Origin of the sequence: Pseudomonas lactucae (assembly GCF_036688725.1) — a bacterium.
GTDB lineage: Bacteria > Pseudomonadota > Gammaproteobacteria > Pseudomonadales > Pseudomonadaceae > Aquipseudomonas > Aquipseudomonas lactucae.
Genome location: NZ_JAQQPT010000001.1, coordinates 1 through 57671, shown reverse-complemented (window position 1 = coordinate 57671; position 57671 = coordinate 1). Strand labels below are relative to the sequence as shown.

Below are 57671 nucleotides of genomic sequence, written 5' to 3'. Positions count from 1 at the left end.
CCTGGTCACCGAGAATGCGTTCGATACGGTTGGACAGGTACAGCACCACGCCCACCGTGAGGCTGGCCAGGGCGATGCTGAGGATGGCGGTGAGCTTGTCATCCCAGTGAGGCTGGCTGACCCCCATCACCAGCAGCGCACCGATGGTGCCGGGGCCGACGGTGAGGGGGATGGTCAGCGGCACGATGGTCACGTCCTGCTGCACGTTGTCGGTCTGCACCGCCGACTTGCCCTGTGCCATGCCCAGCGCCGAGATAAACAGCACACTGCCTGCGCCGATGCGGAACGCATCCACGGTGATGCCGAACACGCTGAAAATGACGCGGCCGAACAGGTAGAGCAGCACGCTCGACACCAGGGTCGCCAGCGCCACTTTCCAGGCCAGGCGCCGCCGTTCTTTGCTGGAGTAGCCACGGGTCAGGCTGATAAAGCAGGACAGCACGAAGAACGGGCTGTAGAGCACCAGCATCTTCAGGTAAACGCTGAACAACACGTGGAGCATGGGGGTGGCTCGCGGGAGGGGAAAGTGTGCAGAGTCTATCAGGCGATAGAGATCAAATGTGGGAGGGGCCAAGTCCCCCCCACTTTGGAAGTGTATTTCAGATCAGGAGGGTTCGTGCTCGGGGCGTTGCTGACGCTGCGCCACCCAGAACTCCACCAGCTCGCGCAACTGCGACAACTCCACCGGCTTGGCCATGTGCCCGTCCATGCCGGCCTGGCGCGCGCGTTCCTTGTGTTCCGACAGGATATGCGCCGTCAGCGCCACCACCGGCGTGCGGATGCGTTGGTGGCTGACTTCCCATGCACGCAGTTGCTGGGTGGCGGAGAAGCCATCGAGAATCGGCATTTCACAGTCCATCAACACCAGGTCGTAGCGCTGGGCTTTCATCGCCTCCAGCGCTTCTTCGCCGTTGCTGGCGGTGTCCGGGTCGAGGTTGAGTTTGCCGAGCATGCCGCGAATAACTTTGGTGGAAATGCTGTTGTCTTCGGCCACCAGGATCTTGAAGTCACCGGGCACCGTCACCACGGGTGGTGCGCTGAGCGCCGGGCGAGACGGCAGACCGCCTTTGTTGCGCTGGGTCAGTTCGTCGGCCAGGGTGGTCTTGAGGGTATAACCGGCCACCGGCTTGGCGAGGATGCGCTTGATCCCGCAGTTGCGTGCAATGATCTTGCTCGGCGCGTTGCTGATGCCGGTGAGCATGATCAGCAGGATGTCGTGGTTCAGGCTCGGGTCTTCCTTGATCTTCGCCGCCAGTTGCATGCCGGTCATACCGGGCATGTTCTGGTCCAGCAACACCACATCGAAGTAGTCGCGCAGGTGCGCCTTGGTACGCAGCAACGCCAGGGCTTCCTTGCCGGAGGGGACGGCGCTGACGTTCAGGCCCCAGGCCGTGCATTGCTGCACCAGCACTTTGCGGCAGGTGTCGTTGTCGTCCACCACCAGCACCCGTGCGTCCTTGAGCGGGCCGTCCAGGTCGGAGGTCGGGTGCTCCAGGCGTTCCGGGTCCAGCGGCAGCGTCAGCCATAGGGTACTGCCTTGATGGCTGCCGCTCTTGATGCCGAACTCGCCGTTCATCAACAGGATCAACTGACGGGCGATGACCAGGCCAAGGTGGCCGCTCAAGCGCGTGGCCGAGAGGAAGTTCTTGCTGTGCAGTTCGCTGTGCAACAGGGCCTCGCGCTCGACGGCTTCCATCGGCAGGCCGCTGTCTTGCACGGCGATGCGCAGGCGCGGCTTGGTGCTGCGGTCGTCCAGGGCGACGACGATCAGCACTTCGCCTTCATCGGTCTTGTGCAGGGCGTTTTCCAGCAGGCTCAGCAGTGCCTGGCGCAGGCGGGTCGGGTCACCACTGATGACGCGTGGCACCTGGGGCTGGATAAAGCTGATCAACTCGACGTTCTGCTGCTCGGCCTTGGCGCGGAAGATGCTCAGGCAGTCTTCGAGCAGCGCGTTGAGGTCGAACTGCACATCGTCCAGCTCGATCTGCCCGGATTCGAGCTTGGAGATGTCGAGGATCTCGTTGATCAGCGTCAGCAGTTCGTTGCCGGCGCTGTGGATGGTCTGCACGTAATCGCGCTGCTTCACCGACAGCGGCGTGCCCAGCAGCAGTTCGGTCATGCCCAGTACGCCGTTCATGGGGGTGCGGATTTCGTGGCTGATCTTGGCCAGGAACTCGGCCTTGGCGGCGATTTCGGCATTGCTGGCGGCCAGGTCGCGGCTGAGGCTGAAGCGCGCCTCGACAATTGCACGCTGGCGCTCGCCCAGGGCCAGGCTCATCAACAGGCCACTGAGACAGATGAACGCCAGCAGGGTGACGATCAACCCCTGCGGCGACACCATCGTCAGGCCCAGCAACGCCGGCAGGATGATCAGCGTGCCGATGTTGAACACCACCATGCCCGCCACGAACAACCGCGCCGGCCGGTAGCCCTTCTGCCAGTGATAGGCCGAGACAAACAGCATGCTCAGGCCGGCGAGGGCCACCAGGGCGTAGGTAATGATGTTCAGCGGCAGGGTGTTGACGAACAACAGCAGCAGGCCGCACAGCACGATAAACAGGATGTCGGCCATCAACAGTTTGTTCAGCGGGTGCGGGCCCAGTGGCATGAAGAAGCGATAGGCAAACATCAGTCCGCACGGCGCGGTCAGCAGCAAGGCCAGGTAGGCGCCCGGCGTTTGCAGCGCATGCCAGTTCGGCAACCAGGGACCTGGCAGGTTGAGCAGCAGCGCCAGGCTGAGCAGCAACAGGATTTCGCACGCCGCCAGCCACAGGCTGCTGCGTGAGCGATGGTAGGCAAAGCGTGAAACGTTGTGCAGGATCAGCATCAGCAGGCAGCCGAACAGCAGGCCGTAGATCAGTGTCTGGGTCTGGTCGGCGGCGGCCAGCACGGCCGGCTCAAGGGTGATATAGGGGCGCAGCTCGTGTTCCGACACCAGGCGCAGGTAGACCTCGAGGGGCTGCTGGCTCTGGGGCATCGGTAGCATGAAATCACTGCTGGGCAGCGGACGTTGTTCCTGTGGCTGGCGGGTGCCGGTGCTTGTTTGCTCCACCAGCGTGTCGCCGTCCAGGACGTACAGGCTCAGGTGCGACAGGTCCGGGGCGAATACCCGCAGCACTTGCTCGTGCTTGCCCGGTTGCAGTTTGAAACGTACCCACAACGCACCGTCCGGCGGTGCCGCCGTGATACGGTCCAGTTCGATGGGGCTGAATTGGTTGGTGTAGCGCGAGGAGCGAATATCGCTCAGTTGCAGGTCTGCCTGCTCATCAAGCAATACTGCCCAGCCACTGCCTTGCGCGGCGGCTTGGGCCGGGAACAGGCAGAGCAGCGTCAGCAGACTGACAGTGAAACCTATGGCGATCCTGAGCCAGCGCACGGCGAAATCCCTTCGTAGGTTGATGCACGGGTTAACTATGCGCGGGGTAGCCGGTGTACGGCAAGGGCCTGAGGCCCTTGCCTGACCGAACGGATAGCAGGTTACTGGTTCTCGCCACGTTCGCGGGCAATGGCGCGGTAGCCGATGTCGGTGCGATAGAAGCAGCCTTTCCAATCGATTTTCGCGGCCAGTGCGTACGCCTGTTGTTGCGCAGCGTCGACACTGGCGCCCATGGCGGTGGCGCACAGCACACGGCCACCGGCGGTCACGACCTTACCATCCTTGAGCGCGGTGCCCGCATGGAACACTTTGCCTTCCAGCGACGCCGCCGCATCCAGGCCTTCAATCACATCGCCCTTGGCGTAGTCGGCAGGGTAACCGCCGGCCGCCAGCACGATGCCAACGCTCGGACGCGGGTCCCACTGCGCTTCGACTTTGTCCAGGGCCTGGGCCAGGGCGGCTTCCACCAGCAGCACCAGGCTCGATTGCAGGCGCAGCATCACCGGTTGGGTTTCCGGGTCGCCGAAGCGGCAGTTGAACTCGATGACCTTCGGGTTACCGGCCTTGTCGATCATCAGGCCGGCATAGAGGAAACCGGTGTACACATTGCCTTCATCGGCCATGCCGCGCACGGTTGGCCAGATCACCAGGTCCATTACGCGTTGATGCACTTCGCTGGTGACCACCGGGGCAGGGGAGTAGGCGCCCATGCCGCCGGTGTTCGGGCCGCTGTCGCCGTTGCCGACGCGCTTGTGGTCCTGGCTGGTGGCCATCGGCAGGACGTTCTTGCCGTCGACCATCACGATAAAGCTGGCTTCTTCGCCGTCGAGGAACTCCTCGATCACCACGCGCGAACCGGCATCGCCAAAGGCATTGCCGGCGAGCATGTCGCGCACGGCGTCTTCGGCTTCCTGCAAGGTCATCGCGACGATCACGCCTTTACCGGCGGCCAGGCCATCGGCCTTGATCACGATCGGCGCACCTTTTTCACGCAGGTAAGCCAGGGCCGGCTCGATCTCGGTGAAGTTCTGGTAGTCGGCGGTCGGGATCTTGTGGCGTGCCAGGAAGTCCTTGGTGAATGCTTTGGAGCCTTCCAGCTGCGCGGCACCGGCGGTTGGGCCGAAGCAGTCCAGGCCGCGGCTGCGGAACAGGTCCACGACGCCGGCTACCAACGGCACTTCCGGACCGACGATGGTCAGGGAAACGTTTTTCTCGGCAAAATCCGCAAGCTGCTCCAGAGCCAATACGTCGATGGCGACGTTTTCGCACTTGGCTTCAATCGCGGTACCAGCGTTGCCGGGGGCGACGAAAACTTTTTGGACGCGCGGGTCCTGGGCAACTTTCCAGGCCAGGGCGTGTTCACGGCCACCGCTGCCAATAATCAAAACATTCATTTCAAAAACCTCAAATTCTGTAGGCGCTGCTAGGGCGCTTTATGTGGGAGGGGGCTTGCTGTGGCGAGGGAGCTTGCTCCCGTTCGACCGCGTAGCGGTCGCCAGCTTTTGGGGGCGCTTCGCACCCCAGCGGGAGCAAGCTCCCTCGCCACAAAAACCGGGTCCCACATTTCTATTGCGTCGGATCAGTGGCGGAAATGGCGCATGCCGGTGAAGACCATGGCGATGCCGGCTTCATCAGCAGCAGCAATCACTTCAGCATCGCGCATCGAGCCGCCCGGTTGGATCACGGCAGTCACACCGGCCTTGGCGGCGTTGTCCAGGCCATCACGGAACGGGAAGAAGGCGTCGGACGCCATCACCGAACCCGCCACCTGCAAACCGGCGTGCTCAGCCTTGATCGCGGCGATACGCGCCGAATTCACGCGGCTCATCTGGCCGGCGCCGACACCGATGGTCTGGCGGTTCTTGGCGTAGACGATGGCGTTGGATTTAACGTATTTGGCCACTTTCCAGGCGAAGATCAGGTCGTGGATCTCTTGCTCGGTCGGAGCGCGCCGGGTCACGACTTTCAGGTCTTCACTGCCGATCATGCCGATGTCGCGGCTCTGTACCAGCAAGCCGCCATTGACGCGTTTGTAGTCCCAGGCAGCGGCGCGGTCAGCCGACCATTCGCCGCAGGCCAGCAGACGCACGTTGGCTTTTGCGGCAACGATGGCGCGGGCTTCTTCACTCACGCTCGGTGCGATGATCACTTCAACGAATTGACGGTCGACGATGGCCTTGGCGGTTTCGGCATCCAGCTCACGGTTGAAGGCAATGATGCCGCCGAAGGCCGATTCGGTATCGGTGGCGTAGGCCAGTTCGTAGGCCTGGCGAATGCCGCCTTCAGCGTCCGGGCTCACGGCCACGCCGCACGGGTTGGCGTGCTTGACGATCACGCAGGCCGGCTTGACGAAGCTCTTCACGCATTCCAGTGCGGCGTCGGTGTCGGCTACGTTGTTGTAGGACAGTTCCTTGCCTTGCAGTTGGGTCGCCGTGGCGATGCCGACTTCGGCCGGTTTTGCCTCCACATAGAACGCCGCGCTCTGGTGCGGGTTCTCGCCGTAGCGCATTTCCTGGGCCTTGACGAACTGGCTGTTGAAAGTGCGCGGGAACTGGCTGCGGCCTTCCGTGCTCAGGGTTTCGGCGGCCTGGTTCACGGTGCCCATGTAGTTGGCGATCATGCCGTCGTAGGCGGCAGTGTGTTCGAACGCCTTGAGCATCAGGTCGAAGCGCTGGGCGTAGGTCAGGCCGCCGGCTTTCAGGCTTTCGAGCACTTGGGTGTAGTCGCTGGCGTTGACCACGATGGCCACGTCTTTGTGGTTCTTGGCTGCCGAGCGAACCATGGTCGGGCCGCCGATATCGATGTTTTCGATGGCGGTCGGCAGGTCACAGCCTGGCTTGTTGATGGTGGCTTCGAACGGGTACAGGTTGACGGCCACCAGGTCGATCGGCTTGATGCCGTGCTCGTTCATGATGGCGTCGTCGATACCGCGACGACCGAGGATGCCGCCGTGGATTTTCGGGTGCAGGGTCTTGACCCGACCGTCCATCATTTCTGCGAAACCGGTGTAGTCCGCGACTTCTACTGCGGCCACGCCATTGTCCCGCAGCAGTTTGAAGGTCCCGCCCGTGGAGAGGATTTCCACACCCAGGGCTTCCAGCTCCCGGGCAAATTCGAGGATGCCGGTCTTGTCGGAAACGCTGATCAAGGCGCGGCGGATCGGCAGGCGGGTAGTCTGGTCGGTCATTTCAATTTCCATCAAAAGCAAAGGAGTCAGCAAAAAAGGCGACCGGTTTTACGCGGGCGCCTTTCTGGTTTGATTGAATGCTTACAGCAAATCGTATTGCTTGAGCTTTTTGCGCAACGTGCCACGGTTGAGGCCCAGCAGCTCACTGGCTTTGGTCTGGTTGCCCTTGACGTAGTTCATCACGCTTTCGAGCAGGGGCGCCTCGACTTCGGAGAGCACCAGGTTGTACACGTCCGTGACGGAAGCGCCCTCAAGGTGGGCGAAATAATTGTGCAGCGCCTTCTCGACACTCCCGCGAAGGGTCTGGCCTTCTTCGCTCGGCGTGTTCAGGTGCTGTTTCAAATTGACGTTGTCGCTCACGGGTGTTGTTCCACTCACTAAAGTCTCGGTCATCATCGTCATGCGGCCACCCCTTGTCCGTCCCCTGCTCTCAGGCTCTTGTCTCGTTCGGCAAAGAACTCACGAACGGCGGCGACCTGTGCTTGCGTTTCATCCAAACGATTGAACCCGGCGCGAAACTCCCTGGCGCCCGGCAGGGTTGCGAGATACCAACCCACATGCTTGCGAGCAATGCGCACGCCCATCACATCCCCATAGAAAGTGTGAAGGGCAGCCAGATGCTCAAGCAGAATACGTTCCACCTCGAACAGCTCCGGTGCCGGCAGGGTTTCACCGGTACGCAGAAAGTGCTCGATCTCACGAAAAATCCACGGTCGCCCTTGAGCGGCCCGGCCGATCAACAGGCCATCGGCACCGGTGGCGTGCAGCACGCGCCGGGCTTTTTCAGCTGAATCGATGTCGCCATTGGCAAATACCGGCATCGACACGGCCTGCTTGATGGCGGCAATGGTGTCGTATTCGGCTTCACCTGTGTACAGATCGGCGCGAGTGCGGCCATGCACTGCCAGCGCTGTAATGCCTGCCTGTTCGGCGATCTTCGCCACCGTCAGGCCGTTCTTGTTGTCCCGGTCCCAGCCGGTACGAATCTTCAGGGTGACCGGCACATCCACTGCGGCGACAACGGCCTGCAGGATCTCGGCAACCAATTGCTCATCCTTCAACAGGGCGGAACCGGCGGCCTTGTTGCAGACCTTCTTGGCCGGGCAGCCCATGTTGATGTCGATGATCTGCGCGCCCAGCTCCACATTGGCCCGGGCCGCATCCGCCAGCATTTGCGCATCACCGCCGGCGATCTGTACCGAGCGGGGCTCGGGATCACCTTCGTGGATCATGCGCATCCGCGACTTGCGGGTGTTCCACAAGCTCATGTCGCTGGTGACCATTTCCGAGACTACAAGACCCGCGCCCAAACGTTTGCACAGCTGACGAAAGGGCTGGTCGGTGACGCCCGCCATCGGGGCGAGAATCAAGCCGTTCTGCAATGTGTATGGGCCGATGCGTACCGCCGACATAGGACTTCCCTGTTGTGGGGCCGGATCATTAGAGTTCGAAAAAGGGTTGGCATGATACCCGCTCTCGATGACTGGATAAAGGCTGAATTGGATAAAATCTGAACAGTTATTTCTTTATCGCCGCTGGTTTGGTTGTGCCGCGCGCAGTCAACAATCTGCCGCCAAACCCTTGTACATAAGCCGATTCACTCGGGCGAGTGGAAGGTCAGGCTGTAATTCACGGCTTTATTGCCTGGGTCGAGGATGTCCAGGGAAATATGGATCGGCGTTTGTGATGGCATTTCGCTGACTCCGGCCAGCTCGCCGCTGAGGTATTCGGCCGGCTTGAAGCGACGACTGGCGATCAGCCCGCCGTTGATGTCGGCAAAACGCAGCTCCAGCAACGGGAAGGGCTGGGAGAACGTCGCGCGGTTATAGATGATCGCGTCCACCACCAGCGCCCCGGCAAACTCCGGGTGGCTGCGCACCACCAGGTTACTGCTCTTTATGTGGGCGATATCGACCCGCGATGGCACGGTGCAGCCCAGCGTGGGGCACAGTTGCTGGAACCACGGGCGATAGGCGTCCTGGCGAGCCAGGTCGTCGAATTGATAGGCAATATACTGACCTGCCAGGCCGGCGGCGGCGATCAGTACCAGTAATAGCCAGATCAGGCGGCGACCCCAGCTCGACGGGCGCTTTTGCGCGTAAAGGTGCAGCGGATCGTCTTCCAGGTCCTGCAGCAGGTCGTCGTGTTCGCTGGCAGGCGCGCGCAATCGCTTGCGGCGCTGCTGGGGGTGTTCTTCGGGCTCCGTGTCGTCCGCGTCTACCGCCACGGGGGTGACGGGCGGGTCGACGGGTTCATCGCCAAGGGTTGCCCGCATCGGCGGTTCGTCGTCGATATCGTCGATATCGTCGACGTGAAGCGACATGGACGGTTCGGTGCGCTGCCGTGTCGCAGGGGCCTTGGTCGGTTCCGGCTCGTCTTCGACTACGTGGGTGCGTTCTTCAGGCGGTTCGCTGAACAGGCTGGCGGCCCATTTTTCCTCTTCGGCCTTGACCGTATCGCGGCTGGCGCTGAGGGCATCTTCCTTCTGTCGACGGTCGGAACCCGCTTGGCGACGCTCTGTGCCGGCCGGCTGCGTATGCTGGATCTCGCGGCGCTCCAGCTTGGCAAGTTCTACGTCCAGGTCCAGGTTGTCCAGGTCCAGTTCTTCGGCAGTCCACTGTTTCTGGCTGATCGCCCGCTGTGCCTGGGGCGCCGTCTCGGGCGCAGGTTCAGCCGCCGCCGGCTGCTCGGGTGCGGGCGCGTGGGCGCGCTGCTCCAGCAACTGGCGAGCGGCATTGAACACTTGCAGGCACGAGCCGCAACGCACCACGCCGCGGGCCACGCTCAACTGGGCATGGTTGACGCGGAAACGGGCTTGGCAATGCGGGCACTGGGTGACGAAACTGTCGGTCATGCGGCCATCCGATTCAGGCAAGCGCTCATTCTAGCGCCGACGACCGCTGATGCGTACCCAGCCATCGCGGTTGGCGATCGGGTCCAGCTCGAAATCCCTGGCATAGGCGGCGGCAACCTCTTCACCTTGCTCGGCGAGAATGCCCGACAGCGCCAGACGGCCGCCCGGCTTGACCAGGCTCGACAACTGCGGCGCCAGGGAGACCAGCGGCCCGGCGAGGATATTGGCCACCAGCACATCAGCCTGTACCTGGGGCAGGTCCTCAGGCAGGTAGAGTGGGAATTTTCCTTCGGGGATGTGGTTGCGCCCGGCGTTGTCGCGGGAGGCTTCCAGCGCCTGCACGTCGATATCGGTGCCCACGGCTTCCTTGGCGCCCAACAACAGCGCAGCAATCGCCAGGATCCCCGAGCCGCAGCCGAAATCCAGCACGTGGCTGTCGGTCAGGTCCTGGCCGTCCAGCCATTCCAGGCACAGTGCGGTGGTGGGGTGGGTGCCGGTGCCGAACGCCAGGCCCGGGTCGAGCAGCAGGTTGACTGCGTTTGGCTCGGGAGCAGTGTGCCAGCTCGGCACGATCCACAGGCGCTGGCCGAAACGCATCGGTTGGAAATTGTCCATCCAGCTGCGTTCCCAGTCCTGGTCTTCGATCACTTCGCTGTGATGCTCGGGCAGCGGGCCGCCGGTGAGCAACTCCATATGGGCCAGCACGGCGGCGGCGTCGGTGCCGTCTTCGAACAGGGCCAGCAGGTGGGTGTGGGACCACAGCGGGGTGGTATTGAGTTCGGGTTCGAAAATCGGCTGGTCTTCAGCGTCCATGAAGGTCACTGAAACAGCGCCCACTTCGAGGAACGCGTCTTCGTAGGTTTCGGCTTGTTCTGGGCTGATGGCGAGACGGACTTGCAGCCAAGGCATGGCGGGCACCTTTGAAAAGAATGAGTCTGCAGCGGGGAGGGGCTGCGAAAGGGCGCAAGTTTACGCGAGCGAACGGCAGAAGACGACACTGCTGACTGCACGCCCGTCAAATGTGGGAGGGGGCTTGCTCCCGATTGCTGGGTGTCGGTCAATACATCTGCTGTCTGACACACCGCTATAGGGAGCAAGCCCCCTCCCACATTTGGACCTTATACATTCATAAAAAACGCTACCCACAAACAACAAAACCGCCCGAAGGCGGCTTTGTTGGGTGGAGCACTTACTGATTGGCCAGCTTGTGTTCCAGGTAGTGAATGTTCACACCACCTTCGCAGAAGCCTTCATCACGAACCAGGTCCCTATGCAGCGGGACGTTGGTCTTGATGCCGTCGACCACGATTTCGTCCAGGGCGTTGCGCATGCGGGCCATGGCCTCGTCGCGAGTGGCGCCCCAGGTGATCAGCTTGCCGATCAGCGAGTCGTAGTTGGACGGTACCTTATAGCCGCTGTACAGGTGCGAATCGACGCGAACGCCGTTGCCGCCCGGGGCATGGAAATGCTTGACCAGGCCTGGGCTCGGCATAAAGGTTTTCGGGTCTTCGGCGTTGATCCGGCACTCCAGGGAGTGGCCGTGAATCTTCACGTCGTCCTGGGTGAAGGACAGCACGTTGCCGGCGGCGATGCTGAGCATCTCCTTGACGATGTCGATACCGGTGACCATCTCCGAAACCGGATGCTCTACCTGCACACGAGTGTTCATCTCGATGAAGTAGAAACGACCGTTCTCGTAGAGGAACTCGAAGGTACCGGCGCCACGGTAGCTGATGTCGATGCACGCCTTGACGCAGCGAGCGAGGACTTCCTGGCGAGCGGTTTCGTCCAGGCCCGGTGCCGGCGCTTCTTCCAACACCTTCTGGTGACGGCGTTGCAGCGAGCAATCACGGTCGCCCAGATGGATGGCATGGCCCTGGCCGTCGGACAGTACCTGCACTTCCACGTGGCGTGGGTTGGTCAGGTATTTTTCCAGGTAGACCATCGGGTTGCCGAACCAGGCGCCGGCTTCCGCACGGGTCTGCTTGGCGGCTTCGATCAGGTCTTCTTCCTTGTGCACCACACGCATGCCACGACCACCACCGCCGCCGGCGGCCTTGATGATCACCGGGTAACCGACTTCGCGACCGATGCGCAGGGCGGTTTCCTCGTCTTCAGGCAGTGGGCCGTCGGAACCTGGAACGGTTGGCACGCCGGCCGCGATCATGGCGTCCTTGGCCGACACCTTGTCGCCCATCAGGCGAATGGTCTCGGCTTTCGGGCCGATGAAGGCGAACCCGGATTTTTCCACCTGTTCGGCGAAATCGGCGTTTTCCGCGAGGAAGCCGTAGCCTGGGTGGATGCCATCGGCGCCGGTCACTTCTGCCGCGGCGATGATGTTCGGGATGTTCAGGTACGAGTTCGAGGCCAGTGGCGGGCCGATGCAGATGCTCTCGTCCGCCAGTTTCACGTGCATCAATTCGGTATCGGCCGTCGAGTAAACAGCGACGGTCTTGATGCCCTCTTCCTTACAGGCGCGCAGGATCCGCAGCGCGATCTCGCCGCGGTTGGCGATCAGGACTTTTTGCAGTTTCTTCGCAGGTTTCAACATCGATGGCGCTCCGCGGTTCAAACGATGGTGAACAGCGGCTGGTCGTACTCAACCGGCTGACCGTTTTCTACCAGGATGGATTCGATGGTGCCGGCTTTTTCAGCGGTGATGTGGTTCATCATCTTCATCGCTTCAACGATGCAGATGGTGTCGCCCACTTTCACGGCCTTGCCGACTTCAACGAAGGCGGGCGAGCCCGGCGCCGGGGTGCGGTAGAAGGTACCGACCATTGGCGACTTGACCACGAAGCCGTTCAGCGCAGGCGCTGCTGGAGCGGCAGGCGCTGCGGCAGCTGGAGCGGCGGCGGCAGGCGCGGCAGGGGCTGGAGCCGGTGCTTGCATCTGCGGTGCGTAGAACTGTTGGGCCGGGGTCTTGCTGTGGCGGCTGATCCGTACGGACTCTTCGCCTTCCTTGATTTCCAGCTCGTCGATACCGGATTCTTCCAGCAGTTCGATCAATTTCTTAACTTTACGGATATCCATGAATCATCAACTCCCAAGGGTCGGTCAGGGGCGTTTAGCCTGTTCTTCAAGCTGTTCCAGGGCGGCCTCCAGGGCCAGTCGGTAACCGCTGGCGCCAAGGCCGCAGATCACTCCTACCGCTACGTCGGAGAAGTAAGAGTGATGGCGGAAAGGTTCGCGTTTGTGCACGTTCGATAAATGCACTTCGATGAATGGGATGCTCACCGCCAGCAGCGCGTCACGTAATGCAACGCTTGTGTGCGTAAAAGCGGCGGGATTGATCAGGATAAAGTCCACGCCTTCGCCGCGCGCGGCATGGATGCGATCAATCAATTCGTACTCGGCGTTACTTTGCAGATAGAGCAGATGGTGGCCGGCTTCACGCGCCCGTCGTTCCAGATCGAGGTTGATCTGATCCAGGGTCACTGCCCCGTAGACGCCCGGTTCACGGGTGCCGAGCAGGTTCAGGTTGGGTCCGTGAAGAACCAGTAAGGTCGCCATCGGCTGTTCCTTGTTATTGATGGGAGTACGGCAGAACCCGGCGACTATGCCGCAAAGCCTTTGTGACTGTCCAGTTCTATGCAGTAGGCCGCACGATTAGCGAGGATTGCGCGAAATTTGTGACTAGGGGGCGGGATCCGGTCATGGGTAATACGCCCTTCAATCCCCTGTAGATCAAATATGATTTTGGATCTTCATGAGGCAGGTCAGACGCGGAAGGCCTGCACGGCCGTATTGAGCTGCCCACCCAGCACCAACAGGTGCTCGCCCTGGCGGCGCCCCTCGCCGATGCGCAGCAAATTATCTTCACCCAGCTGGTGAATCCGTTCGCTGTTGTCGCGAATTTCGCTCACGGCGCCGCTCTGCTGCGCGGTCACGTCGGCAATTCGCACCGCCGTGTCGGAAATCGTCTGGATGGCCCCGACAATTTCGTCCAGCGCGCCGTCCGCCGCCTGGGCTTGCTGGGCGGTGGCCTCGGCGTGTTCGACCTGGGCGCGCATGCCTTCCACCGATTGGTGGGCAGCGGTTTGCAAACCCGTGATCAACCCCTGGATTTCGGCGGTGGCGCCAGCGGTGCGTTGGGCCAGTGTGCGTACTTCGTCGGCGACCACGGCAAAGCCGCGTCCCGCTTCACCGGCGCGCGCGGCTTCAATCGCCGCATTGAGTGCCAGCAGGTTGGTCTGGTCGGCAATCGAGCGAATCACCGTGAGCACGCCGCCGATGGTGGCGGACTCGGCGGCGAGTTTCTCGATCATCTGTGCGTTTTGCTGCACTTCGCCCACCAGTGCATGCAGGCCGGTAAGGCTCAAGCCGATCACCCGTTGGCCTTGTTCCACGGCCTGGCCCGCGCTGCGGCTGGCACCGGCGGCCTGGCTGGCATCGCCGGCCACTTGCTGGATGGTGGCTTCCAGTTCGCCCAGGGAGTCGCGAATCTGCGCGGTATCCCCGGCCTGGCGCTCGGCGCCGTCGTGCAAGCCACTGCTCAGTTCAGCGAGGGCGCGACTGCTGCCGGCCACTTCCTGGGCGTTGCCGCGAATGGTGCCCACCAGATCCACCAGATAGGCACGCAAGCGGTTGAGGGAGGCTTCGATGTCGTGCAGTTCGCGGTTGGTCTTGCCCAGGGCGATCGGCTGGCTGAAGTTGCCTTCACCCCAGGTCGACAAGGCCGGCGCCAGGTTGGTCAGCACGCGCGCCAGGCGCCGTTGCAAGGTGTCGATCAACAGCGCAATCAACAGGATCAGGCCGATCATCACGCCCTGCATCAGGCGCACTTCGCCCTGAATAATGGCGTGTTGTGCACGCACCACCGGCTCAAGAGCGGCGATGGCCTGTTGCACCGCATTGATTTTCAGATGGGTGGCGGCGGCCAGGTCGGCGCGTTTTTGGATCTGCTCGCGAGTACGCTTGAGTTCGGCGGGGTAGCGGGTCAGCAAGCTGTTGAGTTCGCGCTTGAGATCGACGCCGGTGTCCTGGGTTTCGGCTTTTTCGCTGTTTTCCAGGCCCATCAGGGCGGAAAAATCGTCGGTGCTGGATTCGGTACTGGCTTTGACGCCGAGCAAAGGCAGTTGCTCCAGCAGGTCAGCCTGGCTGCGGATACTGCCGACTTCGCGCTCCACGTCGGCGGCCAGTTCCGCGCGTCCGCTGCTCACCAGTTTGTCGCGGGCCAGGGACAGCTTGCCCAGATGCTGGGACGCGGCCAACAACGGCGGCAGATAACGCGCTGCTTCGGGGGTGTTCACGCCCATGGCGTATTGGCTCAATTGCTCCAGGTTCGCGCTCAGTTCACGTTCGGCTTGCACCAACAGGGCTTGCGGGTCGCCGGCCAACTTGCCGGCGGCGAGCAGGTCGGTTTTGCTGAAGGCGTCCAGGTCCACCAGGCTGGGGCGCAGGTTTTGCGTCAGCTCGGCGGGCAATTCATCCAGGTGCTGCAGCAGGCTTTCCAGGCTTTGGCTGGCGCCGCTCAAGCGCAGGGCGTCGCCGCTGGCCAGGTAGTCGTCGATATTGCGCGCGGCCTGGTTCTGGAAACTCTGCGACAGCCCCAGGTAGCGCTCCATCAACAAATACGGGCGTTCCAGCGCGCGTTGCGACCACCACAGCGTCGCCCCGAGTGCCAGGCACACGGCCACCAGCAGAAGGGTATTGAGATTGGTCAGCAGCTTCAGGCGCATGCGTGGTTTCAACCGACAGCAAAAGATAAGTGCCTGAAGTTATTGCGTTTCCATTACAGCGTTATGACGGAGTCAGTGGATTCTGGTGAAAAGGTGGCACTCTGCCTTGATGTGCGTGCGGCTTGTACGCGATTGCGTCCTGCGCCCTTGGCGCGGTACAGCGCTTCGTCCGCCTGAGCGGCCATCATCAAGCTATCGGAGTCATCGCACAGCTCCACCAGCCCGGCGCTGAAGGTGCACCACAAATCCTGGGGCTGGGCCGGGTAATGAATTTCGGCGAAGCGCCCACGAATCTCATCCAGCACCTTGCAGGCCGACTCCAAGTCGGTGTCGGGCATCACGATGGCGAATTCTTCGCCGCCGTAGCGCCCGATGTAGTCGGTCTTGCGCAGCCGCTGCTTGAGGAACAGCGCCAGGCTCTTGATCACGCGGTCGCCCATGGGGTGGCCGTGGCTGTCATTGACGCGCTTGAAGTGATCGATATCGAGCATGGCAAAGCTCAGCGGCTTGTTCTCGCGGCGTGCGCGGAAGCTGCAGTCTTCGAGCAGTTGCAGGATATGGGTGTGGTTGTACAACCCGGTCAGGCTGTCGCGCACCATGCGCGCCTTGAGATGGCGGGCGCGGGCCGCGCGGTTGCGCACGGTGGTGATCAGATGGCGCGGCTTGATGGGCTTGGTGAGGAAGTCGTCGCCGCCCTCACTCATGGCGTCCAGTTGTTTATCCAGGTCATCTTCGGCCGACAGATAGATGATCGGCACGCTCACATAGCGATCATTGTGCCGAATCACTTTGGCCAACTCGGTACCGGTACACGCCGGCATATACATGTCGAGGATGATCAGGTCGGGCTGGAAATCCGCCAGCTCGGCCATGGCCTGGATCGGCTCGATCAGGGTGCGGGTGACGATGCCGGCGCTGTTGAGCAGCCGCTCGGTGTGCAGCGCCTGGGCCCGCGAGTCGTCGATGATCAATACTTTATAGGGTTCGTACTGGGCGACGCAGGTCAGCACCTCGATCTTTTCCAGCAGGCTGGAGGCTTCCAATGTGCCAGTAAGGAACTCCTGGCCGCCCGCGCGCACGGCGGCCAGGCGGGTCGGGGTGTCGGTTTCATGCAGGCTGAAAAACAGCAGCGGCAGCTTGTGTTCCAGGCCTTCCTGGGCTTCGGCGGCAAGCTTGAGGCCCAGGCCCGCACCGCAGAAGTCCACATCCATCACAATCACCGAGGGCAGGCGCTCGGCCATCGACGCGCGAAACGCCGCCACGCTGTCCAGCGACTGGGCGCTCATGCCAAAGAATTCCAGTTGCTTGGCCAGGCGCTCGGCGCGGTCGTGATCGGCCAGCATCACGTAGATCGGCTTGCGCATCGGCGGCAGGAAGGTTTGTTCCAGCTGGTCGCCCTGACGCAGGCCGGTACGGGACAGGCGCTGCATCAAGCGGTTGAGTTCGGTGATCAGTTGGCTGCTCAGGCGCCCGCGATTTTCGTCCACGGCCTTGAGCGATTCACCGATATGGCGCGCCAGCTGGCCGTGCTCGGGTTGTTCGAAACGCTCGGCAAAGCGCAGCAGGCGCAGATTGGCTTCGCTGAGTTCGCAAAGGTCGGTGTTCGACCATTCGCTGCGTTGCAGGCGCTGCCAGATCTCAAGAATTTGACGTGCCTGATGAATTACCCGCTGGGCAAAATGCTGCTTGAGGCGCTCGCGGCTGGGGTCTTCTGGCTCGGTCATATCCTGACTACTAGTGAGGGTGCATGCAGAGGTCGAACTGATGGCTCTATGCTAGCACCTCTTTTCGATCGTATGAGTGTCATACATCAATTAACTGTGAGGCCCTGGCATTCAGTTAATGACCTGATGGTCACGCAGCGTAAAAAGCGTGCATCCTTTATAGTCGAACTTCCCGCACGCGCCAGTTTGATGAAAAGCCCCGCATTGGCTGGCACGATGGGGTAGGGTTGCTGTCGGAGTGTGTGAACGCACGCCGCCCGTTGAAGTGCATGAACTCAAGTGATTGAAAGGATATCGCCATGCTGGACTGGAAAAACCGCGCAGGCAGTACCAAAGGCCCCGCCCCCGAGCCCAAGTCGGCCAACCGCAGCTATTTTCGTACTCTGCTGATGAGCCGAGCGGTGCTCAGCGTCCTCGGCCTGTACCTGTTGGTCACCGGCGCCCTGGGCTGGTACTGGAGCGAAGAACCGGCGCTGTTCCCGGTCCAGCAAAACGCGCAAATTGCGGCCGAGAAGGAAGGCAAGCAAATGGTGGTGGGCTACACCACCGTCGAAACCCTCAAGACCGTGGTCGGCACCTTGCTGAACAAACCCGGTGGCTATATCTCCAACGACCGTTTCCCGCCAGGCCTGTGGATGGACAACATGCCGAGCTGGGAATACGGCGTGCTGGTGCAGGTCCGCGACCTGACCCGCGCCCTGCGTAAAGACTTTGCCCGCTCCCAGTCGCAGTCGGCCGAAGACGCCGATTTGGCCAAGGCCGAGCCGCGTTTCAACTTCGACAACAAAAGCTGGGTGCTGCCCTCCAGCGAGTCGGAATACCAGGAAGGCATCAACTCCCTGAGCCGCTACGAAGCGCGCCTGTCCGACCCGAACCAGCGCGGCGCGCTGTTTTATGCGCGTGCCGACAACCTGAACAACTGGTTGGGCGATGTCGCCACCCGTTTGGGTTCGTTGTCCCAGCGCCTGTCGGCCAGCGTGGGTCGAGTCAAGCTGAACACCGCGCTGAAAACCGAGGCGCTGGCGCCGGGCGAAGTGCCGCAGGTCGATGAGGAAGTGGTGGAAACCCCATGGATGCAGATCGACAACGTGTTCTACGAAGCCCGTGGCCAGGCGTGGGCCCTGTCGCATCTGCTGCGTGCCATCGAAGTCGACTTTGCCGACGTACTGGCCAAGAAAAACGCCACGGTCAGCGTGCGCCAGATCATTCGTGAGCTGGAGGCCTCGCAGGAGCCGGTGTGGAGTCCTATGATTCTGAATGGCAGTGGCTTCGGTGTACTGGCGAACCACTCGCTGGTGATGGCCAATTATATTTCCCGGGCCAACGCTGCAGTGATCGATTTGCGTCAGCTCCTCAACCAGGGTTGATGATGGACGCTACTCAACGGGAGGCCGCCCACCGCGCGGCCTCCGATGCGGAACTGATCTGCTGGGTCGACGCTCAGGACAACCTGCTCGGGCACCTTGTCAGGTCCGACCTGCGCCGGCGCGGCCTGATTGGCCGTTGCACCTTTATCTTCCTGTTCAACTCCAAGGGTGAGCTGTGTGTGCATCGGCGCACCTTGAGCAAGGCGTTGTATCCCGGTTTCTGGGATACGGCGGCCGGCGGGATGGTGGCGGCGGGGGAGAGCTACGCCGAGTCGGCGGCCCGTGAGCTTGAAGAAGAACTAGGCGTCAGCGGGGTGGTCTTGAACGAACATGACCACTTCTTCTTTGAAGACGGCGACAGCAGGCTGTGGTGCAAGTCTTACTCTGCCGTATGGGACGGGCTACTGTGCCTGCAACCGGAAGAAGTCATGGAGGCGCGCTTTTTACCGATTGAAACGATCTTGAGCGAGGCGCGGCAAAAGCCTTACTGCCCGGACGCTCAAGAGGGCTTGCGACGCTATCTGGCGTTACGTCGCTAAAGTTGCATGAAATGGCGCCATTTGGCCCTTAGCAACTTCGCTTTTTGCCGTTACACTGCGCCACTTTTCATCCCCCTAGAGGATTGCCGGTGGCCAAGAAAGCCGCATCCTTCGCCGCCCTTGGTGGCCTGGTATTTTCCACTGACGCAGGTCGACACTGCCCGGACTGCCGTCAGCCCGTGGATTCGTGCACCTGCAAACAGACACTGATCCCCGAAGGCGACGGTATTGCCCGCGTGCGACGCGAGAGCAAGGGCCGTGGCGGCAAGACGGTGACCACCATCACCGGCGTGCCGCTGCCAGAGGACGCGCTCAAGGAATTGGCCACCACGCTGAAAAAGCGCTGTGGCACCGGTGGCGCGTTGAAAGATGGTGTCATCGAGATCCAGGGCGATCACGTCGAACTGCTGTTGGCCGAGCTGATCAAGCTCGGTTACAAGGCCAAGAAGTCCGGCGGCTGAAGGCCTCTTCCCAACCTGTGTCTAAACTCTGTCCTGCAAGTGGGGTCTCACCTTCTTACAGGCAAATCGTCATTTTCATTCTTTAGACTGCGCCAGCCTCGAACGAGAGGTGGCGCCTTCGCCTTCATTTATAGGGGACTTCGATGTCCGTACGACGCACACGCAAAGACGATGGCAGCCAATGGACAGTTGCGGACAGCCGCAGTGTTTACGGGATTCGCCATTGGGGGGCCGGGTATTTTGCGATCAATGAAGCCGGTCGCGTTGAAGTCCGTCCGAACGGCCCGAACAGCACGCCGGTCGATCTGTACGAGCAAGTCGACCAACTGCGTAAAAGCGGCCTGTCGCTGCCGCTGCTGGTGCGCTTTCCCGACATCCTGCAAGACCGTGTACGCCAGCTGACCGGCGCCTTCGATTCGAACATCGAGCGCCTGGAATACCAGAGCAAGTACACCGCGCTGTACCCGATCAAAGTGAACCAACAGGAAGCGGTGATCGAAAACATCATCGCTACCCAGAACGTGTCCATCGGCCTGGAAGCCGGTTCCAAGCCTGAGCTGCTGGCCGTGCTGGCCCTGGCGCCGAAGGGCGGCACCATTGTGTGCAACGGTTACAAGGACCGTGAATTCATCCGCCTGGCGCTGATGGGCCAGAAGCTCGGCCACAACGTGTTTATCGTGATCGAGAAAGAATCCGAAGTCGGCCTGGTGATCGAAGAGGCCGCGAGCCTCAAGGTCAAGCCGCAGGTCGGCCTGCGCGTGCGTTTGTCGTCCCTGGCGTCGAGCAAGTGGGCGGACACCGGTGGCGAGAAATCCAAGTTCGGCCTGTCGGCGGCGCAGTTGCTGTCGGTGGTCGAGCGCTTCCGCGCTGCCGGCCTGGACCAGGGCATCCGCCTGCTGCACTTCCACATGGGCTCGCAGATCGCCAACCTGGCCGACTACCAGCACGGGTTCAAGGAAGCCATCCGTTATTACGGCGAGTTGCGCAACCTCGGCCTGCCGGTGGACCACATCGACGTCGGTGGCGGCCTGGGCGTGGACTACGACGGGACTCACTCGCGCAACGCCAGCTCGATCAACTACGACATGGACGACTACGCTGGCGTGGTCGTGGGCATGCTCAAGGAGTTCTGCGATGCGCAGAGCCTGCCGCACCCGAATATCTTCTCCGAAAGCGGTCGTTCGCTGACTGCCCACCACGCCATGCTGGTGGTGCAGGTTACCGACGTCGAGAAACACAACGACGAAATCCCAAAGATCGAAAACAAGGAAAGCCTGCCGGAAACCGTGCAGTGGCTGGTGGACCTGCTCGGCCCGACCGACATCGAAATGGTCACCGAAACCTACTGGCGCGCGACCCACTACATGAGCGACGTGGCCACCCAGTACGCCGACGGCAAGCTGACCCTGGCCGAAAAAGCCCTGGCCGAACAGTGTTACTTCGCGGTATGCCGCCGCCTGCATAACTCGTTGAAAGCCCGCCAGCGCTCGCACCGCCAGGTGCTGGACGAACTCAATGACAAGTTGGCCGACAAGTACATCTGCAACTTCTCGGTGTTCCAGAGCCTGCCGGACACCTGGGCGATCGGCCAGGTGCTGCCGATTCTGCCGCTGCACCGCCTCGACGAAGAACCGTTGCGTCGCGCCGTGCTGCAAGACCTGACCTGCGACTCCGACGGCAAGATCAAGCAATACGTCGACGAGCAGAGCATCGAAACCAGCCTGCCGGTACACGCCTTGAACGAGGGTGAAGACTACCTGCTGGGCATCTTCCTGGTGGGCGCCTACCAGGAGATTCTGGGCGACATGCACAACCTGTTCGGTGACACCGACTCGGTGAACATCTACCAGCGTGAGGATGGTTCGGTGTACAGCGCCGGGATCGAGACCCACGACACCATCGAAGACATGCTGCGCTACGTGCACTTGTCGCCGGAGGAGTTGATGACTCACTACCGTGATAAGTGCGCCAGCGCGAAGATCAGTGCCAGTGAGCGCACCCAGTTCCTGGATGCGTTGCGCCTTGGCTTGACCCGCTCCTCCTACCTGTCCTCATAAAAAATGTGGGAGGGGGCAAGCCCCCTCCCACATTGGATTGCATTTCTTCAGTTAACGCCCAGCCAAAGCCCCTGCCGATTCAGGCGCCAGGCAATCGCCCACAGGGTCAGGCTGCGTACCGCCATGAACAGCAGGAAGGTTATCCACAGCCCGTGGTTACCCAGCTCCTGCAACCCCCACGCAACCGGCAACACCAACAGCACCGTCAGCACCATCCCATTGCGCATTTCCCGTGCGCGCGTTGCGCCGATAAACAAGCCATCGAGCAAATAACTCCACACCGCAATCAACGGCAGTACCGCGAGGTAAGGCAGGTAAATGTCCGCCGTTTCGCGCACGCTGGGAATATCGGTTTGCATGGCGATAAACAGGTGCCCGCCAAAGGTGAACAGCAGGGCGAAACCGAGGCTGGCGATCAGTGACCAACCACAAGCCACTACCAATGATCGCCTTAACGCGTGGCGATCATGTGCGCCGATGGCGTGACCGCACAGCGCTTCAACTGCGTGGGCCAAGCCGTCCAGTGCATGCGCGGTCAGCAACAGGCCGTTGAGCAACAGCGCATTGGCGGCGACGGTGGCATCCCCCAGCCGCGTGCCCTGCACCGTGATCATGAAAAACACCGACTGCAATGCCAGGCTGCGGATAAAAATATCGCGGTTCACCGCCAGCAGCGGGCGCCAGCTTTGCCACCGCTTCAGCGCAACCCAGGCGATGTGTCCGGGATAGGCGCGCAGGGCGTTTTGCGTGAGGGCCAGGCCGAGCAGGGCGCCGGTCCATTCGGCGATCACCGAGGCGCGGGCGGAGCCGACCACGCCCCAGTCCAGTCCGAGGACGAACCACAGGTTCAGGGCGATGTTGACCAGGTTGGTCGTCAGCAGGATCGCCAGCGGCGCGCGGGCGTTCTGCGTGCCGAGGAACCAGCCGACCAGGGCATAGCTGGCCAGCGCCGCGGGCAGGCCGAACAGGCGAGTGTGGAAGAAGTCGCGGGTCAGCAGGTTCAGTGCAGGCGAAGGCTGCATCCATTCCAGGGCCAGGTGGCTCAGGGGAATGCCCACGGTGCCGAGCAGCAGCGCCAGGCCCAGCGCCAACAGCAAACCTTGCAGCAGGATTTGCCGCAATGCCGCGCCGTCATTGCGCCCGGCGGCCTGGGCGGCGAAACCGGTGGCGCCCATGCGCAGAAACCCCATGGCCCAGGCGAGAAAGGTATACAGGCTGGCCCCGACGGCCACAGCGCCCAGCTGATGGGCATGAGGCAGGTGACCGATGACCATGCTGTCGACCAGGGCCACCAGCGGCACCGAGATATTCGACAGGATCATCGGCGCAGCCAACGCCCATACACGGCGGTGGGTGGGGCGGTGGCGCCAGTCGGTGAGTAAGGTGGGCATGCGGGCTCCTTCGGGGGAGCGGCATTGTAACTGTCCATCAGCTACGCAGTAGAACCAATGTGGGAGGGGCAAGTCCCCCTCCCTCATTTTGATCTTCAGAGGCTGTGGGATTTGTCTTGGCTTCAGGCTCATCCAGAACAAAACCACCCTCCGTCGGTCAATGTGACCAGCGCCACATCGGCTGTGCCGGCGCTGATATATAGTTCACACCCCCGGTTCCCTCTGACGATGAGTGCCCCATGCTTAACAAAGGACTGTTCCTCGCCTGCGCGCTGGCCCTGCTGAGTGCCTGCGATTCTTCCGACAAACCGGCTGCCCCCACAGCGCCTGCGGCGGCCACGACCGCCACACCGAAACCGGTCAAGGCGGCGGTGGATGTGGCGGCGTTGAAGCAGCGTTACGCCGGGCGTGAGTTGAGCGTGGTGGACGTGTCCGAGGTGCAGTTGGACGGCGCCAGCACCTTGTCGGTGAGTTTTTCCATTCCCCTGGACCCTGATCAGAAATTCGCCGACAAACTGCATCTGGTGGACAGCAAGTCCGGCAAGGTCGACGGCGCCTGGGAACTGTCCGATAACCTGATGGAACTGCGCCTGCGCCATCTCGAACCGCAGCGCAAACTGGTGCTGACGGTGGACGCCGGGGTCAAGGCGGTCAACGATAACAAGCTCGCCGCCGAGTACACCGCCCGCCTGGAAACCCGCGACCTGCAAGCCACCGTCGGCTTCGCCAGCCGTGGCACGCTGTTGCCCACGCGCCTGGCCGAAGGGCTGCCGGTGATCGCGCTGAACGTCGACAAGATCGACGTCGAATTCTTCCGCATCAAGCCCGAATCGCTGCCGTCATTCCTGGCGCAATGGGGGCGCAATACCAGCTTGCAAAGTTATGAGTCCCGCGAATTGCTGCCGCTGGCCGATCTGGTCTACGGCGGCCGTTTCGACCTGAACCCGGCACGCAACACCCGCGAAACCCTGTTGCTGCCCATCGCCGGCCTCAAGCAACTGCAGCAGCCGGGCGTGTATCTGGCGGTGATGCGCGCCTCGGGCACCTACAACTATTCGCAACCGGCCACGCTGTTTACCTTGAGTGATATCGGCCTGTCGGTGCACCGCTACGCCAATCGCCTGGATGTGTTTACCCAGGCCCTGGACGGCGGCAAGGCGCTGGATGGCGTGGACCTGGAAGTGCTAGATGCCGACGGCCGCGTCGTGGGCCAGGGCAAGACCGAGAAGGGCGGCCACGCCGAGTTGCCGTTGCCGAAAAAAGCCCAGGTGCTGTTGGCCAAGCAGGGCGAGCAGACCAGCCTGTTGCGCCTCGACAGCGCCGCGTTGGACCTGGCTGAGTTCGATATCGGCGGCCAGCCGTCGCACCCGCTGCAATTTTTTGTGTTCGGTCCACGAGACCTGTATCGCCCCGGCGAAACCGTGCTGCTCAATGCGCTGCTGCGCGACAAGGACGGCAAGGCGGTCAAGCCGCAACCGGTGAGTGTCGAAGTGCGCCGCCCGGACGAACAGGTCAGCCGCAAGTTCGTGTGGGACGCCGACGCGTCCGGCCTCTATCAATACTCACTGCAACTGGCCGGCGAAGCACCGACCGGGCGCTGGCAGCTGGTGTTTGACCTGGGCGATGGCAAGCCGCAGCTGTATGAATTCCTCGTCGAAGACTTCCTGCCCGAGCGTCTGGCGCTGGAACTCAAGGGCAGCGACACGCCGCTGAGCCCGGCGGATAACCCAGTGATTCAGGTCAACGGGCGCTACCTGTACGGCGCGCCGGCTTCCGGCAATCGGGTCAGCGGGCAAGTGTATGTGCGGCCGTTACGTGAGGCGGTCAAGGCCTTGCCGGGTTACCAGTTTGGTTCCGTCACCGAAGAGGAGCTGAGCCAGGATTTCGAACTGGACGAGAGCGTACTGGACGCCAAGGGCCAGGAAAATCTGACCCTGGAAAGCAAATGGACCGAGGCCAAGTCGCCGCTGCAACTGATCGTGCAGGCCAGCCTGCAGGAGTCAGGCGGGCGGCCGATCACTCGGCGCCTGGTGCAGCCGATCTGGCCGGCCGAGCGGTTGCCGGGCCTGCGTGGGCTGTTTGACGGCACTGAAACCAATGGCGATGGCCCGGCGGAATTCGAAGTGCTGCTGGCCAACCCGGACGGGCAGAAACTCGCCGCGCAGAACCTCAAGGTGCGCCTGGTTCGTGAGCGTCGCGATTACTACTGGAACTACTCGGACAGCGACGGCTGGAGCTATCACTACAACGAGAAATTCCTCAACCTCGACGAGCAGACCTTGAACATCAAGGCCGGCGACACCGCCAAGGTCAGCTTCCAGGTGGAGTGGGGGCCGTACCGCGTGGAAGTCGAGGACCCGCAGACCGGTTTGGTCAGCAGCCTGCGTTTCTGGGCCGGTTACCAGGCCCAGGACAACACCGAAGGCGGTGCCGTGCGCCCCGATCAGGTCAAGCTGGGGCTGGATAAACCGGCGTATGGCGACGGCTATACCGCCAACGTCACCGTCACGCCGCCCGCCGCCGGTAAAGGTTACCTGTTGGTGGAGTCCGCCGAAGGGCCGTTGTGGTGGCAGGAAATCGACGTGCCGGCCGAAGGCAAAAGCTTTGCGGTCAAGCTCGACCCGAAATGGTCGCGCCATGACTTGTACGTGAGTGCGCTGGTGATTCGTCCCGGCGAGCGCAAAGCCAATATCACCCCCAAACGGGCGGTGGGCCTGCTGCATCTGCCGTTGGACCGTACCCAGCGCAAGCTCGGCGTGACCCTCACCGCGCCGGAAAAAATGCGCCCCAAACAACCGTTGACGGTGAAAGTGGCGGCCAAAAATGCCGACGGCAGCGTACCCAGGCAGGTGCATGTGCTGGTCGCGGCAGTGGACGTGGGCATCCTCAATATCACCGAGTACCCGACGCCCGATCCCTACTCCAGCCTGTTCGGCCGCAAGGCCTATGGTGTGGACCAGTTCGATATCTACGGCCAGTTGATCGAAGCCGGTCAGGGCCGCCTGGCCAGCCTGGCCTTCGGTGGTGACGCGGCATTGGCCAAGGGCGGCAAGCGCCCGGACACCAGCGTGACCATCGTCGCCCTGCAAAGCGCGCCGGTGACCCTGAACGACAAAGGCGAGGGCGAAGTCAGCGTCAATATCCCTGACTTCAACGGCGAACTGCGCCTGATGGCCCAGGCTTGGAGCGATGATCGCTATGGCATGGCCGAAGCCAAGACGGTGATCGCCGCGCCGCTGATCGCCGAGCTGTCGGCGCCGCGTTTCCTGGCGGGCGGAGACCAGACCACCCTGGCGCTGGACCTGTCCAACCTGTCGGGCAAGGCGCAGAAACTGGAGGTACAACTGAGTGCCGACGGCCAGTTGGAGCTGGTCAACAGTGCCGCGCAAACCGTTGAACTCAAGCAAGGCCAGCGCACCACGTTGCGCATCCCGGTCAAAGCCTGGGGCGGTTTGGGCCAGGGCAAGGTGAAGGTGACAGTTAACGGGCTGGACCTGCCGGGTGAAAACCTGCCGCCGTTCAGCCGTGAATGGACCTTGGGCGTGCGCCCTGCCTACCCGGCGCTGCTCAAGCATTACCGCGCGGTGCTTAAAAGCGAACCGTGGAACTTGCCTGCCGGAACCCTTGATCAATTCGATACCTCGGGGCGCGAAGCGCTGTTGAGTCTGTCGAGCCGGCCGCCGCTGAATCTCGGGGCACAGATCAAAGCGCTCAAGGCGTACCCTTACGGTTGCCTGGAGCAGACCGCCAGCGGCCTCTATCCCTCCTTGTATGCCGATGACGCGTTGCTCAAGCGCCTGAGCATCAAGGGCGAGCCGGATGCCGAGCGTAAACGCAAGATCGAGCTGGGCATCGAACGCCTGTTGGGCATGCAGCGCTACAACGGCAGCTTCGGTTTGTGGGGCGCCGATGGCGAAGAAGAGTATTGGCTGAGCGCCTATGTCACCGACTTCCTGTTGCGCGCCCGCGACCAGGGCTTCGCCGTGCCGCCTGAAGCGCTGAAGAAGGCCAGCGAACGCCTGTTGCGGTATGTGCAGGAGCGCAACCTGATCGAGGTTGATTACAGCGACAACGCCGAACACACGCGCTTTGCCGTGCAGGCCTATGCAGGCATGGTGTTGGCGCGCAGTCAGCAGGCGCCGTTGGGCGCGTTGCGCAGTATTTTCGAGCGGCGCAGCGACGCGCGTTCCGGGTTGCCACTGGTGCAGTTGGCGATCGCCCTGCAAAAGATGGGCGACCAGCCACGCGCGGACCAAGCGTTGCAGGCCGGTCTGGCGGCGCAGCGCAGCGCCAAGGAATGGCTGGCCGACTATGGCAGCCCGCTGCGGGACCAGGCGATGATCCTGGCCTTGCTGGAAGAGAATGACTTGGCCAAGGGCAAGCGCGAGGAACGTTTGTTCAGCCTGTCGGACCAGTTGGCGGCCAGCCCGTACCTGTCGACCCAGGAACGCAATTCGCTGTTCCTTGCCGGGCGGCTTGGGTTTGCCCAGCCTGAGGCGAGCTGGCAGGTGTCGCTGACTGGCAGCGGCGGCGTGCGTGAGTTGAACAACCAGCAATCGACGCTGCAACTGGACGACAAACTGCTGTCCAGCGACTTGAGCCTGGGCAATCAAGGCGATACGCCGGTATACCAACAACTGACGATCTCGGGCTATCCGCAGGTGCCCCCGGCACCGGGTGGCGACAACCTGAGCATCCGCCGCGAATACCTGGGCATGAACGGCCAGCCGCTGAACCTGCGCAACCTCAACAGCGGTGACCTGGTACTGGTGCATCTGGCGGTCAGTGCCAAGCAGCGTGTGCCGGATGCCTTGGTGGTCGACCTGCTGCCCGCCGGCCTGGAACTGGAAAACCAGAACCTGGCGCAAAGCGCCGCCAGCCTGGAAAACGCCAGCAGCCAAGTGAAGGAGTGGCGCGAGTCGATGCAGAACGCGGCGCTCAAGCATCAGGAGTTCCGCGATGACCGTTATGTGGCGGCGATCAACCTGGAGAGCGATGGCACCACGCACCTGCTGTACCTGGCGCGTGCTGTGACGCCAGGCACTTACCGCGTGCCGCCGCCGCAGGTGGAGTCGATGTACCGGCCGAACTGGCAGGCGGTGGGGGAAACGCCGGCGGACCTGGTGATCAAGGGCCGCTGATAATTCAGTTTGGAATGAAGATGAATGTGGGAGGGGGCAAGCCCACTCCCACAGGGGACTGTGGCACGTTCAGGATCAGTGCACGACCCAACTGAGCAGCCACAGGCCCAGCATCAACCAGATAATCCCCATGATCACCGACGCCCGCATGAACGCACGTACTGCCGAGTACAGCAGCATCAGGCCGATGATCAGGGTGAGGATGCTGATGATCGATGTATCCATGCCCAGGGTGCGGGACAGGCCTTCGATAAAGTTGCCACCGGCATGGGTCAGGGCACCGAACAGTCCGCTGAGGCCATCGACGATAAAACGGATGATGGAACCGAGCGCCTGGCCCAACCATTCGAAAAAGCTTTCTACCTGCATGTGTGTGTCCTGATGAGAGGGTGGGCGTGTCTGTGCCTTTGGTTGTTATTGCGACGGGCTAGTTCCCTACAAGCATAGAGGTTTGCCGGTTTGAGGTTTCGATTAATCATCCAAGGGCGTTTACTGCGCTGGGCTTTAGGTTTTGTGGTGTTGGTGACTGCGCTGGTGTGGCTGGCCGACCGCATCTGGCCCTTGCCCCTGCCTCAGGACGACCTGGCGCGGGTAGTGCTGGCCGAGGATGGCACGCCGTTGTGGCGGTTTGCCGATGCCAATGGCGTGTGGCGTTACCCCGTGCAAACCAGCGAGGTCTCGCCGTACTACCTGGACGCACTGCTCACCTATGAAGACCGCTGGTTTTACCAGCACCCCGGCGTAAACCCGCTGGCGCTGGCCCGTGCGACCTGGCAGAACCTCACCGGCGCGCGGGTGGTGTCGGGTGGCAGCACCTTGTCGATGCAGGTGGCGCGCTTGCTCGATCCGCACCCGCGCACCTTCCTTGGCAAGCTGCGCCAGCTGTGGCGCACCGCGCAGTTGGAGTGGCACCTGTCCAAGGCACAGATTCTCAACCTGTACCTGAACCGTGCCCCGTTTGGCGGCACCTTGCAGGGTGTAGCGGCGGCCAGTTGGGCCTACCTGGGCAAGTCCCCGGCGCAACTGACCCATGCCGAAGCCGCCTTGCTCGCGGTGTTGCCCCAGGCGCCGAGCCGCCTGCGCCCGGACCGTCACCCGCAACGCGCCCAGGCCGCCCGGGACAAAGTGCTGCGCCGCCTGGGCGAGTTTCAGGTATGGCCGCAACCGGCCGTGGATGAAGCCCTGGAAGAACCGCTGCTGCTCGCCCCGCGCCTGGAGCCGAGCCTTGCCCCGTTGCTCGCGCGCCGCCTGAACCGCCCCGACAGCCCGCCGCTGATTCGCACCACCGTGGACGCTACCCTGCAACGCCGCCTCGAAGACCTGCTGCTCGGCTGGCGTGCGCGGTTGCCGGAACACACCTCCGCCGCCATCCTGGTGGTCGAGGAAGAGAGCATGGCCGTGCGCGCCTACCTGGGCTCGGTGGATATCAGCGACGCCAAACGTTTCGGCCATGTGGATATGATCAGCGCGCTGCGCTCGCCCGGTTCCACCTTGAAACCCTTCCTGTACGGCATGGCGCTGGATGAAGGGCTGATTCACTCCGAATCGCTGTTGCAGGACGTACCCCGGCGTTACGGCGACTACCGGCCGGGCAACTTCTCGATGGGCTTTACCGGCGCGGTGCCGGCGAGTACGGCGTTGTCCAGTTCACTCAACCTGCCGGCGGTGCAGTTGCTGGAGGCTTACGGGCCCAAGCGCTTTGCCGCGCAGATGCGCATCGGCGGTGTGCCGTTGGTATTGCCGGCGTTGGCCGAGCCCAATCTGGCCTTGATCCTCGGCGGCGCGGGCAGTCGGCTGGAAGACCTGGTGAGCGGCTATAGCGCCTTCGCCCGCGACGGCAAGAGCGCGACCCTGCGATTTCAACCGGACGACACGCTTAGAGAACGGCCGTTACTGTCGCCAGGGTCGGCCTGGATTGTGCGGCGTATCCTCAGTGGCCAGGCGCGACCGGACCGCGATCCGCGTGCCGAGCTGGTACAGCGCCCGGTGCTGGCCTGGAAAACCGGCACCAGCTATGGCTTTCGCGATGCCTGGGCAATTGGCGTGGGGCCGCGCTATTTGATCGGCGTATGGATCGGCCGACCGGACGGCACGCCGGTGCCGGGTCAGTTCGGCCTGGCTTCGGCGGCGCCGCTGATGTTGCAGGTGCACGACGTGCTGACTAACCGCGACAGCCAGCGCGGCATCAGCGCCCCCGTGAAAGCGGTGCCGGCCAATGTCGGCGTGGCGGCGATCTGCTGGCCGCTGGGCCAGCCCATGAGCCGCAGCGATCCCAATTGCCGGCGCCAACGCTTTGCCTGGACGCTGGACAACACCACGCCGCCGACCTTGCAAGCGTTGGACCAACCGCTGAGCGTGGGGTTGATGGACAATGTCTGGGTCAATGCCAAGGGGCTGCGGGTGGATGCCCATTGCCCAGGCGCGGTCGCCCGGAATATCGCCTTGTGGCCGGCGCCACTGGAACCCTGGCTGCCCAGGGCGGAGCGCCGGGAAGCGCGCATCCCGGCGGCCGACCCGGACTGCCCGCCGCCGGCCTTGGCGGCCTCTTCGCCGCTGTCGATTGTCGGTATCCGCGAGGGCGACCAGCTACGCCTGCCCGCCGGCAGCCAGCAAGTCCTGCGCCTGAAACTCTCCGCCCTGGGCGGCAGTGGCCGACGCTGGTGGTTTCTCAACGGTGAGCCGCTGGGGGACAGTGCCAATCAGGACTTTATCAATACCAGTTTCGAGCGGTTGGGGCGTTATCAGCTCAGTGTCCTTGATGAGGCTGGCCAAACTGCCCGCTTGGAATTCAGCGTTGTTGATTAAATAGCCGTCGGAAGCAAGTCGAACCGTCGCACCGCCCCTCCCGATGGGGGCCTGAAGGTCACTCCAAGTGATTCACTTGCCTTCAAGGCGCATCCCCCCGAAGCTACACACCTTCAGGAGCCCAGCATGAACCTCGAACACCTCACCGAACGCCTGCACCGCATCCGCGATACCAACGACTGGAAGCCGTTTCACAGCCCGAAAAACCTGGCCATGGCGGCCAGTGTGGAAATGGCCGAACTGGTGGAAATCTTCCAATGGCTGACCGAAGACCAATCGCGCCAGTTGCCTGCCGATAAACTCGCCCACGCCGGGCAGGAAGTCGGCGATATCGTGCTGTACCTGCTGTTGCTGTGCAGCGAACTGGGCCTGGACATGAACGAAGTGGTGCGCGCCAAACTGGCCGACAGCGAGCGGCGGTTTACCCATGAGTGACCGTCATTTCGACCTGTTGGCCACGCGCTTTGCCGAGAAAATCTACGGTGGCGCCAAAGGCGCGATCCGCCTGGCGGTGTTGCAGGCCGACCTGGCCGAAGCGCTGCCGGACCGCCCCTTGCGCGTGCTGGATATTGGCGCAGGCCTGGGGCATATGTCGCTGTGGCTGGCCGAGCGCGGGCACCAGGTGACCCTGGCCGAACCCGCCGAGCCGATGCTCGACGGCGCGCGCCAGCGGTTTGCCGACGCCGGGCAGACCGCGACCTTTATCCATGCGCCCTGGCAAGACCTGCTCGGCCAACTCACCGAACCCTACGACCTGGTGCTGTGCCACGCCGTGCTGGAATGGCTGGCCGAACCCCATGCGATCCTGCCGGTGCTGCATCAGCTGACGGTGCCCGGTGGTTGGCTGTCCCTGGCGTTCTACAACCGCGATGCGCTGATTTACCGCAATCTGCTCAAAGGCCACTTCCGCAAAATGCGCAAGAACGATATGGCCGGCGAGAAGCAAAGCCTCACCCCGCAACAACCCCTCGACCCACGCGAATTGGCGGCGCAACTCCAGGGACTGTGGCAGGTCGAAAGCCAAAGTGGGGTGCGGGTGTTCCACGATTATATGCCGGTTGAATTCCAGGCCCGCGCCAATCTTCAGGACCTTGTAGAGATGGAACTCGCTCACCGTCGTCATCCAAGCTTTGCCGGGCTTGGGCGTTATTTGCACTGGATCTGCCGTCCGGTTTAAGCGGCCCAGTCTGCGGAGGTCGAAATGCGTCGTCTCTGTTTGATCCTGTTATCCCTCGGCCTGGGCGCTTGCTCAAGCCCCAATCCCTATGTCGCAGCCTCGGCCCCGATGCCGCCGGCGCCGGCCCAGGCGGCCAGCACCTTTGATGCCAGCGCCTACCCGGCGCCGGTGCGCGATTACGGCGCCTATCGCAATTGGGCCTGGCGCAACGGCCAGTTGCCGGCGGGCACGGCGTGGGCGGATTCGGCGCAAATCGCCGAAGCGGTCAGCGGTGCCCTCGACCAGCGCGGCTTGCGCCCGTTGCATGACGCGCGCGCGCCCGACCTGTTGGTGAGCGCCGATGTGCGTCTGGAGAAGCGCCTCAGACAAGTCCAGGACGACTATGGCTACGGCTACGGCGGCTATAACCGCTATGGCAACGGCTACGGCATGTACAACTCGGCGCCGATCGTGCGCACCTATGAGGTGACGGTGGCCGTGGTGCGGGTCAATCTGTTCGACGCGCGCACTGGCCAACCGGTGTGGAGCACCAGTGCTGAAACCGCCAGCCAGGGCAGCCTCGGCGAACGTGCGGATGCACTGCGCCAGGCGGTGCAAAAGGCGATGGCGGCGTATCCTCCGCGTTAACCGCTATTCTCATTTAAAGCCTGGGTCGTTTTGGAGATCATCATGTTTCGTCGCATCGCTATGCTTGCCGTTGTCGTGCTGCTGGGCGGTTGTCAGACCAGCCAGGTCAACCACGATTTTGATGCCAGCCGAGATTTCGGCGCCTACCGCAGTTGGGCCTGGAAAGACCCGGCGTTGCAATACCGCCCCGATGATCCGCGTATCAAGAGTGACCTCACCGAACAACGCATCCGCCAGGCCGTTGGCGAACAACTCGACCAGCGCGGCCTGCGCCCGGCGGCGGCCGGCACCCGGGCTGACGTGAACGTGCAGGCCTACCTGATCGTCGAAGACCGTCAGCAACAAGTCACCACCAACTACGGCGGCGCCTGGGGCGGCCCGTGGAACGGCTACTGGGGCGCGCCGATGTACAACGAAACGCGCAACATCACCTATAAGGTCGCCACCCTGCAGATCGACCTGCTCGACGGCAAGGACGGCAAACTGGTGTGGCGCGGCAGCGACGAACAACTGATGAGCAGTACGCCCAACCCCCAGGAGCGCAGCAACGCCGTTCGCACGACGGTCGCCCGGATACTCTCTGCCTACCCTCCACACTGAAGCTCACTGCAAAACCTGTGGGAGGGGGCTCTGTCAGTCATTCATGGGGTGATTGGCCGCCACCGACCCACCATATGTTCAATATTGCCTGCGCCTTTCAAGCACAAATCACCGCTGGAACCCGCAGCGCTGGCGAACAACACCACGTCGCCGGGCAGGCGCACCGGCTTCTTGAATTCGACCGCTATTTCGATATTGGCGGCGGGCAGATGCTCAGCCAGGGCGGCGAGCGTGCGCGCCTTGTTCCACAGCCCATGGGCGATGGCCTGGGGGAAACCGAACAATTTTGCGCTCAAGGCGCTGAGGTGAATCGGGTTGTAGTCGCCCGAGACACGGGCATAGCGGCGGCCGATATCGGCAGGGGCATTCCAGCGGGCCAGTTCGCTGACCTGTGCGGATGTGGCTTGCGAATCATCCGTTGCTTCGCCTTCGAGCTTCACACCTCGGCACAGCATGCGACTCTCGGCTTCCCACAGCAGGCCGAGGGAATCTTCAACGGTGGTCACCAGGTCAAAGGTCGCGCCCTTGGCGTGAGGCAGCAGGTTTTGCGCGTGCACGCCAATGGACAGGTCACTGACGCTGCCCATCGGCCGATGAATGCGGATGCGATTGCTCAGGTGGATCAACCCCAGCAGGGGAAAGGGGAAGCGCGTGTCGGTGAGCCATTTCATCTGCAAACCGAACGCCAGGATGTGCGGGTAAGTGGGTGGCAACATCGGGCTGTCGATAAACCCGCAGACCTTGCAATAGGCCGCCACGTCCCTGGGGTTGACGCTGACCCTGCAGCGCAAGCCCTGTTCAGGCAAGGTGCTGCCAGTGATCTTGCGTTTGAGCGCCGCGCGCCAATACAGCGGCGGCAGAAACGGGGTACTGCCTAAGGTTTGCCAATGCATGCTTATGCTCCCAGCAGACTTTGCCCACACACCCGCAGCGCTTGCCCGCTGACCGCACCGGAGCCCGGCTGGGCCAGCCACGCCACGGCCTCGGCGACGTCCTGCGGCACACCGCCCTGGCCCAGCGAACTCATGCGCCGCCCGGCCTCACGCAGCGCGAATGGAATGTGCGCGGTCATCTGCGTTTCGATAAAGCCTGGGGCCACGGCGTTGATGCTGATCCCGCGTTCCGCCAACAGCGGTGCCCATGCCTGGGCCAGGCCAATCAAGCCCGCCTTGCTCGCGGCATAGTTGGTTTGCCCACGGTTACCGGCGATGCCGCTGATGGACGCGAGCAGCACCACGCGGGCGTTGTCGTGCAGGGCACCACTGTCGAGCAGGGCCTGGGTCAGCACTTGGGGGGCGTTGAGGTTCACCGCCAGCACCGCGTCCCAGTATTCCGGCGTCATGTTGGCCAAGGTCTTGTCGCGAGTGATCCCGGCGTTGTGCACCAGGATGTCCAGGCCATCGGGCAGGTGTTCGATCAATTGGCCGGCGGCGTCTTCGGCGCAGATATCCAGCACCACCGTGCGCGCCCCCAGTCGCGCGGCCAACGCTTCGAGATCGGCCTTGGCCTGGGGCACATCCAGCAGGATGACCTCAGCGCCATCGCGGGCCAGGGTTTCGGCGATGGACGCGCCGATGCCACGGGCCGCACCGGTAACCAGCGCTTTGCGACCGGCCAAGGGGCGAGTCCAGTCCTCGACAGGCGTAGCGCAGGCCTGCAGGCGAATCACTTGGCCAGAGATGTACGCACTTTTGGGCGAGAGGAAGAAGCGCAGCGCGCCTTCCAACTGGTCTTCGGCGCCGTTGCCGACATAGAGCAATTGCAACACCCCACCGTGGCGCAGCTCCTTGGCCAGCGAGCGGCTGAAGCCTTCAAGGGCGCGCTGGGCGCTGGCGGCAAACGGATCGCCGAGGCTTTCCGGAGCGCGGCCGAGGATCACCAGGTGCGCGCTGTTATCCAGGTTTTTCAGCAGCGGTTGGAAGAACTCTCGCAGTTGCTTGAGTTGGTCGGTGTGCTGCAAGTGGCTGGCGTCGAACACCACGGCCTTGAGCTTGGGACCGTGCCCGGGAATCCATGTCGACGTCTCGGTGCCATAGCTGTAAATGGCATCGGTGAGTTTGTTGGCAAACGCCTGCACCCGGTTTGCCAGCGCGCCGCCGCCCAGCAGCAGCGCACCGTCCACCGGGCGCAGGCGCCCGGCTTGCCAGCGTTCCAGGCGTACCGGTGACGGCAGGCCAAGGGCGGCGACCAGACGATGGCCGAGGCTTGAATTGGCGAAGTCGATATAACGGTCAGACATGGAACGCTCTCCGAAGGCTGGGGTTCAAAGGGTTGACCATCCCAGGGTAGCAGTCGTTCGACTAGGCTCAGTGATCAGGTCCATAACAGACAAAGGGAGCTTTCCATGACTCAATTGCGCCGTGTGGCGATCATTGGCGGTAACCGCATTCCGTTCGCCCGCTCCAATGGCCCCTATGCCACGGCGAGCAACCAGGCGATGCTGACGGCGGCGCTGGAGGGCCTGATCGAACGCTACAACCTGCACGGCCTGCGCATGGGCGAGGTGGCCGCCGGCGCCGTGCTCAAGCACTCGCGTGACTTCAACCTCACCCGCGAATGCGTGCTGGGCTCGCGCCTGTCGCCGCAAACCCCGGCCTATGACATTCAGCAGGCGTGCGGCACCGGGCTGGAGGCGGCGTTGCTGGTGGCCAACAAGATTGCGTTAGGCCAGATCGAATGCGGCATCGCGGGCGGGGTGGACACCACGTCCGACGCGCCGATCGGCGTGAATGAAGGGCTGCGCAAGATTCTGCTGCAGGCCAATCGCAGCAAATCCATGGCGGATAAATTAAAACTCCTGTTACAACTTCGTCCCCATCACCTCAAGCCCGAACTGCCGCGCAATGGCGAGCCGCGTACCGGGTTGTCCATGGGCCAGCATTGTGAATTGATGGCGCAGACCTGGCAGATCCCGCGTGCCGAGCAGGACCAGCTTGCACTTGAGAGCCACCAGAAAATGGCCGCGTCCTACGCCGAGGGCTGGCACAACGATCTGCTCACACCGTTCCTGGGCCTGACCCGTGACAACAACCTGCGTCCCGACCTGACCCTGGAAAAACTCGTCGCGCTCAAACCCGCGTTCGAACGCAGTGAAAAGGGCACCCTCACCGCCGGCAACTCCACGCCGCTCACCGATGGTGCATCCCTGGTGCTGCTGGGCAGCGAAGCCTGGGCCAAGGCGCGTGGTTTGCCGATCCTGGCCTATCTGCGCGATGGCGAAGCGGCGGCGGTGGATTTCGTCAACGGTGCCGAAGGCCTGCTGATGGCGCCGGTGTACGCCGTGCCGCGCCTGCTGGCGAGGAATGGTCTGACGCTGCAGGACTTCGATTACTACGAGATTCATGAAGCCTTCGCTGCCCAAGTGTTGTGCACGCTCAAGGCATGGGAAGATGCGGACTACTGCAAGACCCGCCTGGGGCTGGACGCGCCGCTGGGTGCCATTGATCGGCGCCGCTTGAATGTGAAGGGCAGTTCCCTGGCCGCCGGGCATCCCTTCGCGGCCACGGGTGGGCGTATCGTCGCCAGTCTGGCCAAGCTGCTGGACGTGGCGGGCAAAGGGCGCGGGTTGATTTCGATCTGCGCCGCCGGTGGGCAGGGCGTCACGGCAATCATTGAGCGTTGATTACCCGTTAAACTGGCATATAGGATGCATTCTTGAGTGGTCAAAGGTCGGTCGCCTCTCCCCCCGGCGGGCCGATTGCCGTATAACGAGTGCCATACGCGTATTTGGTAATAAAGGACCCACAATAAAAGCTGATGAAGACTCCTAAACGCATTGAACCCCTGATCGAAGACGGTCTGGTCGACGAAGTGCTGCGCCCACTCATGAGTGGTAAAGAAGCAGCTGTTTATGTGGTGCGCTGCGGCAACGAACTGCGTTGCGCCAAGGTTTACAAGGAGGCGAACAAACGAAGTTTTCGTCAGGCGTCCGAATACCAGGAAGGCCGCAAGGTCCGCAACAGCCGTCAGGCCCGGGCCATGGCCAAGGGTTCCAAGTTCGGCAAGAAAGAAACCGAGGATGCCTGGCAGAACGCTGAAGTCGCGGCGTTGTTCCGCCTGGCGGGTGCGGGCGTTCGCGTGCCCAAGCCCTACGACTTCCTTGAAGGCGTGCTGCTGATGGAACTGGTGGCCGACGAGTACGGCGACGCAGCGCCGCGTCTGAATGACGTGACCTTGGATCCGGATCAGGCGCGTGAATACCACGCCTTCCTGATCTCGCAGATCGTGCTGATGCTGTGTACCGGCCTGGTGCACGGTGACTTGTCCGAGTTCAACGTGCTGCTCACGCCCACGGGCCCGGTGATCATCGACCTGCCCCAGGCGGTGGATGCGGCCGGCAACAACCACGCATTCAGCATGCTGGAGCGGGATGTGGGCAACATGGCCTCCTACTTCGGGCGTTTTGCCCCGGAGTTGAAGAAGACCAAGTACGCCAAGGAAATGTGGGCACTGTACGAAGCCGGCACCTTGCACCCGGCCAGCATCTTGACCGGCGAGTTCGATGAGCCGGAAGAATTGGCGGACGTGGGCGGTGTGATCCGCGAGATCGAAGCGGCGCGTTTGGATGAAGAGCGTCGTCAGGCGATTCGGGCTGCGGACGATGCGCCGGCGAGCAAAGCGTCCGAAGAGCCACCGCCGCCGCCTTGGATGCAGTGATCTCCCAGCTAATCGAGATCTGAAAAATGTGGGAGGGGCGGTTTTGTGTGGTCAGTTACACCCCTCAGGCGCAGCAGCTACCGGACGCCAACTCCTTGAGAATCGGGCAATCCGGCCGATCATCGCCGTGGCAGTGGTCCACCAGGTCCTGCAACGTGTCGCGCAGCTGCCCCAGTTCCACAATTTTCTGATTCAACTCTTCGATATGCTGACGCGCCAGGGCTTTTACGTCGGCGCTGGCCCGTTGCCGGTCCTGCCACAGGGTCAGCAGTTTGCCGACCTCTTCCAATGAAAAACCCAGATCCCGCGATCGCTTGATAAACGCCAGGGTGTGCAGGTCTTCCGCGCCGTACACGCGGTAACCGCTGTCGGTACGGTGAGCGGCCTTGAGCAGGCCGATGGACTCATAGTAGCGAATCATCTTTGCGCTCAGCCCGCTCTGTCGGGCGGCTTGGCCGATGTTCATGGGCGTTGATCCTCCAGGTTCTTGGGCTTCCAGGTTTTTAGCAGCAATGCATTGCTCACCACGCTGACGCTGGACAAGGCCATGGCCGCGCCCGCGAGTACTGGGTTGAGCAGGCCGAACGCGGCCAGAGGAATGCCGATCAAGTTATACACAAAGGCCCAGAACAGGTTCTGGCGGATTTTTGCGTAGGTCTTGCGGCTGATCTCCAACGCGGCCGGCACCAAACGAGGGTCGCCGCGCATCAAGGTAATCCCGGCCGCGTGCATGGCCACATCGGTGCCGCCGCCCATGGCGATGCCGATATCGGCGGCGGCCAGGGCCGGGGCGTCGTTGATGCCGTCGCCGACCATGGCCACCACAGCGGTTTTTTTCAGTTCGGCGACGGTAGCGGCTTTGTCGGCGGGCAGCACTTCGGCGTGTACATCGTCTATGCCCAGCGCCTGCGCGACCACTCGGGCGCTGCCGCGATTATCGCCGGTGAGCAAGTGGCTGCTGATATTGCGTGCCTTGAGTTGAGTCACCGCTTGCAGCGCGCCGGGCTTGAGGGTGTCGCCAAACGCGAACAGCCCCAGCACCTTGGGCTGCGCGCCTTGTTCAAGCAGCCACGACAGAGTGCGGCCTTCGGCCTCCCAGTCTTGGGCGCGGGTAGCCAGGTCGCCGGCGCTCAAGCCGCTCTCTTGCAACAAGCGGTGGTTGCCCAGGGCCAGGCGCCGGCCGTCGAGGGTGCCGGCGATGCCGCGTCCGGTCAGGGATTGGCTGGCGCTCACATCCGCGACCGTCAGCCCTCGTTCGTCGCAGGCGTCCAGTACAGCCTTGGCCAGCGGGTGTTCGCTGCCACGTTGCAGCGCGCCGGCCTGTTGCAGCAGCAGGGCTTCATTGCCATCCACCGCGGCCAAATGGGCGATTTTCGGTGCGCCGGAGGTGAGGGTGCCGGTCTTGTCGAATACCACGGCGCTCACTTCATGGGCGCGCTCCAGGGCTTCGGCGTCTTTGATCAGGATGCCGTAGCGGGCGGCAACGCCGGTGCCGGCCATGATCGCAGTCGGGGTGGCCAGCCCGAGGGCGCAAGGACAGGCGATCACCAGGACCGCCACGGCATTGATGATCGCGGTTTCCAGCGGGGCGCCGTACAGCCACCAGCCCACCAGGGTGATCAATGCCAGCACCAGCACTGCCGGTACGAACACCTGGCTGACTTTATCCACCAGTTTCTGAATCGGCGCCTTGGCGGCCTGGGCGTCTTCCACCAGACGAATGATCCGCGCCAATACGCTTTCGGCACCCAGCGCGGTGGTGCGCACCAGCAGGCGACCTTCGCCATTGATGGCGCCGCCAGTGACCTTATCGCCCGGTTGTTTGGGCACCGGCAGGCTTTCGCCGCTGATCAACGCCTCGTCGGCGTGGCTTTGGCCTTCGATCACTTCACCGTCCACCGGGAAGCGTTCGCCGGGTTTGACCAGTACCCGGTCATCCAGCTTCAGTGCGCTGATGGCGACCTCTTCTTCGTGACCGTCCTGCACGCGAATCGCGCGTTCAGGACGCAGAGCTTCCAGCGCACGGATAGCGCTGGCGGTCTGGCGTTTGGCGCGGCTTTCCAGGTATTTACCCAGCAGCACCAGGGCGATCACCACGGCCGAGGCTTCAAAGTACAGGTGCGGCATGCTGTCGGTGGGGGCGGTGAGCCATTCATAGATACTCAGGCCGTAACCGGCGCTGGTGCCGATGGCCACCAGCAAGTCCATATTGCCGGCACCGGCGCGCACGGCTTTCCAGGCCGCTATATAAAAGCGCGCACCGAAGATGAATTGCACGGGGGTGGCCAGGGCGAATTGCACCCAGGCGGGCAACATCCAATGCACGCCGAAGGGTTGCACCAGCATCGGCAATACCAGCGGCAGTGCCAGCGCAATGGCCAACAATAGCGCCCAACGCTCGCGGTGCAGGTGCTGGGCCTGGTGGGCGTCGGTGACAATTTCGCTTTGGGGCAGGGTGGCGGTGTAGCCGGCTTTGTCGACGGCAGCGATCAACACCGCGGGGTCCATCTGGCCGAGTACTTCAACATGGGCGCGTTCGTTGGCCAGGTTGACGCTCACGCTTTGCACCCCCGGCACCTTGCCCAATGCGCGCTCGACACGCCCGGCACAGCTGGCGCAAGTCATGCCGCTGATGGGCAGGTCAAAGGTGGTGGATCCATTCATGGGGCGGTCCTCCAGAAGAAGTTGCGCCTAGGATCAACCTTGACCTGTGGGGAAGGTCAAGCGCCTTCAGTATTCCAGTGCAGCGGGCTTGAGGTACATGCCGTCCGGGCCTTGGGCGATACGTAACTTGCGTACTTCACCGACCTTGAGCTTGATGTTTTGCGCCGGCGGCGCCAGCAGGCCTGGAAGGCATCCGCGCGCCTGGCCCGGCAGGAGCTTCAAGCGCAACGACAGATCGCCCGCCGGCAAGTTGAACGAGGTGGCCTGCTCCTGGAACAGCCGCCCTGCCAACTGGTCATTGAGGTACAGGCCGATCTCACAGTTGGTCAGTACTTCCAGGCGTTCGCGGGAAATAATCAGGACCGCATAGTCTTCGGCGGCGCTGGCCAGGGGCGCAGCGGCAGACAAGCTCATCAGGCCGACAAGGCCAAAAAACGACCAGCGCATGGCGAATGCTCCGAGGGTTGAATCAACGATGCGTCAAGCTTGGCCGACAGTGGCGTCGAATACCAGCCCGGCCAAAGTTTTCAAAACTTGACCTTGCCATCGTGGCAAGGTCGAGACTGGCGTCAACCTCATCAAAGGAGTCATGTCATGCAAGTATTCAGCGTTGAAGGAATGACCTGCGGCCATTGCGTCAAGGCGGTGACCCAGGCGGTGCAGAGCCAGGACCCGGCGGCCAGTGTGAAGGTTGATCTGGCCGCCAGGGAAGTGGGCGTGGAAAGCCGTTTGTCTGCCGACCAAGTGATCAACCTCATTACAGAAGAAGGCTATAAAGCCAAGCTCGCCTGATTTTAATAGTTAGCGAGCTATCTTTATGTTCAAGGCACCCTGGCCCGGCTAGACTGTGGGGCTGCCGACTCACTTGGGTGCCTGATGAACCTTCGCATAATTCTGATCCTGGGCGCCTTGAGCGCCTTCGCGCCGCTGGCGATCGATTTTTACCTGCCGGGCTTTCCGGCAATGGCCACGGCGTTCGCCACCGATGAAAAACATATCCAGCTGACCCTGGCGGTGTATTTTGCCGGCCTGGCCATCGGCCAATTGATCTACGGCCCGCTGGCGGACCGTTTTGGTCGACGCGGGCCGCTGCTCAGCGGCGTGACCCTGTTTACCCTGGCGTCTTTCGCCTGTGCCTATGCTCCTTCCCTGGACTGGCTGATCGGCGCGCGCTTCGTGCAGGCGCTGGGCGGCTGCGCAGGCATGGTGATCTCCCGTGCGGTGGTGAGCGACAAGTGTGATGCGGTGGGTTCGGCCAAAGTGTTTTCCCAACTGATGCTGGTGACCGGCCTGGCGCCGATCCTTGCGCCACTGGCCGGTGGCCTGATGGTAGGACTCTGGGGCTGGCAGTCGATCTTCCTGGCGTTGTCGATCTTCAGTGTGATGGCGGCGGTCGCCGTGGCGGTCGGTTTGCCGGAAACCTTCCCGGCCCATCAGCCGCGCCAGCCGTTGTCCGGCTCGCTGCGCCGCTACTTGGGGCTGCTGTCGGACCGGGTTTATCTCGGTTACGCGCTGACCGGCGCGCTGTCGATTGCCGGGATGTTTGCCTACATCGCCGGTTCACCGTTCGTGTTTATCAAGCTCTATGGCGTGCCCGCCGAGCATTACGGCTGGGTGTTCGGTTCCAACGCCGCCGGTTTTATTCTGGTGGCACAGCTCAACGCGCGCTTGCTGGCCAAGCGTGGCCCGGCGTTTTTGCTGTCGCGCACGGTGTGGCTCTATGCGTTGGCAGGCATGACGCTGCTGGGCATTTCGGCGCTGCACACTGACGCATTGTGGCCATTGCTGGTGCCTTTGTTTATCTGCATTGCCAGCCTGGGCTGCATTTTGCCCAACACCTCGGCCTGCGCCATGAGCGGGCAGGGCGCCCGAGCGGGAAGCGCGTCGGCGTTGCTCGGCTGCATCCAGTTCGGCGTGGCGGCGGGCGCGGCGTCGTTGGTGGGACTGTTGCACGATGGCACGGCCATGCCGATGGCGATGGTCATCAGCTTGTGCGGTGTGTTGGCGGTGACGGTGGCCGTATCGACCCAGCGCCTGCAACGAACCAGAGCCTTGCAGGCGCAGGTCTGAAGGGCGGTTCAGCCAGCGGCGGACTGTGGCTGGCTGACAGGAAAGCGATGGGGCGCCTGGATGCGCGCCTGCAGGGTATCGGCAAAGGCGCGAGCCTCGGCTTCGGTGTGGAAAATAATGGCTTTCTGATCCAGCCGGACCTCCCACTGGGATTTTGCTAACGCTTTTATCAGGATTTTCATTGCTGACTTCCTCACGTAAAAGAATCGTGGCAAAGGCGGCCAATATAAACCTGAATACGCTCACAAATGTGACAAGGATCAAGTCTCTGACTAGCGGTGTCGTCCATGACTCACGTGAATAATGGACGACACCGACAGACGCTTCCTAGAACCCTTCCAACACGATCTTGCCCTTGGCCTTGCCGCTTTCCAGCAGTGCATGGGCCCGGCGCAGATTCGCCGCATTGATCAGGCCAAAGTGCTCGCCCACCGTGGTTTCCAGGGTGCCGGCATCGATCAGTTCGGCCACGCGGTTGAGCAGGTTGTGCTGCTCGATCATGTCCGGGGTTTCGAACATCGAGCGCGTGTACATGAACTCCCAGTGCAGTGACAGGCTCTTGCGCTTGAGCTTGCTCACGTCCAATGCCTTGGGATCGTCGATCAACGCCAGTTTGCCCTGAGGCTGCAGCGCTTCGACCAGTTGGTCCAGGTGATGGTCGGTCTGGGTCAGGCTGGCGACGTGGGTCACTTGCGGGTGGCCGGCCTGTTCCAGCGCTTCGCTCAGCGGTTGGCTGTGGTCGATCACCAGGTCGGCGCCGAGTGCCTTGGCCCATGCCTGGGTTTCCGGACGCGAGGCGGTGCCGATCACTTTCAGGGCGGTGAGCTGGCTGGCCAGTTGGGTCAGGATCGAACCCACGCCACCGGCGGCGCCGACGATCAGCAGGCTCTGGCCTTCATCCTGTTTACCCTCACGCACTTGCAGGCGTTCGAACAGCAGTTCCCAGGCGGTGATGGCGGTCAGCGGCAGCGCGGCGGCTTCGGCAAAACTCAAGCTCTTGGGCATATGGCCGACGATGCGCTCGTCCACGCTGTGCAGTTCGCTGTTGCCGCCTGGGCGCAACAGGGAGCCGGCATAGAACACCTTGTCGCCGGCCTTGAACAGGGTCACGTCACTGCCGACCGCCTTGACCACACCGGCCACGTCCCAGCCCAGCACTTTGGCGGCGCCGTTTTCCGGGGCGACGTTCTGGCGCACCTTGGTATCCACCGGGTTGACCGAAATGGCTTTGACTTCCACCAGCAGATCGCGCGGGCCGGCGACCGGCGCTGGCAGTTCGATGTCTTGCAGCGATTGTTCGTCGTTGATGGGCAGAGAGGCGTAGTAGGCAATGGCTTTCATGGGGACTCCGGAAAAAGGATGGTGATCAGGCAAGAAATGTCAGGCGCTTGAGTTCGAAATGTTCGAGCACGTCGGCAGCCTTGGCGCGAAAATCCTGGATATGCGCGCTCTGGTCGTGATCGGCCAGTGCGGCGTCATCGCTCCAGCGTTCAAGCATGTAGAAGGTCTCTGGGTGTTGCAGGTCCTGGTGCAGGTCGTACTGCTCGCAGCCGGCTTCGAGGCGGGTGGGTTCCAGCAGGCCTCGCAGCAGGGTTTCCAGAGTGGCTTGTTGGCCGGGTTTGGCGATCAGCGTGGCAATGACGTTAAAGGCGGTGGACATAGTCGACTCCAGACACGTGATAAATGGGATGGGCAGATAATTGGCTATTTCCTACGAAGATAAAAGCCGCTAAAACGCTAGGCTGTTTCAATAAAATTTTGATAATGGGCGGATAGATGCTGCGCTTTGATGATTTGCAGTTGTTTGTGCGCGCGGCCGACTTGGGCAGCCTGTCGGCGGCGGCGCGGGTGATGGAACTGTCGCCCGCCGTGGCCAGCGCTGCGCTTAAACGCATCGAACAGCAACTGGGTGCGCGCTTGCTGGCGCGCTCCACTCGCAGTCTGCGTTTGACCGCCGAAGGTGAAGGCTTCCTGGACTATGCACGCGCTGCGCTGAGTTCGCTGGATGAGGGGCGGCGGTTATTGGCCAGTGGCCAGGACCATGTCAGCGGCGTGTTGCAACTGTCGGCGCCCTCCGATTTTGGCCGCAACCAGTTGTTGCCGTGGCTGGATGAGTTCCAGCGCGAATACCCGCAGCTCACCGTGCGCCTGTTGTTGGGCGATCGGATTGCCGACCTGTTCCGTCAGCCGGTGGACATCGCCCTGCGCTATGGCGAGCCGGAGGATTCCAGCCTTATCGCGCTGCCTGTGGCCCCGGACAATATCCGCGTATTGTGCGCGGCCCCCGTCTATCTGGCGCGGCACGGCGAACCTCGACACCTGGAGCAGTTGGCCCAGCACAATTGCCTGCTGTATATGCTCGGCAGTCGCGTGCATGACCACTGGGCGTTTCATGACGGCAAACGTGACGTCAGCCTGACGGTTGGCGGCGACCGCTTCAGTGACGATGCCGATGTGGTGCGCCGCTGGGCGGTGGCGGGTGTGGGCATTGCCTACAAGTCCTGGCTGGATGTGAGTACCGACGTGCTGGCCGGGCGCTTGCGCCTGATCCTGCCGGAGCTGCGTGGCGAGCGTACGCCGCTCAATCTGCTGTGCGCCCACCGCGCCCAGTTGAGCAAACCCATCAACCTGCTGCGCGAAATGCTCGTGTCCCGTTGTGCGACATTGACCGCGCAGTTGCCGGCGCGCGTGGGCACGGGGCAATAACCTTCATCACAGCAGGAAGTTTCACTCAGAGCCTGTCCCTATCCGCGCTGTCAGACGCCGCGGAACTGGCGGTCGGCGCACCTATACTTTGGCGCCAACCGCAGCACAAAAATAATTCGACAGGGAGTGAATCGATGGAAGAAGCACCTTGCATCAGCCAGATCGCCAGTTTGCTCGCCGAGCCAAAACGCACGGCCATGCTCTGGGCGTTGATGGACGGTTCGGCCCGATCGTCGCAGGAGCTGGCAACGCTGGCCGGGCTGTCACCGGCCTCGGCCAATGCGCATCTGGCGCGGTTGACCGGCAGTGGCTTGCTTCGCATTGAGGCGCGCCGCGGCGGGCGTTTGTTCCGCGTGGCGGCCCCGGATGTGAGGGTTGCCATCGATGCATTGGCAAACACCACCTTCGCCAGTGCGGCACGCCGAGCGTCGGGAACTTCACCACCGCTGCTGCTGGCGCCACTTTCATTGCGGCATGCCCGCCTGTGCCATGGCCACCTCGGCGGCGAGTTGGCGGCGGCGCTCTACGAACGGATGATGGCGGCGGGTTGGATTGAACGCCTTGAGCAGCGTATCGAGGTCACGGTCAAGGGCGCGCAGCAGTTGGCGGACCTGGGCATTTTCATCCAGGCGCTGGCGTCGCCGCTGGTGTGCGATTGTTTTGATTGGAGTCGGCAGCAACCGCATCTGGGGGGGACGTTGGGTACGGGGCTGTTACAACTGTTTTTGCAGTCGAACTGGGTGAGTTTGATCAATGAGTCCCAGGCGCTAGAAGTGAGCGATCTCGGGCTGGTGGAAATCGCCCGATTGGCCCTGTCGTAGATGCCTTTCGCTGTTCAAGCAGTCAATACAAGGTAAATGCGGGCTCGCCACGGCAAGCCCGCTCACAGTTTTGGCCTGTGTTATCCAGTTACGGTTTTACGAGCCGAGCGTCCAGGCTGTTCTGCGCCAAGCGTTTGGCCTGATCCTGGGTCATGCCCAGCGAGGTGTACAGCGCGTGGAAGTTCTCGGTCACATAACCACCGAAGTACGCCGGATCGTCGGAGTTCACCGTTACCTTCACGCCACGCTCAAGCATGTCGAGAATGTTGTGCTGGGCCATGTCGTCGAATACGCAGAGCTTAGTGTTGGACAGCGGGCATACGGTGAGCGGGATCTGCTCGTCGATGATGCGTTGCATCAGGCGCTCATCTTCGATGGCGCGCACGCCATGGTCGATACGCTGGATTTTCAGCAGGTCGATGGCTTCCCATATGTACTCCGGTGGGCCTTCTTCGCCGGCGTGGGCGACGGTGAGGAAGCCTTCGTGGCGGGCACGGTCGAACACGCGCTGAAACTTGCTCGGCGGGTGGCCCATTTCCGAACTGTCCAGGCCGACGGCCACGAACGCGTCACGGAACGGCAGCGCCTGGTCGAGGGTTTTCTGCGCTTCGTCTTCGCTCAGGTGGCGCAGGAAGCTAAGGATCAGGCCGCTGGTGATGCCCAGTTGCTGTTCGCCATCTTTGAGCGCAGCGGCGATGCCGTTAAGCACCACTTCGAACGGCACGCCACGGTCGGTGTGGGTTTGCGGGTCGAAGAAAGGTTCGGTATGGATCACGTTCTGCGCTTTGCAGCGCAGCAGGTAGGCCCAGGTCAGGTCGTAGAAATCCTGGGAGGTGCGCAGCACGTCGGCGCCTTTGTAGTACAGGTCGAGAAATTCCTGCAGGTTGTTAAAGGCGTAGGCCTTGCGCAGGGTTTCAACGTCGTTCCACGGCAGCGCGATTTTGTTGCGTTCGGCCAGGGCGAACAGCAATTCAGGCTCCAGCGAGCCTTCCAGATGCAGGTGCAGTTCTGCCTTGGGCAGGGCGTTGAGCCAATCGTACATTTTTAAAATCTCATCAGGTGCAATGGCGGCATTCTACAGGGCATGGCCGAAATAATCGGTAAAACCTGACCGGCAGGAGAGTATTCGTTTTATTCGTACAAGGGCGGCGTCAACTAAGATGTAACGAAACGTTAGCGGCGTGGCGCAGTCTGTACCCCATCAATGACTGATTTGCCGTTTGAAAAGGCCCGTAATGCTTACACTCCTCAAGCAAGAAAAATTCATGCTGCTGGCGCTGATTGCTGCCATTGCTGCGTACCCGTTGGAGCATTGGATGCTGCACAGCGGGCAAATGGTGGCGCTGTTGGCCGGTGTGGCGCTGATCGCTTTCATCGTGATGGCGTCGATGCGTGTGGCCCACCACGCCGAGCAATTGGCGGAAAAAGTCGGCGACCCCTACGGCACCATGATCCTGACCCTCGCGGCGGTGTTGGTGGAGGTGGTGATCCTGGCGATCATGATGAGTAACGAACCATCGCCGACCCTGGTGCGCGATACGATCTACTCCGCTGTAATGCTCGATATCAACGGCATCCTCGGCCTGGCCGCGTTGATGGGCGGCATCAAGCATGGCGAGCAGTCCTACAACGATGATTCAGCACGCACCTACAGCGTGATGATTCTTACCGCCATGGGCGTGTCGATGGTGGTGCCGGAATTTATCCCCGAAGCTGACTGGAAAATTTACTCGGCCTTCACCATCGGCGCGATGGTGGTGCTCTACACCTTGTTCCTGCGTATGCAGGTGGGGCCGCACAGTTACTTCTTCAGCTACAGCTACCCGGAAAAACGTCGCAGGAAACTGCCCGAAGAAGAGCAGGAAACGCCGGTGAACCTGGCGTTCTCCATCGGTACCCTGGTGTTTGGTGTGATCGTGATTGGCGCACTGGCCGAGGTGATGTCCAAGACACTCGACCTGGGCCTGGAAGGCACGGGCGCACCGCCGGTGATCACGGCGATTGTAGTGGCCGCTATTTCGGCGGCGCCGGAAATTCTGACCGCGTTGCGCGCAGCGTTGGCCAACCGCATGCAGTCGGTGGTCAACATCGCGCTGGGTGCTTCCTTGTCGACGGTGATTCTGACGGTGCCGGTGATGGAGGCCATGGCGCTTTACACCGGCCAACCGTTCCAGATGGCGATGACCCCGGTGCAGACGGTGATGGTGTTTATTACGTTGATCGTGAGTGCGATCAACCTCAACGATGGCGAAACCAACGCCATCGAAGGGATGACCCATTTTGTGCTGTTTGCGACCTTTATCATGTTGTCTCTGCTAGGCCTATAAGCACTGCAGGATTTGAACTGTGTTTGCTTAGGTGCCGGCGATCAACTGCCGTGCGGCCTGGGTGTGATCGGCGATCAAGCCCTTCAGATCCAGGCCTTCGACCTGCCCGTCGATCACTCGCCACTTGCCTGCGATCATCACCCGGTCAGCTCGGTCGGCGCCGCACAACAGCAGCGCCGAAATCGGATCATGGCTACCGGAGAAGCGCAGCTCATCAAGCTTGAACAACGCCAGGTCGGCCTGTTTGCCGACGGCCAATTCGCCGATATCCGTACGTCCCAGCAATTGCGCCGAGCCTTTGGTGGCCCAGCCGAGCACGCCTTCGGGAGTGATTTTTTCGGCGCCGTAACGCAGGCGCTGGATATACAGCGCCTGGCGCGCTTCGAGGATCATGTTCGACGCATCGTTGGATGCGGAGCCATCCACGCCAAGACCGATAGGCGCGCCGGCGGCGAGCAAATCCAGGGTCGGGCAGATGCCGGAGGCCAGGCGCATGTTCGAGCTTGGGCAGTGGCAGATGCCGGTACCGGCGGCGCCCAGGCGCGCGATTTCATCCGGATTGAAGTGAATGCCATGAGCCAGCCAGGTACGCGGGCCGAGCCAGCCGACGCTGTCGAGGTAGTCCACGGTGCGCAGGCCGAAGCGCTGCAGGCAAAAGTCTTCCTCATCGAGGGTTTCCGCCAAGTGGGTGTGCAGGCGCACGTCGAGGCTGTTGGCCATCTCGGCGCTGGCTCGCATGATTTGCGGCGTGACGGAAAACGGTGAGCAGGGCGCCAGGGCGATCTGGATCTGTGCCCCTTCGCCTCGCTCATGGTAGTTGCGGATCAGACGTTGGCTATCGTCGAGAATCACCTGGCCTTGTTGCACCGTCTGCTGCGGTGGCAAGCCGCCGTCCGCTTCGCCCAGGCTCATGGAGCCCCGGGTGAGCATGGCGCGCATGCCCAGTTCACGCACGCTGTCGACTTGTACATCGATGGCGTTTTCCAGCCCATCGGGGAACAGGTAGTGGTGATCGGCTGCGGTGGTGCAGCCTGAGAGCAGCAACTCGGCCAGCGCGACTTTGCTGGCCAGGGCGAGTTTCTCCGGCGTCAGCCGCGCCCAGACCGGGTACAGGGTTTTGAGCCAAGGGAACAAGGGCTGGTTGACCACCGGTGCCCAGGCGCGGGTCAGGGTTTGGTAGAAGTGGTGGTGGGTGTTGATCAGCCCGGGAAGGACCACATGTTCATGAGCGTCGAACACCTGTGCACAGGGCTGTGCAGGTGCTTGCCCCAGGGCCAGCATTTCGGTGATCACACCGTCCTGCAGCACCAGGCCGCCACGGGCGTCGAGGCCATTGGCAGTAAAAATCGCGAGGGGGTTTTTTAACCAGATACGGGTCGCAGGCATTGGCCGGCTCCTCTGAATGATGGGTTCAGGTTTGCCAGCTCAGTGTTGCCCTGTCTGCTGATCCAGGGTCGCCGGTGAGGGCGAAGTGCTTAGATTACGTGTAGTTCTGGGGCTGGTCTAGCTGTAGGAAAATAGACGCTATCAATGTGAGAGAGAGCAAGCCCCCTCCCACATTTCGATCCGTGGTGTTTACCAGGCGATGGTGTCGCCTTTGTAGTCCACGAAGTGATGGCCGCCTCTGCCGGTGTAGGCGTTCACCTGGTCGACCAGGCCGCGCACGCTGGTGTCGACATCGATATGCGCGTTTTCTCCGCCCATGTCGGTCTTGACCCAGCCCGGGTGCATCGACAGTACGGTGAGTTTGTGGTCGCCCAGCTGGGTGATGAAACTGTTGGTCATGGAGTTGAGCGCGGCTTTGCTGGCCTTGTACAGCGCCAGGTCTGAGCCGTCGGGGATAGTCACGCTACCCAGCACCGAACTCATGAAGGCCAGTACGCCGCTGTCCTTGCGGATCTGCCCGACAAAGCGCTGTGCCAGGTTGATCGGTGCCACGGCGTTGGTGAAAAACAGTTGGCCGACTTCGGCCAATGTGACGTGACCAGGCTCCTGGTTGGCCGGGCCTTTGACACCGGCATTGACGAACAGCAAGTCGAAAGTCCGCTCCTTGAGGCGTTGGGCCAGGGCAATCACGGCTTGCTGATCGTCCATGTCGAGTTTTTCGATCTGCACCGGGCCCACGGCTTTCAGCGCATCGGCCTTGCTCGGGTCACGCACGGTGGCGGTCACGTCCCAGCCGTCCTGGAACAATTGCTTGACCAGGCCAAGGCCCAGCCCGCGCGAGGCGCCGATGATCAGTGCGGTTTTTGGCGTAGACATGAATAGCTTCCTTGGGAGTCGCGGTTCAGGGAATGGCGCGGAACAACAGTAGCAGTTTCAGCGTTGCAGCAGGATACGCCCACGGCTCAGGTCGGCGAGCTGGGTTTGCAGGGTATCGATGTGGGCTTCGCCCAGGGCCAGTTGCAGTTCTACACCGTTGGCGGTGAAGGTTTCCTCTATAACCAATCCGTCCAGTTCGGCAACGCGCAGCTTCACCAGGTTCAACTCGGAGAAGCCGCAGGCGCAGCTCAGCGCTACGCGGCTGATCAGTTCGATGCGCTCGGCTGTTTGCAGGCATTTATTTGCGCCGCCACCGTAGGCACGGGCCAGGCCACCGGTGCCCAGTTGGATGCCGCCGTACCAGCGAATCACCAGCACTGCGACTTGATCGAAACCCTGGGCCTCGATGGCCGCCAGAATTGGCCGCCCGGCGGTGCCGCCGGGTTCGCCGTCGTCATTGCTGCGGTATTGATCGGCCAGCTTCCAGGCCCAGCAATTGTGCGTGGCGTTCAGATCGCTGTGCTGCTCGAAAAACGCCTGGGCGTCCTGCGGGCTGGTAATCGGCACGGCGAGGGTGATAAAGCGGCTTTTGCGTATTTCTTCGCGAAATTCGCACAGGCCTGTGAGCGTGAAAGGCATGAGTGGCTTCGTCTAGAGGGCGGACTTGATGCCGCAACCTTTGAGAATGATGTGGATCAGGTTGGTGCCGGCGTCTTCCATGTCCTGCTTGGTCAGCTTGCTGCGACCGGTCACGCGGCAGATCTGGGTGGCGAAGTCGGCGTAATGCTGGGTGCTGCCCCACAGCAGGAAGATCAGGTGCACCGGGTCGACGGCGTCCATCTTGCCCGCGTCGATCCAGGCCTGGAACACCGCCGCACGGCCACTGAACCAGGCGCGGTAGTCCTGGCTGAAATATTCGGTGAGGCATTCGCCGCCGCTGATGATCTCCATGGCAAAGATCCGCGAGGCCTGGGGCTGGCGCCGCGAGAACTCCATCTTGGTGCGGATGTAGCGAGAGAGGGCCACGGCCGGGTCGTCTTCGGCGGTCAGCGTATTGAACGTGCTGTCCCACAGTTCGAGGATATTGCTGAGCACCGCGATATACAGGCCTAGCTTGTTGGTGAAGTAATAATGCAGGTTGGCTTTGGGCAGCCCCGCACTCGCAGCAATGGTGTTCATGCTGGTGCCCTTGTAGCCATGGCGCGCGAACTCATCCTCAGCAGCCTGGAGAATCGCTTGTTCATTCTTTTGCCGAATGCGGCTGGCGGGTTTACCGGCGTGGTTGCTGTGGGCGGGAACTTCGAGGCTCATGGAGAGTACCGTGCTGATCGAGAGAGACGACGTGTGCACAGATAACCCACCCTCAAGCCCCAGACAAGTCCCGATGCAATAAAACCGTCAAAGCGATTCCAGTGTGTCGCTTTCGGGCGAGTGGTTTGCGCCTGTGTGGGTCGCTTTGGCTTCCGGTAACAAGAGGCACAACACAATGGCGGTCAGGCCACCGCTGGTGATGGCGGAGTCAAACAGGTTCTGCACCAATGTCGGCATCTGGTGCAACAGGTTTGGCTGGGCGGCGATGCCCAGGCCGACGCCAAACGAGGTGGCGATGATCAGCATGCTACGTCGATCCAGCGGTGCCTGGGCGAGGATGCGCACGCCGGCGGCGGCCACACTGCCGAACATCACCAGGGTCGCGCCGCCCAGGACCGGTTTGGGAAGTTGCTGCAACACGGCGCCAATCAACGGAAACAAACCGAGGTAAAACAGCACCACACCGATATATAAGCCGACGTAACGGCTGGCCACGCCGGTGAGTTGGATCACACCGTTGTTCTGCGCGAAGGTGGTATTGGGGAAGGCACTGAACGTAGCGGCGATCATGCAACTGACACCATCACCCAGCACGCCACCCTTGAGTCGGCCTATATAAGAAGGGCCGCTGATAGGTTGGCGCGCGATCATGCAGTTGGCGGTGAGGTCGCCGACCGTTTCGATGCTGCTGATCAGATAAATCAGCGCGATCGGTAGGAAGGCGCTCCAGTCGAAATTGAAGCCAAAGCGAAACGGTATCGGCACGCTGACCCAGGGCAAGTCCGCAAGTGCCTGGGGTACCAGTTTGCCGCTGAGCCAGGCGGCCAGACTGCCGAGTATCAGACCGATGATGATGGCCGAGAGGCGCACCCAGGCCGTGTTCGAGCGGTTGAGCAGGATGATCGTCAACACCACGAACAGGCCCAGCGCCAGATTGGTGGGGGCACCGAAGTCAGGGGCATTGAAGCCGCCGCCAAGGTCGGTGATGCCGACTTTGATCAGGCTGATACCGATCAAGGTGATCACGATGCCGGTGACCAGTGGCGTGATTACGCGGCGCAGTTGGCCAATGAAACGGCTCAGCACGATCTGCACCGCTGCGCCGAAAAAGCACACGCCGAAGATCATCGCCATGATGTCTTCCGGGCTGCCACCGCGTTGTTTCACCAGGAAACCGGCTGAAAGTACCGCGCCGAGAAAGGCGAAGCTGGTGCCTTGCAGGCAGATCATCCCGGCGCCGATGCCAAACGGCCTGCGCGCCTGGATGAAGGTGCCGACCCCGGACACCATCAACGCCATGCTGATCAGGTAGGGCAAATGCGCGGTCAGGCCCAGGGTGGAGCCGATGATCAGTGGCGGGGTGATGATGCCTACAAAAGCGGCCAGCACATGTTGCAGTGCGGCCAAAAAGGCCGGGGCGGGTTTCGGACGGTCGTTGAGGCCGTAGATCAGGTCGCTGGGGCTGGAGGATTCTGGTGGCATGGCGGGCTAACTCGAGGCGGACGATTCTAGGTCCAAGTGCTCTTGCAAAAAGCTGTCCAATTGCTCAGCTTTTTGCGCGAGGCCCGCGTCAACGTGTTGCGGCCAGGCTGTCCAGGAAGCTTTCCAGCACCAAATGAGGGCGACGGCCCTTGCGCGTGACCGATGCCAGGCTTAAATCGTAAAAACGCGTAGCCGATTTCAGCGCGCGCAGTCGGCCTTGTTGCACCCATAGGCTGGCGTAGTGATCGGGCAGGTAGCCGATATAGCGGCCGGTGAGGATCAGGAAGGCCATGCCTTCGCGGTCCGAGGCGCTGGCCGTGCAGTTGAGCGCCTGGTAGTGGGCCTGGATCTCGGCAGGCAGGCGGAAGGTGGGGGCGATGGCGTCCTGGCTGTCGATGCGTTCGTCGTCCAGTTGCTTGTCGTCGGCATAAAACAGTGGATGACCGACCGCGCAGTAGAGCAGGGAGCGTTCGCTGTACAGCGGTTGGTATTCCAGCCCCGATAGGGCGCTGGCCTGAGGGACCACGCCGACATGCAGGCGCCCGTCGAGCACGCCCTGTTCGACTTCATTGGGCGCGATCATGCGGATCTGGATCTGCACATCCGGGCCGCGCTCCTTCAACTGCGCCAAGGCGTGGGTGATGCGCATGTGCGGCAGGGTGACGAGATTGTCGGTGAGGCCGATGATCAATTCGCCGCGCAAATGCTGGTGCAGGCCGTTGACCTCGGTGCGGAAACTTTCCAACGCACTCAGTAGTTGCAGAGCAGATTGGTAGACCTCCCGGCCTTCTTCGGTCAGGGAGAACCCGGCGCGGCCCCGTTGGCAAAGCCTTAGACCGAGGCGCTGCTCAAGGTCGCTCATCTGTTGGCTGATGGCTGAACGACCGATACCGAGTACCGTTTCCGCCGCGGAGAAACCGCCGCACTCCACTACACTGCGAAAGATGCGCAGCAGGCGGATATCGAAGTCGCTGACTTGGGCCAGGGGATCGGGTCGACGCAGGCTCATAGTTTAGTCGTGGTCTGACTGAAGGTTAGAAAAGTTGGATTTCATCAACTTTATCCCCGTGGCAATTTAGCTGCAACAATGCTTTTCAATCCCGACGCCGTCGTTTGCCCTGCGAGGTTTTGCTGATGAACATGCGCGAAAACGCCCCATCGTCCCTGGCCAGCCAACTGAAGCTTGACGCTCACTGGATGCCCTACACCGCTAACCGTAACTTCCAGCGTGACCCGCGCCTGATCGTGGCCGCCGAAGGCAGCTGGTTGACGGATGACAAGGGGCGCAAGGTCTACGACTCGTTGTCGGGCCTTTGGACTTGCGGCGCCGGGCATACGCGTAAGGAAATCCAGGAGGCGGTGGCCAAGCAACTGGGCACCTTGGACTACTCTCCGGGCTTCCAGTACGGTCATCCGTTGTCCTTCCAACTGGCGGAAAAGATTACCGACCTGACCCCAGGCAACCTGAATCATGTGTTCTTCACCGACTCCGGTTCCGAGTGCGCCGATACCGCGGTGAAGATGGTGCGTGCCTACTGGCGCCTGAAAGGCCAGGCGACCAAGACCAAGATGATCGGCCGTGCCCGTGGCTACCACGGCGTGAACATCGCCGGTACCAGCCTGGGCGGTGTTAATGGTAACCGTAAGATGTTTGGTCAGGCGATGATGGATGTTGACCATCTGCCGCACACCTTGTTGGCGAGCAATGCGTTTTCCCGTGGCATGCCGGAGCAGGGCGGTATTGCGCTGGCCGATGAGCTGCTCAAGCTGATCGAACTGCATGACGCTTCCAATATTGCCGCCGTATTTGTCGAGCCGATGGCCGGTTCCGCCGGTGTACTGGTGCCGCCGCAGGGTTACCTCAAGCGTCTGCGTGAGATTTGCGACCAGCACAACATCCTGCTGGTGTTTGACGAAGTGATCACCGGTTTCGGCCGTACCGGCTCGATGTTCGGCGCCGACAGCTTCGGCGTGACCCCGGACCTGATGTGCATTGCCAAGCAAGTCACCAACGGCGCGATCCCAATGGGCGCGGTGATTGCCAGCAGCGAGATTTATCAGACCTTCATGAACCAGGCGACGCCGGAGTACGCGGTGGAATTCCCCCACGGCTATACCTACTCGGCACACCCGGTGGCGTGCGCTGCCGGTCTGGCGGCGTTGGATCTGTTGCAGAAGGAAAACCTGGTGCAGAGCGTGGCCGAAGTCGCGCCGCACTTTGAGAATGCACTGCATGGTTTGAAGGGCAGCAAGAATGTGATCGACATTCGCAACTACGGCCTGGCCGGTGCGATCCAGATCGCCACACGCGACGGCGACCCCATCGTGCGCCCATTCGAGGCTGGCATGGCCTTATGGAAGGCCGGGTTCTACGTGCGCTTTGGCGGCGACACCCTGCAGTTCGGGCCAACCTTCAACAGCAAACCGCAAGACCTGGATCGCCTGTTCGATGCGGTCGGCGAAGTGCTGAACAAAATCGACTGATTTCTCCTTCTATATAGAACAATTTCTCAGGAGCCCTGCATGAGCCTTATCCAGCATTTGATCAACGGCGAGCTGGTCGACGACAGCGGCCGTAGTGCCGACGTATACAACCCGTCCACCGGTCAGGTGATTCACCAGGTGCCGTTGGCCAGTCGTGAAACTATCCAGCGTGCAATTGACTCGGCCAAGGCAGCTTTCCCCGCGTGGCGCAATACGCCGGCGGCCAAGCGTGCCCAGGTGATGTTTCGTTTCAAGCAGTTGCTGGAGCAGAACGAAGCGCGTATCTCGCAATTGATCAGCGAGGAACACGGCAAGACCTTGGAAGATGCGGCTGGCGAGTTGAAGCGCGGGATCGAGAACGTGGAGTACGCATGCTCGGCACCGGAGATTCTCAAGGGCGAGTACAGCCGTAACGTCGGGCCGAACATTGATGCCTGGTCAGATTTCCAGCCGTTGGGTGTGGTGGCGGGTATTACCCCGTTCAACTTCCCGGCGATGGTGCCGCTGTGGATGTACCCGCTGGCGATTGTGTGCGGCAACTGCTTCATCCTCAAACCTTCGGAGCGTGATCCGAGCTCAACGCTGCTGATCGCACAACTGTTGCAGGAAGCCGGTCTGCCTAAAGGCGTGCTGAGTGTGGTGCACGGCGACAAGGGCGCGGTGGATGCATTGATCCAAGCGCCGGAAGTGAAAGCGCTGAGCTTTGTGGGCTCAACGCCGATTGCCGAGTACATCTATTCCGAGGCGACCAAGCGCGGCAAGCGCGTTCAGGCGCTGGGTGGGGCGAAGAACCATGCCGTGCTGATGCCGGATGCGGATCTGGACAATGCGGTCAGTGCCTTGATGGGCGCGGCATATGGTTCCTGCGGCGAGCGCTGCATGGCGATTTCGGTGGCTGTGTGTGTGGGTGATCAGGTGGCGGATGCGTTAATCGCCAAGCTGGTGCCGCAGGTCAAGGCGCTGAAGATCGGGGCGGGTACGTCCTGCGGCCTGGATATGGGGCCTTTGGTGACGGGGCAGGCGCGGGATAAGGTCAGCGGTTATATAGAAGACGGTGTGGCTGCGGGTGCGGAACTGGTCGTCGACGGTCGTGGCTTGAGTGTTGCGGGGCATGAGGAAGGGTTCTTCTTGGGCGGCAGCTTGTTTGATCGTGTGACGCCTGAGATGCGCATCTACAAAGAGGAAATCTTCGGCCCGGTATTGTGCGTGGTACGGGTGGACAGCCTGGAAGCGGCGATGCAGTTGATCAATGATCATGAATATGGCAACGGTACCTGTATCTTCACTCGCGATGGTGAAGCGGCGCGTCTGTTCTGTGACGAGATTGAAGTGGGCATGGTGGGTGTGAACGTTCCTTTGCCGGTGCCTGTGGCCTATCACAGCTTTGGCGGCTGGAAGCGCTCGCTGTTCGGCGATCTGCATGCGTATGGGCCGGATGGGGTGCGTTTCTATACCCGTCGCAAGGCGATTACCCAGCGTTGGCCGCAACGGGCCAGCCATGAAGCATCGCAGTTCGCATTCCCCAGCTTGTAAGGCTCGGTAAACGCAAAGCCGGCCCCTTGGGGCCGGCTTTCGCGTTTCTGGGCGTTTTTGACCTATATGACAGAAATATGAAAAAGAAGGTTGACGGCAGATTCTGGAAGCCTATAATTCGCCCCACTTCCGGCGCAGTCGAAACGGAAAACTCCTTGGTAAACAATGAGTTAAGTAGTTTTCGACAGCAGGTCGCTTCAGTTCATCGAAGCCAAAAGGAAGTTGAAAAAGAGGTGTTGACAGCAGCGTGTAACGCTGTAGAATTCGCCTCCCGCTAACGAGAGATCGGAGGCGCAAGTGGTTGAAGTTGTTGAAGAAATCTTCGAAAGCTTCTGAAAATAACCGCTTGACAGCAAATGAGGCTGCTG

The 57671-nt window shown here is 62.0% G+C and carries 49 protein-coding genes and 1 pseudogene (1 of these 50 running past the window's edge); 19 read left to right on the top strand and 31 right to left on the bottom strand.

Annotated features, from left to right (window positions below; translation table 11 throughout):
• The 13 genes and pseudogenes from V6M90_RS00250 to V6M90_RS00190 form a co-directional block, all read right to left on the bottom strand.
• Nucleotides 1–502, bottom strand: the 5' portion of a protein-coding gene (locus V6M90_RS00250) for a MarC family protein (protein WP_003171467.1). The gene continues 95 nt to the left of window position 1, outside the view; 502 of the gene's 597 nt are visible here — the first part of the coding sequence; it begins with the start codon at nt 500–502; its stop codon lies beyond the left edge, outside the window.
• Nucleotides 503–604: 102 nt separating this feature from the next.
• Entirely contained in the window at nt 605–3376 is a 2772-nt protein-coding gene (locus V6M90_RS00245; RefSeq protein ID WP_332845925.1) for a hybrid sensor histidine kinase/response regulator, read from the bottom strand.
• Between the two features lie 101 nt (nt 3377–3477).
• On the bottom strand, nt 3478–4770 hold the full coding sequence (purD, locus tag V6M90_RS00240) for a phosphoribosylamine--glycine ligase (RefSeq protein ID WP_003171470.1): 1293 nt from the start codon (nt 4768–4770) through the stop codon (nt 3478–3480).
• Nucleotides 4771–4955: 185 nt separating this feature from the next.
• Nucleotides 4956–6563, bottom strand: coding sequence for a bifunctional phosphoribosylaminoimidazolecarboxamide formyltransferase/IMP cyclohydrolase (purH, locus tag V6M90_RS00235; RefSeq protein ID WP_141063003.1), 1608 nt, complete (start codon nt 6561–6563; stop codon nt 4956–4958).
• A gap of 81 nt (nt 6564–6644) precedes the next feature.
• Nucleotides 6645–6965 (bottom strand): DNA-binding transcriptional regulator Fis, encoded by a 321-nt coding sequence (gene fis / locus V6M90_RS00230; RefSeq protein WP_002555375.1) that lies wholly within the window; start codon nt 6963–6965, stop codon nt 6645–6647.
• Nucleotides 6962–7975 carry a tRNA dihydrouridine synthase DusB gene (gene dusB / locus V6M90_RS00225; RefSeq protein ID WP_141063002.1) on the bottom strand — a complete coding sequence of 338 codons (1014 nt, stop codon included), beginning with the start codon at nt 7973–7975 and terminating at the stop codon, nt 6962–6964. Before dusB ends, fis begins: the two co-directional genes overlap by 4 nt.
• Before the next feature lie 185 nt (nt 7976–8160).
• Entirely contained in the window at nt 8161–9417 is a 1257-nt protein-coding gene (locus tag V6M90_RS00220) for a DUF3426 domain-containing protein (RefSeq protein ID WP_003171478.1), read from the bottom strand.
• Nucleotides 9418–9447: 30 nt separating this feature from the next.
• Complete coding sequence (prmA, locus tag V6M90_RS00215) at nt 9448–10326, bottom strand: 50S ribosomal protein L11 methyltransferase (protein ID WP_332845924.1); 879 nt, start codon at nt 10324–10326, stop codon at nt 9448–9450.
• 280 nt (nt 10327–10606) lie between these two features.
• The gene (gene accC, locus V6M90_RS00210) at nt 10607–11968 is read right to left on the bottom strand and encodes an acetyl-CoA carboxylase biotin carboxylase subunit (RefSeq protein ID WP_003171480.1); all 1362 of its coding nucleotides are present in this window, start codon (nt 11966–11968) and stop codon (nt 10607–10609) included.
• A gap of 17 nt (nt 11969–11985) precedes the next feature.
• Nucleotides 11986–12450, bottom strand: a complete 465-nt coding sequence (accB, locus tag V6M90_RS00205; protein WP_141063000.1) for an acetyl-CoA carboxylase biotin carboxyl carrier protein — start codon at nt 12448–12450, stop codon at nt 11986–11988.
• A 24-nt stretch (nt 12451–12474) separates the two neighbouring features.
• Nucleotides 12475–12930, bottom strand: coding sequence for a type II 3-dehydroquinate dehydratase (aroQ, locus tag V6M90_RS00200; protein ID WP_003171482.1), 456 nt, complete (start codon nt 12928–12930; stop codon nt 12475–12477).
• Nucleotides 12931–13136: 206 nt separating this feature from the next.
• A pseudogene (locus V6M90_RS30025) lies at nt 13137–13652 on the bottom strand (methyl-accepting chemotaxis protein); the annotation flags it as partial.
• A gap of 1499 nt (nt 13653–15151) precedes the next feature.
• Entirely contained in the window at nt 15152–16822 is a 1671-nt protein-coding gene (locus tag V6M90_RS00190) for a response regulator (protein WP_003171484.1), read from the bottom strand.
• 389 nt (nt 16823–17211) lie between these two features.
• Between V6M90_RS00190 and V6M90_RS00185 the strand changes: the two genes are divergently transcribed.
• From V6M90_RS00185 to speA, 4 genes are all read left to right on the top strand, one after another.
• Nucleotides 17212–18189, top strand: coding sequence for a DUF2333 family protein (locus tag V6M90_RS00185; RefSeq protein WP_370694842.1), 978 nt, complete (start codon nt 17212–17214; stop codon nt 18187–18189).
• 2 nt (nt 18190–18191) lie between these two features.
• Nucleotides 18192–18728 (top strand): NUDIX hydrolase, encoded by a 537-nt coding sequence (locus tag V6M90_RS00180; protein ID WP_003171487.1) that lies wholly within the window; start codon nt 18192–18194, stop codon nt 18726–18728.
• An 89-nt stretch (nt 18729–18817) separates the two neighbouring features.
• Nucleotides 18818–19189, top strand: a complete 372-nt coding sequence (locus tag V6M90_RS00175; protein ID WP_042944123.1) for a translation initiation factor Sui1 — start codon at nt 18818–18820, stop codon at nt 19187–19189.
• Between the two features lie 143 nt (nt 19190–19332).
• Nucleotides 19333–21246 (top strand): arginine decarboxylase, encoded by a 1914-nt coding sequence (speA, locus tag V6M90_RS00170; RefSeq protein WP_003171491.1) that lies wholly within the window; start codon nt 19333–19335, stop codon nt 21244–21246.
• Between the two features lie 47 nt (nt 21247–21293).
• On the opposite strand, the gene V6M90_RS00165 is transcribed toward speA, so the two are convergent.
• Nucleotides 21294–22637 (bottom strand): MATE family efflux transporter, encoded by a 1344-nt coding sequence (locus V6M90_RS00165; RefSeq protein WP_332845922.1) that lies wholly within the window; start codon nt 22635–22637, stop codon nt 21294–21296.
• Nucleotides 22638–22876: 239 nt separating this feature from the next.
• Between V6M90_RS00165 and V6M90_RS00160 the strand changes: the two genes are divergently transcribed.
• Entirely contained in the window at nt 22877–27778 is a 4902-nt protein-coding gene (locus V6M90_RS00160) for an alpha-2-macroglobulin family protein (RefSeq protein WP_332845921.1), read from the top strand.
• Nucleotides 27779–27853: 75 nt separating this feature from the next.
• On the opposite strand, the gene V6M90_RS00155 is transcribed toward V6M90_RS00160, so the two are convergent.
• On the bottom strand, nt 27854–28147 hold the full coding sequence (locus V6M90_RS00155; RefSeq protein ID WP_003171495.1) for a hypothetical protein: 294 nt from the start codon (nt 28145–28147) through the stop codon (nt 27854–27856).
• 123 nt (nt 28148–28270) lie between these two features.
• On the opposite strand from V6M90_RS00155, the gene pbpC reads away from it, so the two are divergent.
• From pbpC to V6M90_RS00130, 5 genes are all read left to right on the top strand, one after another.
• A complete protein-coding gene (pbpC, locus tag V6M90_RS00150) occupies nt 28271–30583 on the top strand; it encodes a peptidoglycan glycosyltransferase PbpC (RefSeq protein ID WP_141063120.1) in 2313 nt (770 codons plus the stop codon).
• Between the two features lie 126 nt (nt 30584–30709).
• Entirely contained in the window at nt 30710–31018 is a 309-nt protein-coding gene (locus V6M90_RS00145; protein ID WP_003171497.1) for a MazG-like family protein, read from the top strand.
• On the top strand, nt 31011–31760 hold the full coding sequence (locus V6M90_RS00140) for a methyltransferase (protein ID WP_332845920.1): 750 nt from the start codon (nt 31011–31013) through the stop codon (nt 31758–31760). The genes V6M90_RS00145 and V6M90_RS00140 overlap by 8 nt, the downstream gene beginning before the upstream one ends.
• Before the next feature lie 24 nt (nt 31761–31784).
• Nucleotides 31785–32387 carry a DUF4136 domain-containing protein gene (locus V6M90_RS00135; protein ID WP_003171500.1) on the top strand — a complete coding sequence of 201 codons (603 nt, stop codon included), beginning with the start codon at nt 31785–31787 and terminating at the stop codon, nt 32385–32387.
• A 42-nt stretch (nt 32388–32429) separates the two neighbouring features.
• On the top strand, nt 32430–32987 hold the full coding sequence (locus V6M90_RS00130) for a DUF4136 domain-containing protein (RefSeq protein ID WP_003171501.1): 558 nt from the start codon (nt 32430–32432) through the stop codon (nt 32985–32987).
• A 41-nt stretch (nt 32988–33028) separates the two neighbouring features.
• Here the strand turns inward: V6M90_RS00130 and V6M90_RS00125 are convergent, their stop codons facing one another.
• Both V6M90_RS00125 and V6M90_RS00120 read right to left on the bottom strand, forming a co-directional pair.
• Entirely contained in the window at nt 33029–33880 is an 852-nt protein-coding gene (locus V6M90_RS00125) for a MaoC family dehydratase (RefSeq protein ID WP_141062995.1), read from the bottom strand.
• 2 nt (nt 33881–33882) lie between these two features.
• A complete protein-coding gene (locus tag V6M90_RS00120; protein ID WP_003171505.1) occupies nt 33883–35226 on the bottom strand; it encodes a 3-oxoacyl-ACP reductase in 1344 nt (447 codons plus the stop codon).
• A gap of 105 nt (nt 35227–35331) precedes the next feature.
• On the opposite strand from V6M90_RS00120, the gene V6M90_RS00115 reads away from it, so the two are divergent.
• Together V6M90_RS00115 and V6M90_RS00110 are read left to right on the top strand one after the other, a co-directional pair.
• Nucleotides 35332–36609 (top strand): acetyl-CoA C-acetyltransferase, encoded by a 1278-nt coding sequence (locus V6M90_RS00115; RefSeq protein ID WP_332845919.1) that lies wholly within the window; start codon nt 35332–35334, stop codon nt 36607–36609.
• 134 nt (nt 36610–36743) lie between these two features.
• Entirely contained in the window at nt 36744–37643 is a 900-nt protein-coding gene (locus V6M90_RS00110; RefSeq protein ID WP_078731397.1) for a PA4780 family RIO1-like protein kinase, read from the top strand.
• A gap of 64 nt (nt 37644–37707) precedes the next feature.
• Here the strand turns inward: V6M90_RS00110 and cueR are convergent, their stop codons facing one another.
• The 3 genes from cueR to V6M90_RS00095 all read right to left on the bottom strand — a co-directional run bounded on the left by cueR (nt 37708) and on the right by V6M90_RS00095 (nt 40754).
• Nucleotides 37708–38109, bottom strand: coding sequence for a Cu(I)-responsive transcriptional regulator (gene cueR, locus V6M90_RS00105; RefSeq protein ID WP_141062993.1), 402 nt, complete (start codon nt 38107–38109; stop codon nt 37708–37710).
• Nucleotides 38106–40307, bottom strand: coding sequence for a heavy metal translocating P-type ATPase (locus tag V6M90_RS00100; RefSeq protein ID WP_003171510.1), 2202 nt, complete (start codon nt 40305–40307; stop codon nt 38106–38108). The genes cueR and V6M90_RS00100 overlap by 4 nt, the downstream gene beginning before the upstream one ends.
• Nucleotides 40308–40373: 66 nt before the next feature.
• On the bottom strand, nt 40374–40754 hold the full coding sequence (locus tag V6M90_RS00095; RefSeq protein ID WP_305428358.1) for a hypothetical protein: 381 nt from the start codon (nt 40752–40754) through the stop codon (nt 40374–40376).
• 147 nt (nt 40755–40901) lie between these two features.
• Between V6M90_RS00095 and V6M90_RS00090 the strand changes: the two genes are divergently transcribed.
• Entirely contained in the window at nt 40902–41099 is a 198-nt protein-coding gene (locus V6M90_RS00090; RefSeq protein WP_003171512.1) for a heavy-metal-associated domain-containing protein, read from the top strand.
• Nucleotides 41100–41183: 84 nt separating this feature from the next.
• On the top strand, nt 41184–42377 hold the full coding sequence (locus V6M90_RS00085; protein WP_078731401.1) for a multidrug effflux MFS transporter: 1194 nt from the start codon (nt 41184–41186) through the stop codon (nt 42375–42377).
• An 8-nt stretch (nt 42378–42385) separates the two neighbouring features.
• Here the strand turns inward: V6M90_RS00085 and V6M90_RS00080 are convergent, their stop codons facing one another.
• From V6M90_RS00080 to V6M90_RS00070, 3 genes are all read right to left on the bottom strand, one after another.
• The gene (locus tag V6M90_RS00080; protein ID WP_003171514.1) at nt 42386–42559 is read right to left on the bottom strand and encodes a hypothetical protein; all 174 of its coding nucleotides are present in this window, start codon (nt 42557–42559) and stop codon (nt 42386–42388) included.
• Nucleotides 42560–42704: 145 nt separating this feature from the next.
• The gene (locus tag V6M90_RS00075; protein WP_003171515.1) at nt 42705–43718 is read right to left on the bottom strand and encodes a zinc-binding alcohol dehydrogenase family protein; all 1014 of its coding nucleotides are present in this window, start codon (nt 43716–43718) and stop codon (nt 42705–42707) included.
• A 25-nt stretch (nt 43719–43743) separates the two neighbouring features.
• Nucleotides 43744–44037, bottom strand: coding sequence for a putative quinol monooxygenase (locus V6M90_RS00070; RefSeq protein ID WP_003171517.1), 294 nt, complete (start codon nt 44035–44037; stop codon nt 43744–43746).
• 116 nt (nt 44038–44153) lie between these two features.
• Here V6M90_RS00070 and V6M90_RS00065 point away from each other — a divergent pair, with 116 nt between their 5' ends.
• Nucleotides 44154–45083 carry a LysR family transcriptional regulator gene (locus V6M90_RS00065; protein WP_141062990.1) on the top strand — a complete coding sequence of 310 codons (930 nt, stop codon included), beginning with the start codon at nt 44154–44156 and terminating at the stop codon, nt 45081–45083.
• A gap of 134 nt (nt 45084–45217) precedes the next feature.
• Nucleotides 45218–45904, top strand: coding sequence for an ArsR/SmtB family transcription factor (locus tag V6M90_RS00060; RefSeq protein ID WP_003171520.1), 687 nt, complete (start codon nt 45218–45220; stop codon nt 45902–45904).
• Nucleotides 45905–45992: 88 nt separating this feature from the next.
• Here the strand turns inward: V6M90_RS00060 and V6M90_RS00055 are convergent, their stop codons facing one another.
• The gene (locus tag V6M90_RS00055) at nt 45993–46946 is read right to left on the bottom strand and encodes an adenosine deaminase (protein ID WP_003171521.1); all 954 of its coding nucleotides are present in this window, start codon (nt 46944–46946) and stop codon (nt 45993–45995) included.
• A 193-nt stretch (nt 46947–47139) separates the two neighbouring features.
• Between V6M90_RS00055 and V6M90_RS00050 the strand changes: the two genes are divergently transcribed.
• Nucleotides 47140–48231: a calcium:proton antiporter gene (locus tag V6M90_RS00050; RefSeq protein ID WP_141062988.1), complete on the top strand. Its 1092-nt coding sequence runs from the start codon at nt 47140–47142 to the stop codon at nt 48229–48231.
• Between the two features lie 27 nt (nt 48232–48258).
• Here V6M90_RS00050 and V6M90_RS00045 read toward each other — a convergent pair whose 3' ends face one another.
• The 6 genes from V6M90_RS00045 to V6M90_RS00020 all read right to left on the bottom strand — a co-directional run bounded on the left by V6M90_RS00045 (nt 48259) and on the right by V6M90_RS00020 (nt 54295).
• Nucleotides 48259–49617 (bottom strand): 8-oxoguanine deaminase, encoded by a 1359-nt coding sequence (locus tag V6M90_RS00045; RefSeq protein ID WP_141062987.1) that lies wholly within the window; start codon nt 49615–49617, stop codon nt 48259–48261.
• 189 nt (nt 49618–49806) lie between these two features.
• Nucleotides 49807–50493, bottom strand: coding sequence for an SDR family oxidoreductase (locus tag V6M90_RS00040; RefSeq protein WP_003171524.1), 687 nt, complete (start codon nt 50491–50493; stop codon nt 49807–49809).
• A 57-nt stretch (nt 50494–50550) separates the two neighbouring features.
• Nucleotides 50551–51132 (bottom strand): IMPACT family protein, encoded by a 582-nt coding sequence (locus V6M90_RS00035; RefSeq protein ID WP_078731408.1) that lies wholly within the window; start codon nt 51130–51132, stop codon nt 50551–50553.
• Between the two features lie 12 nt (nt 51133–51144).
• Nucleotides 51145–51804, bottom strand: a complete 660-nt coding sequence (locus tag V6M90_RS00030) for a TetR/AcrR family transcriptional regulator (protein WP_141062986.1) — start codon at nt 51802–51804, stop codon at nt 51145–51147.
• Between the two features lie 87 nt (nt 51805–51891).
• On the bottom strand, nt 51892–53286 hold the full coding sequence (locus V6M90_RS00025) for a uracil-xanthine permease family protein (protein ID WP_332845918.1): 1395 nt from the start codon (nt 53284–53286) through the stop codon (nt 51892–51894).
• 88 nt (nt 53287–53374) lie between these two features.
• Nucleotides 53375–54295, bottom strand: a complete 921-nt coding sequence (locus tag V6M90_RS00020; protein WP_003171528.1) for a LysR family transcriptional regulator — start codon at nt 54293–54295, stop codon at nt 53375–53377.
• A gap of 125 nt (nt 54296–54420) precedes the next feature.
• Here V6M90_RS00020 and V6M90_RS00015 point away from each other — a divergent pair, with 125 nt between their 5' ends.
• Both V6M90_RS00015 and V6M90_RS00010 read left to right on the top strand, forming a co-directional pair.
• Nucleotides 54421–55770, top strand: a complete 1350-nt coding sequence (locus V6M90_RS00015) for an aspartate aminotransferase family protein (protein ID WP_332845917.1) — start codon at nt 54421–54423, stop codon at nt 55768–55770.
• 39 nt (nt 55771–55809) lie between these two features.
• Entirely contained in the window at nt 55810–57303 is a 1494-nt protein-coding gene (locus V6M90_RS00010; RefSeq protein WP_003171530.1) for a CoA-acylating methylmalonate-semialdehyde dehydrogenase, read from the top strand.
• 111 nt (nt 57304–57414) lie between these two features.
• On the opposite strand, the gene V6M90_RS00005 is transcribed toward V6M90_RS00010, so the two are convergent.
• Nucleotides 57415–57671, bottom strand: a 257-nt coding sequence (locus tag V6M90_RS00005; RefSeq protein ID WP_332845916.1) for a hypothetical protein, incomplete at its 5' end; no start/stop codon positions are given.

Excerpts from the sequence above, each read along its gene's own strand:
- purD (WP_003171470.1), bottom strand. The coding sequence starts at position 4,770 with ATGAATGTTTTGATTATTGGCAGCGGTGGCCGTGAACACGCCCTGGCC.
- purH (WP_141063003.1), bottom strand. The coding sequence starts at position 6,563 with ATGACCGACCAGACTACCCGCCTGCCGATCCGCCGCGCCTTGATCAGC.
- fis (WP_002555375.1), bottom strand. The coding sequence starts at position 6,965 with ATGACGATGATGACCGAGACTTTAGTGAGTGGAACAACACCCGTGAGC.
- dusB (WP_141063002.1), bottom strand. The coding sequence starts at position 7,975 with ATGTCGGCGGTACGCATCGGCCCATACACATTGCAGAACGGCTTGATT.
- V6M90_RS00220 (WP_003171478.1), bottom strand. The coding sequence starts at position 9,417 with ATGACCGACAGTTTCGTCACCCAGTGCCCGCATTGCCAAGCCCGTTTC.
- prmA (WP_332845924.1), bottom strand. The coding sequence starts at position 10,326 with ATGCCTTGGCTGCAAGTCCGTCTCGCCATCAGCCCAGAACAAGCCGAA.
- accC (WP_003171480.1), bottom strand. The coding sequence starts at position 11,968 with ATGTTGAAACCTGCGAAGAAACTGCAAAAAGTCCTGATCGCCAACCGC.
- accB (WP_141063000.1), bottom strand. The coding sequence starts at position 12,450 with ATGGATATCCGTAAAGTTAAGAAATTGATCGAACTGCTGGAAGAATCC.
- aroQ (WP_003171482.1), bottom strand. The coding sequence starts at position 12,930 with ATGGCGACCTTACTGGTTCTTCACGGACCCAACCTGAACCTGCTCGGC.
- V6M90_RS00190 (WP_003171484.1), bottom strand. The coding sequence starts at position 16,822 with ATGACCGAGCCAGAAGACCCCAGCCGCGAGCGCCTCAAGCAGCATTTT.
- V6M90_RS00185 (WP_370694842.1), top strand. The coding sequence starts at position 17,212 with ATGAGCCGAGCGGTGCTCAGCGTCCTCGGCCTGTACCTGTTGGTCACC.
- V6M90_RS00180 (WP_003171487.1), top strand. The coding sequence starts at position 18,192 with ATGGACGCTACTCAACGGGAGGCCGCCCACCGCGCGGCCTCCGATGCG.
- speA (WP_003171491.1), top strand. The coding sequence starts at position 19,333 with ATGTCCGTACGACGCACACGCAAAGACGATGGCAGCCAATGGACAGTT.
- V6M90_RS00165 (WP_332845922.1), bottom strand. The coding sequence starts at position 22,637 with ATGCCCACCTTACTCACCGACTGGCGCCACCGCCCCACCCACCGCCGT.
- V6M90_RS00160 (WP_332845921.1), top strand. The coding sequence starts at position 22,877 with ATGCTTAACAAAGGACTGTTCCTCGCCTGCGCGCTGGCCCTGCTGAGT.
- V6M90_RS00155 (WP_003171495.1), bottom strand. The coding sequence starts at position 28,147 with ATGCAGGTAGAAAGCTTTTTCGAATGGTTGGGCCAGGCGCTCGGTTCC.
- V6M90_RS00145 (WP_003171497.1), top strand. The coding sequence starts at position 30,710 with ATGAACCTCGAACACCTCACCGAACGCCTGCACCGCATCCGCGATACC.
- V6M90_RS00140 (WP_332845920.1), top strand. The coding sequence starts at position 31,011 with ATGAGTGACCGTCATTTCGACCTGTTGGCCACGCGCTTTGCCGAGAAA.
- V6M90_RS00135 (WP_003171500.1), top strand. The coding sequence starts at position 31,785 with ATGCGTCGTCTCTGTTTGATCCTGTTATCCCTCGGCCTGGGCGCTTGC.
- V6M90_RS00130 (WP_003171501.1), top strand. The coding sequence starts at position 32,430 with ATGTTTCGTCGCATCGCTATGCTTGCCGTTGTCGTGCTGCTGGGCGGT.
- V6M90_RS00125 (WP_141062995.1), bottom strand. The coding sequence starts at position 33,880 with ATGCATTGGCAAACCTTAGGCAGTACCCCGTTTCTGCCGCCGCTGTAT.
- V6M90_RS00120 (WP_003171505.1), bottom strand. The coding sequence starts at position 35,226 with ATGTCTGACCGTTATATCGACTTCGCCAATTCAAGCCTCGGCCATCGT.
- V6M90_RS00115 (WP_332845919.1), top strand. The coding sequence starts at position 35,332 with ATGACTCAATTGCGCCGTGTGGCGATCATTGGCGGTAACCGCATTCCG.
- V6M90_RS00110 (WP_078731397.1), top strand. The coding sequence starts at position 36,744 with ATGAAGACTCCTAAACGCATTGAACCCCTGATCGAAGACGGTCTGGTC.
- cueR (WP_141062993.1), bottom strand. The coding sequence starts at position 38,109 with ATGAACATCGGCCAAGCCGCCCGACAGAGCGGGCTGAGCGCAAAGATG.
- V6M90_RS00100 (WP_003171510.1), bottom strand. The coding sequence starts at position 40,307 with ATGAATGGATCCACCACCTTTGACCTGCCCATCAGCGGCATGACTTGC.
- V6M90_RS00095 (WP_305428358.1), bottom strand. The coding sequence starts at position 40,754 with ATGCGCTGGTCGTTTTTTGGCCTTGTCGGCCTGATGAGCTTGTCTGCC.
- V6M90_RS00090 (WP_003171512.1), top strand. The coding sequence starts at position 40,902 with ATGCAAGTATTCAGCGTTGAAGGAATGACCTGCGGCCATTGCGTCAAG.
- V6M90_RS00085 (WP_078731401.1), top strand. The coding sequence starts at position 41,184 with ATGAACCTTCGCATAATTCTGATCCTGGGCGCCTTGAGCGCCTTCGCG.
- V6M90_RS00080 (WP_003171514.1), bottom strand. The coding sequence starts at position 42,559 with ATGAAAATCCTGATAAAAGCGTTAGCAAAATCCCAGTGGGAGGTCCGG.
- V6M90_RS00075 (WP_003171515.1), bottom strand. The coding sequence starts at position 43,718 with ATGAAAGCCATTGCCTACTACGCCTCTCTGCCCATCAACGACGAACAA.
- V6M90_RS00070 (WP_003171517.1), bottom strand. The coding sequence starts at position 44,037 with ATGTCCACCGCCTTTAACGTCATTGCCACGCTGATCGCCAAACCCGGC.
- V6M90_RS00065 (WP_141062990.1), top strand. The coding sequence starts at position 44,154 with ATGCTGCGCTTTGATGATTTGCAGTTGTTTGTGCGCGCGGCCGACTTG.
- V6M90_RS00060 (WP_003171520.1), top strand. The coding sequence starts at position 45,218 with ATGGAAGAAGCACCTTGCATCAGCCAGATCGCCAGTTTGCTCGCCGAG.
- V6M90_RS00055 (WP_003171521.1), bottom strand. The coding sequence starts at position 46,946 with ATGTACGATTGGCTCAACGCCCTGCCCAAGGCAGAACTGCACCTGCAT.
- V6M90_RS00050 (WP_141062988.1), top strand. The coding sequence starts at position 47,140 with ATGCTTACACTCCTCAAGCAAGAAAAATTCATGCTGCTGGCGCTGATT.
- V6M90_RS00045 (WP_141062987.1), bottom strand. The coding sequence starts at position 49,617 with ATGCCTGCGACCCGTATCTGGTTAAAAAACCCCCTCGCGATTTTTACT.
- V6M90_RS00040 (WP_003171524.1), bottom strand. The coding sequence starts at position 50,493 with ATGTCTACGCCAAAAACCGCACTGATCATCGGCGCCTCGCGCGGGCTG.
- V6M90_RS00035 (WP_078731408.1), bottom strand. The coding sequence starts at position 51,132 with ATGCCTTTCACGCTCACAGGCCTGTGCGAATTTCGCGAAGAAATACGC.
- V6M90_RS00030 (WP_141062986.1), bottom strand. The coding sequence starts at position 51,804 with ATGAGCCTCGAAGTTCCCGCCCACAGCAACCACGCCGGTAAACCCGCC.
- V6M90_RS00025 (WP_332845918.1), bottom strand. The coding sequence starts at position 53,286 with ATGCCACCAGAATCCTCCAGCCCCAGCGACCTGATCTACGGCCTCAAC.
- V6M90_RS00020 (WP_003171528.1), bottom strand. The coding sequence starts at position 54,295 with ATGAGCCTGCGTCGACCCGATCCCCTGGCCCAAGTCAGCGACTTCGAT.
- V6M90_RS00015 (WP_332845917.1), top strand. The coding sequence starts at position 54,421 with ATGAACATGCGCGAAAACGCCCCATCGTCCCTGGCCAGCCAACTGAAG.
- V6M90_RS00010 (WP_003171530.1), top strand. The coding sequence starts at position 55,810 with ATGAGCCTTATCCAGCATTTGATCAACGGCGAGCTGGTCGACGACAGC.